The sequence below is a fragment of the Nocardioides sp. genome (assembly GCF_030149505.1).
Taxonomy (GTDB): domain Bacteria; phylum Actinomycetota; class Actinomycetes; order Propionibacteriales; family Nocardioidaceae; genus Nocardioides.
The window spans coordinates 111,148-164,700 of record NZ_JASBRN010000012.1; the positions used below are offsets into that span (position 1 = coordinate 111,148).

Below are 53,553 nucleotides of genomic sequence, written 5' to 3' on the forward strand. Positions count from 1 at the left end.
GGTGTCGTCGCGGACGTCGCGGATGCCCTGCACGCGGCCGGAGTCGGCGAGCTCGGCGATCTTCAGCGCCAGGTTGTCCGGGTTGACCATGTAGGGCAGCTCGGTGATGACCAGGCAGGTGTTGCCGCGGGCGTCCTCGTCGACCTCGATGACCGCGCGCTGGGTGATCGAGCCGCGACCGGTGCGGTAGGCCTGCTCGGTGCCGGCGTTGCCCACGATGAGCGCGCCGTTGGGGAAGTCGGGGCCCTTGATCCGCTCGACGAGCGCGTCCTGCAGCTCCTCGCGGGTGGCGTCGGGGTGCTGCAGCGCCCAGGTGGCGCCGGCGGCGATCTCACGCAGGTTGTGCGGCGGGATGTTCGTGGCCATGCCGACCGCGATGCCGGCCGAGCCGTTGACCAGCAGGTTGGGGAAGCGTGAGGGCAGCACGACGGGCTCGGCGGACCGGCCGTCGTAGTTGGGCTGGAAGTCGACGGTCTCCTTCTCGATGTCGCGGACCATCTCCATGGCCAGCGGCGCCATCCGGCACTCGGTGTACCGCATCGCCGCGGCCGAGTCGTTGCCGGGCGAGCCGAAGTTGCCTTGGCCCTGGACCAGCGGGGCGCGCATGACCCACGGCTGCGCGAGGCGCACGAGGGTGTCGTAGATCGCGGTGTCGCCGTGGGGGTGGTACTGACCCATGACGTCGCCGACGACGCGGCTGCACTTGGAGAAGCCGCGGTCGGGGCGGTAGCCGCCGTCGTACATCGCGTAGAGCACGCGCCGGTGCACCGGCTTGAGCCCGTCGCGCACGTCGGGCAGCGCCCGGCCGACGATGACGGCCATCGCGTAGTCGATGTAGGCGCGCTGCATGGAGGTCTGCAGCTCGACCGGCTCGATCCGGCCGCCGGTGGGAGCGCCGCCGTCGGTGGGGGTCTGCGTCACGTGTCTGTGGCTTTCTGGTCAGTTCTACGCGGTTCTAGCAATTGCCGTAGATGTCAGTAGATGGCGGTAGGCAGGAGGCGCGAGGTGCGTGCGCCCGCAAGGCGGAGGAGCGAAGGCGACCTTGAGAGCGAAGCGGTCGTCGAGCGACCTGCCCGGGATCGGTGGGGCGCGGCGGGCGTGCGTGCATCGCGTCTCCTGTCAGATATCGAGGAAGCGGACGTCTTTAGCGTTGCGCTGGATGAAGGAGCGGCGCTGCTCGACGTCCTCGCCCATGAGGATCGAGAAGATCTCGTCGGCGTGCGCGGCGTCGTCGAGGGTGACCTGGAGCATGAGTCGGTTGTCGGGGTCCATGGTGGTCTCCCACAGCTCCTTGGCGTTCATCTCGCCCAGCCCCTTGTAGCGCTGGACCGGGTTCTCCTTGGGCAGCTTCTTGCCCTCGGCCTGGCCCTCGCGCAGCAGCGCGTCGCGCTCGGAGTCGGAGTAGACGAACTCGTGCTCGTGCGGCTTGTTCCAGCGCAGCCGGTAGAGCGGCGGCTGGGCCATGAAGACGTGGCCGTGCTCGATGAGCGGCTTCATGAACCGGAAGAGCAACGTCAGCAGCAGGGTGTTGATGTGGTGGCCGTCGACGTCGGCGTCGGCCATCAGCACGACCTTGTGGTAGCGCAGCTTGTCGAGGTCGAACTCGTCGGTGATGCCGGTGCCGAGCGCGGAGATGATCGACTGGACCTCGGTGTTGGCCAGCACCTTGTCGATGCGGGCCTTCTCGACGTTGAGGATCTTGCCGCGGATCGGGAGGATCGCCTGGATGCGCGGGTCGCGGCCCTGGCGGGCCGAGCCACCTGCCGAGTCACCCTCCACGATGAAGACCTCGCACTCGGCGGGGTTGGTCGACTGGCAGTCCGAGAGCTTGCCGGGCAGACCGGCGCGGCCGAGCAGGCCCTTGCGGTCGCGGGCGAGGTCGCGGGCCTTGCGGGCGGCGTTGCGCGCCTGCGCCGCGGCCTGGGCCTTGCGGATGATCTCCTTGGCCTCGGCCGGGTTCTCCTCGAACCACGCGCCGAGCTGGTCGCCGACGATGCGTTGGGTGAAGCCCTTGGCCTCGGTGTTGCCGAGCTTGCCCTTGGTCTGGCCCTCGAACTGCGGCTCGGCGAGCTTGATCGAGATGATCGCGGTGAGGCCCTCGCGGATGTCCTCGCCCTTGACCTTGTCCTCGGGCTTCTTCATCAGGCCCCAGTCCTCGCCGCGGCTGTTGACCAGGCTGGTGAGCGCGGTGCGGAAGCCCTCCTCGTGGGTGCCGCCCTCGGCGGTGTTGATCGCGTTGGCGAAGGTGTGGACCGACTCGGTGTAGGTGTCGGTCCACTGCATCGCGACCTCGAGGCTCATGTGGTTCTCGACGTCGTCGGGCGACTCGGCCTCGAAGGAGATCACCGTGGGGTTCGCGGCGTGCTTGGTGCGGTTGAGGTGGTTGACGAAGTCGACCAAGCCGTTGTCGTAACGGAAGACCTGCTCCAGCGCCCCCGCCGAGCGCTGCGGCGCCGAGGCGCCCTCCTGGCTGGAGTCGACGGTGTCGTCCTCGACGGCCTCGGCCACGGCCTCGGCGCCCTCGCGCTCGTCGCGCACGACGATCTCCAGGCCCTTGTTGAGGAAGGCCATCTCGCGGATGCGGTGGGTGATGGTCTCGAGGTTGTACGTCGTGGTCTCGAAGATCTCCGGGCTGGCCCACCACGTGATGGTGGTGCCGGTGCGCTCGCCGTCCTCCATCGGGCGGACCTGCTCCAGCGGCCCGTCGGGGACGCCGAGGCTGAAGGTCTGGCGCCACAGGTGGCCACGGTTCTTGACCTCGGCGACGACCTTGGTCGACAGCGCGTTGACGACCGAGACACCGACGCCGTGCAGACCGCCGGAGACCTTGTAGCCGCCGCCGCCGAACTTGCCGCCGGCGTGGAGCACGGTCAGGGCCAGCGTCAGCGCGGGCAGCTCCTGGCCGGGCGCGGTGTCGGTGGGGATGCCGCGCCCGTTGTCCTCGACCTTCATCGCGCCGTCGGCGCACAGGGTCACGACGATCCGGTCGCAGTAGCCGGCCATCCGCTCGTCGACGGCGTTGTCGACGATCTCCCAGATGAGGTGGTGCAGGCCGCGCTCGCCCGTGGAGCCGATGTACATGCCCGGGCGCTTGCGGACCGCCTCCAGCCCCTCGAGGACCTGGATCGCCGAGGCGTCGTACTCCACGCCGTTGGGGGGCTGCGGGGTGCTCGCCGCAGGGGTCTCGACCTGGCTGTCCTCGGACACACGCGCTCCATCTCTGCGGGCTCTGCGACGAGCCGTGGCACACAACAGGTCGCCCGAGGCGACCTGGGGCCCATAGTAGCCCGTCAGGGGCCTCCACGCGCCCCCACGACCCGCCGAGCGGGGTCACCACGGCCCCGCGATGGCCCCTCAGCGGCTCCTGGAGGCCTCCAGGAGCGCCTCGCAGGGGTCGGGACAAGGGTCCGTACGCCGGAGGGCCGGCCAGGTCGGCTGCTGCGCGCTCGTGCGCCCGACCTCGAGCCCCCTGGCCAGCTGACCGGTCTCGACCCGCGGGTCACGGCTTGCAGGCTCAGCCGTGCCGCTCGCTCGACCACCACCAGCGATTCCGCTGACGCGTCCTCGGTCTCGACACGCGGGTCACGGCTTCGCAGGCTCAGCCGTGCCGCTCGCTCGACCACCGATCGACGAGTCCGCTGGCGCGTCCTCGTCACCCGTAGGTGTCGCGGGGCCCGCGCCCGTCCCGCACCGACCGGGGGCCCTTGCGCCAGGTGGGCAGGTGCGGGCCGAGGACCTCGATCACGGTGACCGTGCCCGCGCCCAGGTCCTCGTTGAGCCGGCGCACCAACTGCGGGGCGAGCAGCGTGAGCTGGGTGGCCCAGGCGGTGGAGTCGGTGCGCACGACCAGGCGGCCGTCGGCGAACGTCTCCGGGGTGCAGTGCGCCGCGACCTCGTCCCCGACCAGCTCCGGCCAGCGCGCGAAGACACCGCGCACCCGGAGGTCCAGGGCCCAGCCGTGGTCGGCGACGAGGCGGGCCAGCGTGCTGTCGAGCAGCTGCGGGTCCCGGTCGTCGCCCGGCGCGGGGCGAGGAGCGTCGCCGCCCTGGCGCCGCCTGCGCTTCGGCCGCCGGATGCCACCCGCGGACGCCCCGGCCACGGCCTTCGCCGTGCGGCGAGCCAGGTCCAGCCCGTCGTCGGAGTGCGGGAGGTCCGTGGCCGGCAGGTCGTCCAGGTCCGGGCCGTGGTCGCGCTCGGGGGGCAGGGCGGACCGGCCCGGGGGGCCCTCGGGCGACCCGTGGTCCGGGTCCGGCGTCGTGGGGTGCTCAGTCGTCACGGGTGACCTGGCCTCCCGCGACGAGGAACCGGACGCCCCGGAGCGCGGCAGGCACGTCCTCGGGGACCGCGGCGGTGACGAGCACCTGCTCCGCGCCGGCCACCAGTGCCGCCAGCTGCTCGCGCCGCTGCGAGTCCAGCTCGGCGAAGACGTCGTCGAGCACGAGGATCGGGTCGTCGCCCTCGGAGCGCAGCAGGTCGTACGACGCCAGCCGCAGGGCGAGCGCGAAGGACCACGACTCCCCGTGCGAGGCGTAGCCCTTCACCGGCAGCCGGACCGCGACCGCCCCGGTCTGCTCGCCGGTCTGCTCGCCGGTCTGCTCACCCGTGTCACCGTCCCCGTCCACCGGTCCGGGCGGCTCCGTGGCAGCGACCTCCGCGGGTCCGAGGGTGAGCAGCAGCTCGTCGCGGTGCGGCCCGACCAGGGACAGCCCACGGTCGAGCTCGTCCCGACGTCGCGCCTCGACCTCCACCAGCAGGCGCTCGGCGAGGTCGTCCACCCCGAGCTCCCAGGCGCGGTCGGGCAGCTCCAGGCTCGGGCGGTACTCCACGTCGGCGGCGTCGCGTCCGGCCCCCTGCGCCACGGCGGCGTACGCCGCGACGACGTACGGACGCAGCGCCTCGACCAGTCGCAGCCGCTCGGAGAGCAGCTCCGCACCGGTGCGGGCCAGGTGGGAGTCCCAGACCGACAGCGTCGCGAGCGCGCCCTCGGCGGACGTGCTGCCGCGGCGGGCGGCGCCGGCGGTCTTCAGCAGCGTGTTGCGCTGGCGCAGGATCCGGTCGTAGTCGGACCGCACGCCCGCCAGGCGCGGGGCGCGCAGCACCAGGAGGTCGTCGAGGAACTTCCTCCGGTCCGAGGGGTCGCCCTTGACCAGGGTGAGGTCGTCAGGGGCGAAGACCACGGTGCGCACGAGGCCGACCAGCTCGCGCGCCCGGGGGAGCGGGGAGCGGTTGACCTTGGCCCGGTTGCTGCGACCGGGGTTGATCTCCACCTCCAGGACCGCGGTGCGGCCGTCGCGCACCACGGCGGCCCGCACGACGGCCCGCTCGGCCCCGGCACGCACCAGCGGGGCGTCGCTGGCGACCCGGTGCGAGCTGAGCCGGGAGAGGTAGTCGATCGCCTCGACCAGGTTGGTCTTGCCCTGGCCGTTGCGACCCACGAAGGCGGTGACGCCCGGCTCGAGCGGGACCTCCGCGGTGGGGTAGGAGCGGAAGTCGTGCAGCGTCAGGTGCGAGACGTGCACGTCACGCCAGGTCGGGTTCCGGGCCGGGCTCCCCGCCGGAGGCGGCCTGGGTCGCGTGCCCGCCGAACTGGTTGCGCATCGCCGCGACCGCCTTCATCGCGGGGGAGTCCTCCTGGCGGGAGACGAACCGGGCGTAGAGCGCCGCCGTGATGGCGGGGGTCGCGACGGCGTTCTCGATGCCGGCCTCGACGGTCCAACGTCCCTCGCCGGAGTCGTCGGCGTAGCCGCGGATCGACGCCAGGCCCGGGTCCTCGTCGAGCGCGGCCACCAGCAGGTCGAGCAGCCAGGAGCGGATGACGGTCCCCTCGCGCCAGGAGCGGAAGACCTCGGTGGTGTTGTCGACGACGTCGACGGCCTGGAGCAGCTCCCAGCCCTCGGCGTAGGACTGCATGACGGCGTACTCGATGCCGTTGTGGACCATCTTGGAGAAGTGGCCGGCGCCCACCTTGCCGGCGTGGACGGCGCCCAGCTCGCCCTCGGGCTTGAGGGCGTCGAGGGCCGGCTGGACCTTGGCGACGTCCTCGGCGGTGCCGCCGTACATCAGGGCGTACCCGTTCTCCAGGCCCCAGACCCCGCCGGACACCCCGCAGTCGACGAAGCCGATGCCCTTCTCGGCGAGCATCGCCGCGTGTGCCTGGTCGTCGGTCCAGCGCGAGTTGCCGCCGTCGACGACGAGGTCGCCCTCGCCGAGCAGCTCGCCGAGCCGCTCGATGGTCTCGTGGGTGGGAGCGCCGGAGGGCACCATCACCCACACGACCTTGGGGGAGGGCAGCGCCTCGACCAGCGCCTCGAGGGAGTCGACGTCCCGCTTGTCGGGGTCGTGGTCGAAGCCCACGACCGTGTGTCCGGCGTTGCGCAGGCGGGTGCGCATGTTGCCGCCCATCTTCCCGAGTCCGACGAGTCCGATATCCATACCGAGCAGCCTAGGACCCGTACGAGCGATGGGGGTCCGTCAGGCGGGTGAGGGGCTGGCCGGTGTGGTGTGAGCGTGCCCAGGCGGGATGCTCGGGCGCGCTCAGGAGAGCAGGCGGCGGGGCATGAGGAGGTAGCGGAACCCCGGGTCGCTGTCGTCGTCGGTCACGCCCGAGATCACCACGGGCTTCGAGGCCTGGGTGAAGGCGAGCTGGACCGTGGGCTGGTCGATGGCGGTGAGCCCGTCGAGCAGGAACTGGGGGTTGAAGCCGGTGGTCAGGTCGTCGCCGGTCACGACGGCCTCGACCGACTCCGAGGCCTGGGCCTCGTCGCCGGAGCCCGCGTCGAGGGTGAGCACACCGTCCGAGAAGGCGAGCTGGACGGCGGTGTTGCGCTCGGCCACGAGCGAGACGCGCTTGACCGACTCCACCAGCGCGGCCTTGTCGACCGTGGCCAGCGTGAGGTGCTCGGAGGGGAAGAGGCTGCGGACCTTGGGGAACTCCCCGTCGAGCAGGCGCGTGGTCGTACGACGCATGCCGCCGGGTCCTGCGCCCTCGAAGCCGATCAGGCCGTCGCCCGCCCCGCTCGCGCTGAGCGCGATGGCGATCTCGGCGCCGGCGGTCAGCGACTTGGCGGTGTCGGCGAGGACCTTGGCCGGCACGAGCGCGGCGAGGGTCTCGTCGGGGGTGCGCGGGTCCCAGGTGAGCTCGCGCTGGGAGAGCCGGAAGCGGTCGGTGGCCAGCAGCGAGATCGTGGAGCCGTCGATCTCGAGTCGGACGCCGGTGAGCACGGGCAGCATGTCGTCGCGTCCCGCGGCGGTGACCGCCTGGGCGACGGCGTGGCTGAAGAGCTCGCTGGGGACGGTGCCGGTGGCCTGGGGCATGGCGGGCAGCGTGGGGTACTCCTCGACCGGCATGGTCTGGAGGCTGAAGCGAGCCGAGCCACAGGTGAGCTGGACCCGGGCGCCGTCGAGCGTCATCTCGACCGGCTTGGCGGGGAGGCTGCGGCAGATGTCGGCGAGCAGCCGGCCGCTGACCAGGGCACGCCCCGGGTCGTGGACGTCGGCGTGCAGGGTCGCGCGTGCGGAGGTCTCGTAGTCGAAGCTGGACAGGACCAGCCCCTGGTCGTCGGCCTCGATGAGCAGGCCGGCGAGGACGGGGACGCTCGGTCGCACGGGCAGGTTGCGTGCCGCCCAGGCGACGGCATCGGCCAGCACGTCTCGTTCGACGCGGAACTTCACGGTGTCAGTCCTTCGGCAGGAGGGGCGCGGGGCCGGGCAGGGGGAGCCGGGCGTGGGGCACGGCAGGGGACCCGGGGTGACGGGGAGTCGCATCCTGCCACGCGCCCCCACCGGAGGGGAGCGCTGGTGGGTTTTCCCCAGGGAGGGGCCCGGGAGGAGTTCCACGGGGAATCGGGATGGTCAAGGGTCCAGAGGAGTCATAGGAGCTGTGGACTCTGTGGACGATCGGCGTTCGTGCAGGTCGTGCGGAGGAAAGCGAGTGCACAGGGGGTGGGGAGGAGTGGTGTGGTTCCGGGCCCCGGCCTGTGCAGTGGGGAAGGGGTCGTGGACGGGACGCGATCCGGTCCACAGATCCTCCCCGTGTAATTCGGGGTGGATCCGCTCGTCGTCCACAGGCACGGACGACACGTTCCGGGCCAGGACGAGTCGACCCGTTCAGGCCTGGCGTGCCTGCATCTTCACGCGGTTCGTCAGCTCGGAGACCTGGTTGAAGACGGCCCGGCGCTCGGCGAGCAGCTGGTTGATCTTGCGGTCGGCGTACATCACCGTCGTGTGGTCGCGGTTGCCGAACTGCGCGCCGATCTTGGGCAGCGAGAGGTCGGTGAGCTCGCGGCACAGGTACATCGCGATCTGGCGTGCCATCACGAGGTGCCGACCGCGGCTGGGGCCCGTCAGCTCGTCGATGGTCAGCCCGAAGTAGGCCGCCGTCTGGGCGATGATCAGCCCGGCGGTGATCTCGGGCTCGCCCCCCTCGGGGATCAGGTCCTTGAGCACGATCTCGGCCAGGGTCATGTCGACCTCCTGGCGGTTGAGGTTGGCGAAGGCGGTGACGCGGATCAGCGCCCCCTCGAGCTCGCGGATGTTGGTCTGGATCTTGGAGGCGATGAACTCCAGGACGTCCGGGGGCGCGGTCAGCCGGTCCATCGCGGCCTTCTTGCGCAGGATGGCGATGCGGGTCTCGAGGTCGGGCGGCTGGACGTCGGTGATCAGTCCCCACTCGAACCGGTTGCGCAGCCGGTCCTCCAGGGCCTCGAGGCGCTTGGGCGCCCGGTCGGAGGTCAGCACGATCTGCTTGTTGGCGTTGTGGAGGGTGTTGAAGGTGTGGAAGAACTCCTCCTGCGTCTGGGTCTTCCCCTCCAGGAACTGGATGTCGTCGATCAGCAGCACGTCGACGTCGCGGTAGCGGCGCTTGAAGCGGTCCTGGCGGTCGTCGCGGATCGCGTTGATGAACTCGTTGGTGAACTCCTCGCTCGAGACGTAGCGCACCTTGGCGCCGTTGTAGAGCGAACGGACGTAGTGACCGATGGCGTGGAGCAGGTGGGTCTTGCCCAGCCCGGAGTCGCCGTAGACGAGCAGGGGGTTGTAGGCCTTGCCCGGTGCCTCGGCGACCGCGACGGCGGCCGCGTGGGGGAAGCGGTTGGACGAGCCGATGACGAAGGTCTCGAAGGTGTACTTGGGGTTGAGCCGGGTCTCCAGGGCGTTCGGGCGTACGCCGTTGTCGACCGGTGCGGGGGGCTCGGGCGGGCTCGGGGTCATCTCGCGCCGGGGTGCGGGGGGCACGGGGCCGAGGTCGGGTGCCGGGGCAGCGGCGAGCGATGGCGCCTCCTCGTCACTGCCGATCGCCGAGTCGACAGGGCTATAAGTCGACATATCGCTTTCAGCAGCGGCGTCCTCGAGTGCCGGGTTCACCGTCACGGCGATCCGGATCTCCTGGCCGAAGCGCACCGACAACGCGTCCTCGAGCTGCGCGCGCAGCCGCCCTTCCAGCTGGTGGCGGGTGAAGTCGTTGGGGACGGCGATGATCGCGGTGTGCCCGTGCAGGGTGATCGGCTCGCTGGCTCGCAGCCACGCGCGTTGGTTGGGCTGGAGGTCCGCGACCACGCCGTGCCAGGCGGAGGCGAGGTCCGAGAGGTTGTCGTCCACGGTGGGGGTGCTCCGCCCTGCCCCGGTCGGAGGGGTCCCTCACGGGTCCGGGGAGCTGCTCGTCTGGTGGGTTGTCGGTCGGTCTCGCGCCACGGCCGCGGCCGGTGTCTCCACCGCGTGCGCTGCTGTGCCGCGCTCATGTTCCACAAGTTGATCCACAGGCTGTGAACCCGGGTCGGGGGATACGGCCCGTCGTGGCTCCGGTGCCCGTGCCGGATCGGTCTCCATCGCTGTCGTCGCAGGTCAGAGCCGGTGGATCGACCTGGGCGGGCCCGTCGGCACTGACGGAGCGGTGGTGCCCGAACGTGGCGCGGACGCGGGGCCGCGAGAGGGGGAACCTAACCCGGCGCCCGGGGGCGCGCAACCAGTTCTCCACAGGCTGCGGGTCGGCAGGAGCGGCCTGTGCCCGGTGGCGTCGCCGAGGGTTTGACCCTCCGTCGCGCGCCCGCGTACCGTTGGCCGGTCATCCGAGGAGATCTGTGTGTCGACGGGTGCCGCATGTCCATGACCGTCCAGGCAGCCGCCGGGGCGACGTGGGTGAGCGGTGCCGGCCGAAGGTCGCGTACCGGTGGTGCCTGCGGGCGCCCCGGTCGGCACAGCCGATCACAGGGTGGGAGGTCCGGCGCCGCCGGGCCCGACGCAGACGTCCAGCAGAACCCTCCGCGAGAGAGAGCAGTCGTGAGCAAGCGCACGTACCAGCCCAACAACCGCCGCCGTCACAAGGTGCACGGTTTCCGTCTCCGCATGCGCACCCGCGCGGGGCGCGCGATCCTCAACCAGCGGCGCCGCAAGGGCCGCAAGTCGATCGCGGTCTGAGCCGACCGACGCCTCGCACCGCCACGTGCTCCCCGCTGAGCACCGGCTCGACGACGCCGGACTGTTCCGGCTCGCGACCCGCAGGGGGACGCGTCGCTCCTCGCCCACGCTGGTGACCCACCTGCTGCAGCGCGAGGGCGACGCTCCCCCGCTCGTCGGGTTCGTCGTCAGCAGGGCGGTGGGCAACGCCGTCGTCCGCAACCGTGTGAAGCGCCGTCTTCGCCACCTGGCCCGGGAGCACGTGTCCTCGCTCCCGGGCTCTTGCGTGCTCGTGGTGCGGGCACTGCCGTCCTCCGCGCAGGCATCCAGCGCCGCGCTGGCGGCGGACCTGTCCGGCTGCCTCACGAGGATGGCGGCGTGAAGGACCCCCTGCGGTTGCTGCTCATCGGCTTCCTGCGCGTCTACCGGAGGGTGGTCAGCCCGCTCTACGGCCAGGTCTGCCGCTACCACCCCAGCTGCTCGGCATACGCCCTGGAGGCGGTCACCGTGCACGGCAGCCTGCGAGGCAGCTGGCTGGCGGTGCGGCGGCTCGGCCGGTGCCACCCCTGGTCCGACGGCGGCTACGACCCGGTGCCCCCTCGCCACCCGGAGGGCACCATGGACGTCGACACCCCGCCCCACCCCACCCCATCCCCGCACGTCCGCCCCACACAAGGAGTCTGATCCGTGGGAACCATCGGTGACATCTTCGGCTTCCTGGCCGCACCGCTCTACTACGCCATCTCCGGCGTCATGCTCCTCTGGCACGAGCTCTTCACCCTGCTCGGCCTGGACGAGAACGGGGGCCTCGGGTGGGCCCTGTCGATCATCGGGCTGACGCTGGTCATCCGCGCGGCGCTGATCCCGCTCTTCGTGCGTCAGATCAAGGCCAGCCGCAACATGCAGCTGATCCAGCCGAAGGTCCGCGAGCTGCAGAAGAAGTACGGCCACGACCGGGAGCGTCTCGCGCAGGAGACGATGAAGCTCTACAAGGACTCGGGCACCAACCCGTTCGCGTCCTGCCTGCCGATCCTGCTGCAGATGCCGATCTTCTTCACGCTGTTCAGCCTGCTGAACAACGCCTCGAAGGAGGTGGGCCGGGGGTTCCTGACCGATGAGCGAGCCCGCAACTTCGGGGAGTCCGAGCTCTTCGGTCGGATCCCCATCGCGGACAGCTTCTGGGGCTCCGGCATCTGGCGCGAGGGAGGCGGTGACGCCGCCGTCATGGTGCTCGCGCTGTTCCTCGTGCTCGCCATGACCGCCACCACGTTCTTCACGCAGCGCCAGCTGATGAGCAAGAACATGCCGGCCGACGCGCTGTCCGGCCCGTACGCGCAGCAGCAGAAGCTGCTGCTCTACGTCCTCCCGGTCGCCTTTGGGCTCGGTGGCGTGGCCTTCCCGATCGGCGTCCTCCTCTACTGGACGACCTCGAACCTGTGGACGATGGGCCAGCAGTTCTACGTGATCCGCAACAACCCCGCTCCGGGCACCCCGGCCGCCAAGGCCAAGGAGGAGCGCGACCGGGCCAAGGCCCTCAAGCGTGGTGAGGTCGTGGCCGAGGTCGAGCCCGAGGTCGTGGAGGAGCGCCGTCCGGTCCGCCGTGAGCAGCCCCAGCGGCAGCCGCGGGCCGCCCGGAAGAAGGCCGCCCCCGCGAAGGGGGCTCCTGCCCGGAACCAGACCCAGAAGAACCAGAAGAAGGGAGGCGGCTCGTGAGCGAGTCGACCCAGACCTCCGACGCCGTGCAGTCCGCGGACGTCGAGCAGGACCAGCCCGTGGTGAGCAACCGCGTCCAGGCGCTCGAGAACGAGGGCGAGATCGCGGCCGACTACCTCGAGGAGCTGCTCGACATCGCCGACCTCGACGGTGACCTCGACATGGACGTCGAGGGGGACCGTGCTGCGGTGTCCATCGTGGGTGCGGACCTCTCCCAGCTCGTGGGACGCGACGGTGAGGTGCTGGAGGCACTCCAGGAGCTGACCCGGCTGGCCGTGTACCGCGAGACCGGTGAGCGGTCCCGGTTGATGCTCGACATCTCCGGCTTCCGCGCCGAGCGGCGTGCCGAGCTGGAGAAGGTGGCCGCTGACGCGGTGGCTCAGGTGCGGGAGCGCGGCGAGCGGGTCTCGCTGGAGCCGATGTCGCCGTTCGAGCGCAAGGTCGTCCACGACGCGGTGGCCCAGGCCGGCCTCGTGTCGGAGTCCGAGGGCGTGGAGCCCCGGCGGTTCGTGGTGATCCTCCCTGAGTGACGCGCTGCCCGACCCGGGCGCTGTTTCACGTGAAACACCCCCCACGCCCGAGGTGGCGCGGGGGGTGTTCCCGCCTGAGCGGCTCCCGCTCGTCGAGCGGTACGTCGGCTGGCTGGCCGGCGCCGGGACCGAGCGGGGCCTCATCGGCCCGCGGGAGGTGCCGCGGCTGTGGGACCGGCATGTCCTGAACTCTGCCGTGCTCGGCGAGTGGATCCCTCCAGGTGCCCGGGTCGCCGACATCGGGAGCGGGGCCGGTCTGCCCGGTCTCGTGCTGGCGCTGGTGCGCCCCGACCTGGAGGTGACCCTGGTCGAGCCGCTGCTGCGCCGCGCGACCTTCCTGCAGGAGGTGGTCTCCGACCTCGACGTCCCGGTGCGGGTCGTGCGGGCCAGGGCGGAGGAGCTGCACGGAGTCGAGTCCTTCGACGTCGTGACCTCACGGGCCGTCGCTCCTCTCGACCGACTGGCCGGTTGGTGCATGCCCTTGGTTGCTGCTGGCGGTGCGATGGTGGCGCTCAAGGGGTCGAGCGCCTCCGACGAGGTGGAGCAGCACCGCGACGAGCTCCGACGGCACGGGACCGGTGATCCCGAGGTGCGAGCCCTGGGGGCGGACGTCCTGGAGTCCCCCACCTGGGCGGTCCGGGTTTCCTGGGTCGGCGAGCCGCAGGTATCTTGGCGCATCGCCCGGGACGCTCGTCCTCGTGGTCAGCGAGCACAGCGTCGTCCCGGCCCCGGCGGACGTCGACGCGGGAAGGGCACCCGGTGACCGGAGAGGGTCCTGTGCCGAGCGGGGACACGGATCCTCGTGCCGAGTTTTCCACCGGTCGTCCCACGCTCGACCAGCCGAGTTCTCCACAGATCGAGGAAAGTTCTCCACAGGTGTCTGTTTCACGTGAAACATCCGGCGAAGCCGGCAACAGCGGCGGAGGCGGGCCGTTCGCGGTGCGCACGGCGGCAGAGCTCGCCGAGATGGAGCCGGTCGAGAGCGACGACCTCACGCCCCTGGCTCGCGCGACGGAGTTCTCCTTGTCGCTGCGCAGCAGTGCTGCCCGGCGCTCCCCCTCTCCCCGGCCCGTGGCCACCCGCGTCTTCGTGGTCGCCAACCAGAAGGGCGGGGTCGGCAAGACCACCTCGACGGTCAACGTCGCGGCAGGACTCGCGTCCCTCGGGCAGCGCGTGCTCGTGATCGACCTGGACCCGCAGGGCAACGCCTCCACGGCGCTCAACATCGAGCACCGGCGCGGCGTCCCCTCGACGTACGACGCGCTGGTCGACGGCGTGCCCCTCACCGACGTCGTGGCGCCGTGCCCGGACGTCGACGGGCTCTGGGTGGTCCCGGCGACCATCGACCTGGCCGGCGCCGAGATCGAGCTGGTCTCGGTGGTCGCCCGCGAGGGCCGGCTCCGCAAGGCGATCCAGGGGCACCCGTGGGTCGGGACCGCCGAGGCCGTGGGCGAGGACCGCTTCGACTACGTCCTCATCGACTGCCCGCCGTCGCTGGGCCTGCTGACGCTCAACGCGCTCGTGGCCGGCGAGGAGATGCTCATCCCGATCCAGGCCGAGTACTACGCGCTCGAGGGCCTGGGCCAGCTGCTCGAGACCGTCGACATGGTCCGGGCGCACCTCAACCCGTCCCTGGCGGTCTCCACCATCCTGCTGACGATGTACGACGCGCGCACCCGGCTCGCTGCCGGTGTCGCCGAGGAGGTGCGCGACCACTTCGGGGACCAGGTGCTCCGCACCGCCATCCCCCGCTCGGTGCGGGTGTCCGAGGCGCCGTCGTACGCCCAGACAGTGATGACCTACGACCCGGGGTCCCCGGGAGCGCTGTCCTACCTCGAGGCAGCGCGGGAGATCGCCGAGCGAGGAGCCCCCCAGTGAACGCACGTCCGGCTCCGCGCCGCGGTCTGGGCCGCGGTCTCGGCTCGCTGATCCCCACCGCTCCGCCCGAGGCGACCGCCGCGACCTCGGCTCCCGGCTCCGCTGCGGATGGGAACGCGGGTGCGGGGGACCCGGGTGCTCCGGGCGCTGGGGCGGTACCCGCCGACCGGACCGGCTCCGACGCTCCGTCGGGCGACGCCGCCGACGCGGTCGACCTGGCTCCCGTGGACGGCGCCTACTTCGCCGAGGTCCCGATCGGCCAGATCGTCCCCAATGCCGTCCAGCCGCGCCACGTCTTCGACGAGGAGGCGATGGCCGAGCTGGTGCACTCCATCCGTGAGGTCGGGCTGCTCCAGCCGATCGTGGTGCGTCGTACCGGCCCGGAGTCCTACGAGCTGGTCATGGGCGAGCGCCGGTGGCGGGCCTCCCAGCAGGCTGGCCTCGAGGCCGTCCCGGCCATCGTGCGCCAGACCGAGGACGACGACATGCTCCGGGACGCGCTCCTGGAGAACCTCCACCGCTCCCAGCTCAACCCGCTGGAGGAGGCGTCGGCCTACGCCCAGCTCCTGGAGGACTTCGGCTGCACCCACGAGGAGCTCGCCACCCGCATCGGCCGCTCCCGCCCGCAGATCTCCAACACCCTGCGGCTGCTCAAGCTGAGCCCTGCCGTCCAGCGGCGCGTGGCCGCAGGCGTGCTCTCGGCCGGGCACGCGCGATCGCTGCTCGCCGTGGACGACCCCGCGCTGCAGGACCGCCTTGCCTCGCGCGTGGTCGCCGAGGGCATCAGCGTGCGCGGCCTGGAGGAGATCGTGGCGGTGGGCGACCACGGCGACGAGGGCGCCGGCCGCGTCGTACGCCGGAAGCCGACCGCCCCCGGACTGGCCGAGATCGCCGACCGACTCTCGGATCGTCTGGAGACCCGGGTCAAGGTGGACCTGGGCCGCAGCAAGGGCAAGGTGCAGATCGAGTTCGCGTCGCTGGAGGACCTGGGACGCATCATCGACATCATCGACCCGCGCACCCGGTCGGATCGGCCGATCTAACGTTTCATCGATCTGGCGATAGATTGCTTTGTCGACTTATTGATAGGTCGCCAGTGGAAGGCTTGGCTGGTACCAGCTGAACCTTTCGGCGTACGGGCGAAGGTTCAGCCGTGGACCGGAAGGTCCAGCTGGTGCCAGCTGAACCTTCGACTCGTGCGGGCCGCCCTCAGGAGTCGGCGGCCTTGGCGCGCCGGGCCTCGGCGCGGCGGCGCTGCTCCTCGGCGTCGAGCCGGGCCGCCTCCTCCGGCGTGGGCGCCGAGCCACCGAAGCGGGCCGGCAGCCACCAGGACCCCGGGGGCTGCTCGGCGGCGGGGTACGCCGCGATCGTCTCCTCCAGCATCGTGCTCATCCGCGCGCGCAGCTCAGCGGTCTCTGCCACCGGGTCCGCACCGGAGAGGCGCAGGGGCTCCCCAACCCGGATCGCAATGGTCTTCCCGCGGGAGAAGTCCCTGTCGTGGTCCTTGGTGAAGATGCGCTGGGTGCCCCAGAGGATCACCGGCACCAGCGGCACGTCGGCCTCGGCCGCGATCCGCACCGCGCCGGTCTTGATGTCCTTGATCTCGAACGACCGCGAGATCGTGGCCTCGGGGAAGATCCCGACCGCCTCGCCCCGCTTCAGGTAGTCCACGGCCGTGCGAAAGGAGGCCAGCCCCTCGCCACGGTCGACCTCGATGTGGTGCATCGAGCGCATGACCGGACCGCCCACCGCGTTCTGGAAGATCTCCCGCTTCGCCATGAACCGCACCTTGCGCCCCGACGGGTTCGCCGCCAGTCCGCCGTAGATGAAGTCGAGGTACCCCACGTGGTTGACCGCGAGGAGCACGCCGCCCTTGCGCGGCACATGCTCGGTCCCGGTGAGGTCGAAGCGCTGACCCAGCAGCCGGAAACCGGTCTTGGCGGCGAGGATGATCGGGGGGTACGTCAGGTCCAGCACGCGCCGATCCTGCCACGCGAGGCCGGTGCGCCGGCCGGCCGCCAGCGGGCGAGAAGCGTCGGGCAGGGTCGGTGGGTCAATTGACGTCGGTGCCGGGGGCGTCGTACCCCGCGGGCAGGCCGCGCTCGTTGCCCTCGTGCTCCAGCGAGGCGCCGAAGGTCGCCCGGAGCTCGATCTCGTCCTCGAGCACACCCGCCAGGCGGCGTACGCCCTCACGGATGCGCTCGGGGGTGGGGTAGCAGAAGGACAGCCGCATGGCGCCGGAGCCGTAGCCGTCGGCGAAGAAGGCGGTGCCCGGCACGTAGGCGACGCGGGCGGTCACGGCACGCGGCAGCATCGCCTTCGCGTCGATGCCGGGCGGGAGGGTCAGCCAGACGTAGAAGCCGCCGTCCGGGACGTTCCAGCGACAGCCAGCCGGCATGAGGTCGTCGAGGGCGGAGACCATCGCGTCGCGGCGCTCGCGGTACATCTCCCGGAACTGCTTGATCTGGCCCTGCCAGTCGTGCGCGGAGAGGTACGCCGAGATCGCCATCTGCGAGAACTGCGGCGGGCAGAGCGTCGCGGACTCCTGGGCCAGCACGAGCTTCTCGCGCACGGGGTGCGGTGCGAGCGCCCAGCCGACCCGGAAGCCCGGGGCGAAGGTCTTGGAGAACGACCCGAGGTAGATGACGTTGTCGGCGTCGTCCGCACGCATCGCGCGCAGGGGCTCCTGGTCGAACCCGAGCAGGCCGTAGGGGTTGTCCTCGAGGACCAGCACGCCCTCGCGGCGGCAGATCTCCAGGACGCGCGCGCGTCGCTCCAACGACATCGTCACGCCGGCGGGGTTGTGGAAGTTCGGGATCGTGTAGAGGAACTTGATCCGGCGCCCGGCGCGCTTCGTGGCCGCGATCGCCTGCTCGAGCGCCTCCGGCACCAGCCCGTGGGCGTCCATCTCGGCGTGCACGACCTCGGCCTGGTAGGCCCGGAAGACGCCCAGCGCACCGACGTACGACGGCGCCTCGCAGATCACGACGTCGCCCGGGTCGCAGAAGATCCGCGTCACCAGGTCCACGGCCTGCTGGGAGCCGACGGTCACGACCACGTCGTCGGGGTGCGCCTCGATCCCCTCCAGCCGCATCACCTCGGCGATCTGCTCGCGCAGCTCCGGCACGCCCTGGCCCGAGCCGTACTGCATCGCCACCGGCCCGTGCTGCAGGACCAGGTCGTTGATCGCGTGCCCGACCACGTCGAGCGGCAGCCCGGTGATGTTGGGCATCCCGCCCGCCAACGACACGACCTCCGGCCGGGAGGCGACCGCGAACAGGGCCCGGATCTCCGAGGCCGTCATGCCGGCCGTGCGCGCGGCGTACCGGTCGACGAAGGAGTCGAGACGGGCGTGCGAGCGCGCGGGGGTGCTGTCCATGATCCCTCTAGCATGAACGATGAGGCACCCGCACGCACGCGCTGGCCGGGTGCTGGGCGGGTCGAGGGGTGTGGCGGTCCTCACCCCGCCCCGGGTGGAGCAGAGGCTGCGGAGGTGCACCGTGGGACGTCGGGTCGTGCCGCTCACGCTGGACCTGCTCGACCGCCTGCCGCCGCACGACGCCCCGTGCCGGTCGTGCCTGTGCTGGGCCGTGGACGCCGTACGCCGGGAGCGGATCGGCCCCGACCTGGGGTCCCGCGTCGAGGCCAAGGACGCCTGGGTGTCCGAGCTGCTGCGGGAGTGGGGCTCGTGCGGGCGGGCGATCGTGCTGGAGGCCGAGCCGGTCGGGCTGGTGCTCTACGCCCCGCCTGCGTTCCTGCCCGGGGCAGCGGCCGTGCCGACCGCACCGGCCTCGCCCGACGCGGTGCTGGTCGCCGACATCTGGGTGCGGCCGGACCTGCGCGGCCACGGCCTGGGTCGGTTGCTGGTCCAGGCGACGGCCCGGGACCTGCTGTCGCGCGGCGGGGTCCGGGCGATGGAGGCCTTCGGCCGGCGTGGCCCGGGTGCGCCCGCATGCACCGCCCCGGTCGACTTCTGGCTGCGCACCGGGTTCCGCACCCACCGGGCCCACCCCGTGGTGCCCCGGGTGCGGATGGACCTGCGGAGCACCGTCACGTGGATGGACGAGGTCGAGGCCGCCCTGGAGCGGCTCGTCGGGGTGGTCCGGCCGGCCGGCGTACCCGTCCCACGATGGAGCCCGGACGCACCGGTCCCCGCCGTCCAGCGGACGACGGGGACCGGTGAGGCAGGCGCGTCAGGTCAGGCCGTGTAGTCGGCCAGCTCGTTGAGCAGGGTCGCCTTGGGGCGGGCGCCGACGATGGACTTCACGACCTCGCCGCCCTGGTAGACGTTGATCGTCGGGATGCCGGTGACGCGGTAGGAGCTCGGCGTCACGGGGTTCTCGTCGACGTTCATCTTCAGGAACGTGATCTTGTCGCCGTGCGCAGCGGCGATCTCCTCCAGGATCGGGGCGACCTGGCGGCACGGGCCGCACCACTCGGCCCAGAAGTCCACGAGGACCGGCTTGTCGGACTTGAGCACCTGCGCCTCGAACTCGGCGTCGGTGACGGCGGCGATGTTGCCCACGACTGGGCTCCCTTCGTCAGTACTGCTGGGTGGGTCGTGCGGGGAGAACACCACGCTCGGCGGCGGTGTTCCCAGGGACTGCTCAGGCGTTGATCTCGGCCTGGGCGCGCTCGGCGGCCTCCGTGGTGCTGGAGGTGACGTGCTCCAGCTCGCCGAGGTAGCGCTCGGCGTCGAGGGCGGCGGCGCAGCCGGTGCCGGCCGCGGTGATGGCCTGGCGGTAGTGGTGGTCCACCAGGTCGCCGCAGGCGAAGACGCCCGGCAGGTTGGTCATCGTCGAGGGGTGCTCGACGAGCACGTAGCCGTTGTCGTCGAGGTCGACCTGCCCGGTCAACAGCTCCGAGCGCGGGTCGTGGCCGATCGCGATGAACAGGCCCGTCGCCGGGAGGTCGGAGCGCTCGCCGGTGACGGTGTCCTCGAGCACGACCTTCTCCAGGCGGTCCTCGCCGACGATCTCGGCGACCTTGGAGTTCCAGATGATCTCCAGCTTGGGGTCGGCGAAGGCGCGCTCCTGCATGATCTTGGAGGCGCGCAGCTCGTCGCGGCGCACGATGAGGGACACCTTGGACCCGAAGCGGGTCAGGAAGGTCGCCTCCTCGACCGCGGAGTCGCCGCCGCCGACCACGGCGATGTGCTGCTCGCGGAAGAAGAAGCCGTCGCAGGTGGCGCACCACGAGACGCCCCGGCCCGACAGCGCGTCCTCGTTGGGCAGGTCGAGCTTGCGGTAGCCCGAACCCGTCGCGAGGATGACCGAGCGGGCGCGGAACTCACCGGTGGCGGTGCGCACGACCTTCACGTCGCCGGTCAGCTCGACCTCGATGACGTCGTCGGCGACCAGCTCGGCGCCGAAGCGCTCGGCCTGGGCACGCATCTCGTCCATCAGGGCCGGGCCCATGATGCCGTCGCGGAAGCCGGGGAAGTTCTCGACCTCCGTGGTGTTCATCAGCGCACCTCCCGCGGTCACCGACCCCTCGAAGACCAGCGGGTGGAGGCTGGCGCGGGCGGCGTAGACGGCAGCGGTGTACCCGGAGGGGCCGGAGCCGATAATGATCACGTTGCGGATGTCGTCGGACATGCGTGTCCTTCCCCGCCTCGGCGGCGGACGATGACGGTGGGTCGGTGCGCGGCGCCGGACGGCCCGCACAGAGGTGGAACCGATCGTAGGCGAGCGGCATTCCAGCGCCCGGGGACGCCCGCGGGCGCACCGCGGTCGGAGGTGCGGGAGTGCCGGGTCGGGGTGGCGGATCTGACGGTTCGGCGGTTCCGACGTGACGGCTCGGCGGTCAGGGCACGGGGAGGGTGACCGAGCGCAGGACCTCGCCGGTGCCGCACTGCAGCAGCGCCGCCACCTGGGTGGCGCCCTCGACCGGTCGCAGGACCAGGACGGCCGGCGAGCCGTCGTACAGGACGGCGACGGGGGTGCCGGGGCCGACCTCGGGCGGGGTGCAGCCCTGCCACGCGCGCTGCACGCGAGGAGCGGCGTCGCGCAGGAGCTCGGACCCCTGCGTGCGGGCGGCGGTGCGCCCCGCTCCGTCGAGGCGTCGCTGCAACCGCTCGGCGACGTCGGCGAAGCTGGCCTCCTGGACCTCCACGAGGCGCCCGCCCAGGGCCAGGAGGTCGTCCCCGACGGCCGACATCGAGCCGGCCACCGACCCGCCGTCGGTCGCCGCCTCGGGGGAGGCGTCCAGGGAGTACACCTCGGCTGGCTCCTCCGACTCCAGCGCGGCCAGGTCCTCGTCGCTGGCTCGGCCCTCGCTCGGGTCGGCGAGCTCGCCGTCGGCGGCCACCTCCGAGGTCGCCGCCGCGTCCCCTCCGCTCTCGGTGCGGTCGACGACCGCGTCCACGCCCACTCCCGCCACGACCACCGCGGCGGCGGCGACGAGCAGGGTCAGGCCGCGGCGCGGTCGGCGCGCCGGCGCGGCCGGGCTGGGGGCGCCGGCAGCGCGCGCTGCCGCGGCGTAGCCGTCCAGGTCGTCGTGCAGGTCGTGCGGGGGCGCCTCGCCGTCGAGCCGGGCGAGGACGTCGTCGAGCCGCGCGGCGACGTCCTCGGGGACCGGCTCGTCGTGGCGCGCACGGCCCAGCAGCCGTCGTAGGCGCGCCTCGTCGGCCGGGCTCAGCTCCTCGCTCACGGCGGGTGCTCCTCTGGTCAGGGTGCGGGGGATGGGTGGTGCTGGTGCTGTGGTGGTGCGCCGCCTGCGGCGGGTGGTGCTGCCCCGCAGCGGACCCCGACGGCGTACGTCGGTCGGGGGCGGTCCGGTCGGGTGCTGGTCCGGTCAGGGCACGGGTGGTGCTCGGGCGTCCGTGGGTCCGACGTGCGGGCCTGCGACTGGGTTCCCGGTCGCGGGGTGGTCCACCTCACCCGGCTCGGCGTCGAGGAGCAGCGGGGCCAGCACGACCGCGAGCCGGGCGCGCGCGCGGGAGCAGCGGGACTTCACGGTGCCGACCGGGCAGTCGAGGATCCGCGCTGCCTCGGCGACGGGGTACCCCTCCATGTCGACCAGCACCACGGCGGCGCGCTGCTCGGCCGGGAGCGCTGCGAGCGCTGCGAGCACGGCTCGTCGCTCCTCGGCCCGGACCGAGGCGACGTCGGGCTGCTCCGGCAGCTGGCCCGGGGCTCGGCCGGCGACCGCGTGGTCGTCGACGTCGTCGGGGAGCGGGTGGGTGCGACGGACCTTGGCCGCGCGGAGCCGGTCGAGGCAGGCGTTGACCACGACGCGGTGGAGCCACGTGGTGACGGCCGAGTCACCGCGGAAAGACCCGGCCCGACGGTACGCCGAGACCATGGCGTCCTGGAGGCCGTCGGCGGCGTCCTCGGGGTTGCCGGTGGTGCGCAGTGCCACCGCCCAGAGCCGGTCACGGTGCCGCCCGAAGAGCTCCCCGAAGGCGCCCGGCTCCCCGGCGACGTGGGCGGCCAGCAGCTCCCGGTCCTCGCGGGTGGACCAGTCGGTGGGGCCGGGACCGCCGGTGCCGTCCGCCGGGCCGGGGTCGGAGGTCCGACCCACGGCCCCGGGCAGCGAGGGGCCCTCCGGCTGGACCGGGGCGCTCATCCGCGCACCACGATCTCGGCGACCTCGGCCCGCCAGCCGTCGGGGACCTCGGGCAGGTCGGTGAACCAGACGGTGAGGTAGCGGCCCGGGGTGGGCTCGTCGAGCTCGACGGTCTCCTCCGGACCGCCGGACACCTCCGCGACGGGCTCGAGCCCACCGGCGACGGGGTCGCCCCCGGGGGCCTGCTCGGTGAGGAAGAGCGAGACCTCGGTCGGCGCGCCGACCAGCTGGAGGTCCACGGCGCGGACCTCCTGGCTGTTCCCGAGGTCGAGCACCAGGCCGACACCTGTCTTGAGCCCCGCCGGACCGAAGTCCTGGAGGTAGGTCGCGGTGCGCCAGATCGTGGCGGGGTCCCCGTCGACGACCAGCGGCAGGCTGTCGGGGTTCTCCTCGCCGTCCTCGCCCTGGGGGTCGAGGTCGTTCACACCGGCGACGTCGAGAGGTCGGGCCGGAGCGGCGGAGGTGCGGTCGGAGGGGGAGGCCGAGCCCTGGTCCTCCGGGACGGTGCCGAGAGGGGTGCGACCGCGGCCGAGGTTGAAGGCCACGACGACCGCCACCAGGACGACCATCGCGGCGAGCAGCACGGCGGCGAGCCGGAAGGTGTTGCGCCCGGGCACCTCGTCGTCGACCACGGGGCCGGTGCCGGTGGGCCAGCCGGTGTCCACCAGGCCGTGCGAGCCGGTCGGGTAGCCGGTGTGGCCCGGGTGGCCCGGGTGCCCTGTGTGATGCCCGGCGTCGGTGTCCCACGGCCAGTACGACGCCGAGCCGGTGCTCGGGGCGGGGACCCGGCTGCGGCGTACCGGGGCGCCCTCGGGCGGGTCCGGGGCGAAGAGCGGACGGGCCGGGGGCTCCTCGAACGGTGGGGGCGGGCTCGCCGGGCGGGCGCCGGGCGCGGCGAGGAACCCCGGCAGCTCGGCCTGGGTGACCTCGCCGGTCGCGTCGCCGGTCGAGCCGTCGTCGGTCCTCCCGTCGGGCGCCCCGTCGTTCCCCTCGTCGGGCACCTCCTCGGGCCCCTCGTCGGGCGCCGTGGTCGCGCCGGCCGGGGACGCGGGTCCGGCGCTGTCCGCGTGGGGGTCGCGCACGGCGAACTCCGGAACCTGAGGCAGCACGACGGTCTCGTGGCCGCGGCTGACCAGCCGGGAGACCATCGACTCCTGGATGCCGACCGGGTCGCCGACGAACTCCTCCAGCGCTTGGCGCACCTGGGAGGCCGGGACGCTGCGACCGGGACGCGGGTGGAGCACCTCGTCGCACAGGGTGTCCAGCTCGCGGGGGATGCCGGCGCGCACCTGCCGGGGCCGCAGCACCCGGTCGTGGTCCGTGGGGGCCGGCGGCACCGCCGAGCCCGAGCGACCGGCCCAGCGACCGGTGAGCGCCGCGTACAGCAGGCCGGCGAGATCGACCACGTCGCCCTCGGCGCTGCCCTCGGAGCACCCGTGCAGGGCAGCGTCCACCGACCAGCCGATGACCCGGACGGCCCCGGAGGTGTCGACGAGGAGGTTCTCGGGGTTGAGCCGACCGTGGGGGACGCCCGCGGCGTGGGCGACGCAGCACGCTGCGGCGACCTCGCCCACCAGCCAGGCGGCCCGTCGAGGCGCGAGCGGCCCGCCGGTGGCGAGCATGATGTCGAGCGACGTGCCCGAGCCCCACTCGTTGACGACGTAGCAGAGACCGGCGCTGCGCTCGGCGTCGAGCACCCGCAGGATGTGCGCGTCGAGCACCGTCGCCGAGCGGCGGGCTGCGGCCAGCAGCCCCTCGGCCCGCGGGTCGTCGGCACTGATGACGTGCAGCGCCACGTGCCGCTCCAGCACCCGGTCGTGGGCTCGCCAGAACCGGCCGTCCCCGCTCTCGCTCAGCAGGTCGACCAGGCGGTACCGGTCCGCGAGGACGTCTCCGGGCCGGATCGAGGCGGGCACGCGGCTCCCTGGGGCGGCTGGTTCGGGTGGGTCAGGTCGGTCAGGTGGCTCGGGGGCCATCGTAGGGCGGTCGCGTCCGCCGCGTGGCGGGACGGGTCGGCCGGTCCCCGGTCACCGGAGCGGACGGGGCGGACGGGGCGCTCACGAGCGTCGGGTGACCAGCGACAGGACGGCGGTGACCTCACGCACCCGGAACGCCCGGGCCAGCGCGAGGAAGGCGAGCACGTCCACCCCGCCCACGACCGCGACCACCAGGGCCGACCACGCCCGCCCGGGCAGCGGGGGCTCCTCGCCGGCCACGGCGTCCAGGCCCAGGTGGACCGCCCAGGCCAGCGCCGTCGAGAGGGCCACCACCAGGACGATCCGCACCGCGAACCGCAGCAGCCGGGCGCCGTCGAGGCCGCCGAGCCGGCGCGACAGCACGCGGTAGGACAGCACCGCGCCCACGAGGTACGCCGCGCCGTACGCCACCACGAGGCCCGGCGAGGTCCACGCCGGGCCGGTGGTCGTCACCACCGCGACCGCGACCGCGACGTTGGTGGCCGCGACCGCGCACTGGTTGAGGAAGACCGTGCGGGTCTGCTCCAGGGCGTAGAACCCGCGCAGCACGAGGTAGTGGACCGTGAAGAAGAGGATCGCGGGACCGAAGAGCGCCAGCGTCGGGACGTAGTTGTCGACCGTGGCGGCCGCGGCGCCGTAGCCCAGCAGCAGCCGGGCGAGCTCCGGGGCGAGCAGCGGCAGCAGGGCGGCGAACGGAACCATCACCACCAGCGCGGTGCGCATGGTCGAGGACAGCGTCGCGCCGAGCCGGGCCAGGTCGCCGTCGGCCGCGGCGCGGGAGAGCCGGGGCAGGATCGCGGTCGCCAGCGAGACGGTGATGACCGAGTGCGGCACCATCACGATGAGGAACGCCGAGGAGTAGACGGTGTAGCCGGTGCCGTCGGCCTCCCCGGCCCCGGTGCCGGTCGAGGCCAGCCGCACGACCACCGTGTAGGCCAGCTGGTTGACCACGACGAAGAGCACCGTCCAGGTGCCGAGCCGCAGCGTGTGACCGAGCCCGGTGTCGCGGAAGTCGAAGCGGGGGCGGTAGCGGAAGCCGGCAGCGCGCAGGTAGGGGAGCAGCACGAGCAGCTGCACGGCGATGCCGAGCGTGGAGCCGATGCCGAGCAGCAGCTCCTGGCCGGTGGTGAAGCCGCCGCGCTGCTCGGCCTCCGTGGCCGCCCCGAACACCACGAGGTAGACCACGAGGGTCGCCACCGAGATGACGTTGTTGGCGATCGGCGCCCACATCATCGGCCCGAAGCGCTGGCGGCTGTTGAGGATCTGCCCGACCAGCACGAACATCCCGTAGAAGAGGACCTGCGGCAGGCACAGCCGGGCGAAGGCCAAGGTGGAGTCCAGCGCGTCCGGCGGCCAGGTGTCGGAGGTGTAGAGGTCGACGACCCACGGTGCGGCGGCGACGAGCACCAGGGTCACGGCCGCCAGGAAGAGTGCGGCGAGGGTGACGACCCGGTTGGTGTAGGCCTCGCCGCCGTCGGGGTCGTGCGACATCGCCCGCACCAGCTGCGGCACGAGCACGGCGTTGAAGACGCCGCCGGCCAGCAGGATGTAGAGCATGTTCGGGATCGTGTTGGCGATCGTGAACACGTCGGCGTGCACCAGGTTGCCCAGGGCCGCGGCCAGCAGGATCGAGCGGATGAAGCCCGAGAGCCGGGAGAAGGTCGTGCCCGCGGCCATCACCGCGGAGCTGGAGAGGATCGAGCGCTGCTCCTCGCCCGGGTCCTCCGCCGGATGCGCCTGACCGCTCATCGTCGTGGCCTCACGGGCCCGCCGTGCGGCGGGCCTCGCGCACCCGCCGGACCAGGCGCAGGCCGATCATCCCGAAGAGCAGCACCGCGCCGCTGCCCATGATCAGCCAGATCACGTTGCTGACCTGCGCCGAGCGGATCGGCAGCTCGGCGCGCGCGCCGAGCGGCTCGCCCGAAGGCGAGGTGACCAGCAGCGAGACGTTGTGGACGGCCTGTCGGGTGGTGCTCGCCTCGAGCAGCACCGACGCCCGGCCACCGGCGCCGACCTCGATCTCGTCGGGCACGGTGAGCGACATCGGCAGGTCGGACTGCGCGTCGAGGCTCACCGTCACCGGCTGGTCGAGGTCGTTGACGATGGTGATGGGAAGCCGGCCGCTGAGGCTCGAGAGGGTCACCCCGGGCGGGGTGGTCACGCCGACCTGCTCCAGCAGCCCGCGGACCCGCGCGGTCGTTGCCTCGGCCGACGCGCGGGCGGTCCTGCGCACGGGGCGGGTGGTGTACGACGCCGCGGCGAACGCTTCGCCGGCCAGCACGTCGCCGACCTGGTCGTTGAGGGTGAGCACCTCCTCCAGCACCTCGCCGGCGGCGATCTGGTCCTCGACGGCCCGGACCATCGCGGGGCTGAGCTCGGCGACCTCCTGGGAGCCGGGGTAGTTCAGGGTCGCGGGGTCGACCTCGGTCGGCTGCACGCCCGCGACCGCGTCGGAGACGGTGTCGAGGTCGACCCAGGTGGTGTCCAGGGGCGGCAGCAGCGCCTCGGGGTCGTCGGGCGACCAGCCGGGGGGCAGCACCACGACCAGCGGCTCGGGCTCGTCCTGCAACAACCGCACGGCCGCCTCGCTCAGGATGCGCTGGCGCACCGAGACGGTGCTCAGGCGCCGACCCGGACCCGGTCCGCCCTGGGCGGCGCCGGAGGAGGCGACCACGACCGTGCGCCCGTCGACGGAGGCCAGCGCCGGGGCGGTCCCGTCGGGACCGATGCCGACCTCGAGGTCGGTGAGGAGCAGCGTCTCGTCGGAGGAGGCCATCGCGACCGCGTCGGGGTCGAGGTAGCCCAGCGGTGAGGAGATGCCCGGCTCGGTGGCGACCTCCGCCTCGGGGAGCCCGGGCAGGGTGGCGCCACCCAGCTGGCGGGCTCGGGCGTACAGCTCGGGGGCGCGCTCGGCGGCGCCGGAGACGTCGAGGTCGCCGAAGGGCAGGGCCAGCACCTGCTGGGTGCCGCTCTGCGCTGCCGTGAGGTCGTCCAGCCAGTCGGTGGCGACCCGGGCGGCGGCCCGGGCCTCGGGGTCGAGGTCCTCGGGGTCCACCGGCTCGGGCACCAGGCTCGTCGAGGGGCTGGGCGACGCCGCATCGTCCGAGCCGTCCGAGCCGTCCGGGCTCCCGGAGCCGTCACGGCTCCCGGTGGTGCCCCCGGACGGATCGGTGCCCTCGCTGGCGCTCGCGGTCCCGGTCGGCTCGGGCGGCTCCTCCTCGCCGGTCGTCGGGTCGACGGTGGGCGCGATCGAGCGGGGCGGGTTGCCGGCGGCCAGCTGGGCCGCGGCCGTGGTGAGGGCGGGATCGACCAGCCAGGTCAGCGGCGACCCGCCGGCGGCCGCTGCGGAGTCCACGAGCCGCCCGAGGGTGCCGCCCGGTCCGAGATCCTCGATCCACTCCTGGGTCTCGGCGAGGCTGCCGTCGGCGCGGTGCAGCACCCGGCGGCGGATCGGCACGACGACCGCGACGGGCACCGGCTCGACCACGGTCGCGCCGTCGGGGCGCCGGCCCTGCGCGGGCGGCTGGTCGACCAGCGGCAGGAACGTGCGGGCGCGGCCGTCGGCGGTCGAGTCGCGACCCGCGGTGTCCTGGCCGAGCACGTGCACGGCGAACCAGTACACCCCGCGCTCGGTCACGCCGAGGCGCGAGCGGGCCACGGTGAAGGAGTACGACGCGGTGGCGCCGGGCTCGAGGCGGTCGACGACGGCGTACGGACCCGGGTCGGTGACGCGCTCGCCGACGAAGCCGAGCGGGTCGCTGCGTCGGGCCGCGCGGAGCTCGGCGGCCGTGGTCATGGGAGCGTCGCCGATGACGGGGTAGAGGTTGAGCGTCGTCCAGGTCTCGTCGTCGACGTTGGTGACCGTCCCACTGACCTCGATCGTGCCGACGCCCGGGATCTCGCCGGGGGTCAGCTCCTCGATGGTCACGTGGAGGGGCTCCAGCGGCTCGCGGTCGACCTTTCGCCGGGCGGTGGCCAGGACGTTCGCGGGCGCCGCTGGCGCCGGGCCAGCGGCCGCTGCGAGCAGCCCACGGTCGGACGCGCGACCGCTGCTCGACGAGGTCGCGCCGACGGCTCCGGGCAGCGTCGAGAGCGCCAGGACGCCGGCTCCCACGAGGGTCGCGAGCCCGCGCAGGGCAGGCGTCGACGACCGGGGGACCACCCGCCGAGGATAGTTGCTGCTACCACCCGCCCCTGCGCACCGGGCCGGGGCCGTGTCCCTGGTCACGCCTGCTGCCCGAGGCCCGCCCCGTCCGCCTCCAGCCGTGACCCGACCCGTGGCCCGTACGGTGGCCCGGACCTTCCGGGGCGGTCGCCGGCATTCGTCGGGACCCCGGACCGACGCCCTAGACTGCTCGCCCGTGTCCCCCGCAGATCCGGCTCCCCTCAGCATCGTCGAGGTGCAGCGCTCGGTGGCCGAGGAGCTCGACCGGCTGGGCCCCGTGATCGACGAGCTCGGGCGCCGCTTCGCCGACGCCGGCCACGAGCTGGCCCTGGTCGGCGGCCCGGTCCGCGACGCGATGCTCGGGCGCCACCACCACGACCTGGACTTCACCACCTCCGCGCGCCCCGAGCAGACCGAGCGGCTGCTCCACGGCTGGGCCGACGCGCTGTGGGACGTCGGGCGCGACTTCGGCACCATCGGCTGCCGCCTCGGGGACTGGCAGGTCGAGATCACCACCTACCGCGCCGAGGCCTACGACCCGACGTCGCGCAAGCCCGAGGTGTCCTACGGCGACGACCTGGTCGGCGACCTGGGCCGGCGCGACTTCACCGTCAACGCCATGGCCGTGCGGCTGCCCTCCCGCGAGATCGAGGACCCGTACGGCGGTGTCGTCGACCTGGCCCACCGGGTGATCCGCACGCCCGGCACCCCCGAGGACTCCTTCTCCGACGACCCGCTGCGGATGATGCGCGCGGCCCGGTTCGCCGCGCAGCTCGGCTTCGAGGTGGATCCCGGCGTGGTTGCGGCGATGACCGCCATGGCCGAGCGGATCGACATCATCTCCGCCGAGCGGGTGCGCGACGAGCTGGTCAAGCTGGTGTGTGCACCGTGGCCGCGCCGCGGGCTGGCGCTGCTCGTCGAGACCGGCCTCGCGCAGCGGGTGCTGCCCGAGCTGCCGGCGCTGGCCCTGGAGCGCGACGAGCACCACCGGCACAAGGACGTCTACGAGCACACCCTCACCGTGCTCGAGCAGGCGATCGACCTGGAGGACCGGCTCGGTGGCGGACCCGACTTCGTGTCCCGCTTCGCCGCGCTCATGCACGACGTCGGCAAGCCGCGCACCCGGCGCTTCCTCGACGACGGCACCGTGACCTTCCACCACCACGACGTGGTGGGCGCCAAGCTGACCCGCAAGCGGATGAAGGCGCTGCGCTTCTCCAACGACGAGATCGACGCCGTGTCCTCCTTGGTCGAGCTGCACCTGCGCTTCCACGGCTACGGCAGCGGGGAGTGGACCGACTCGGCGGTACGACGCTACGTCCGCGACGCGGGGGACCAGCTCGAACGGCTGCACGTCCTCACCCGGGCCGACTGCACCACGCGCAACAAGCGCAAGGCCGACCGCCTGCGGCGTACCTACGACGACCTCGAGGCCCGGATCGCCGTCCTCGCCGAGCAGGAGGAGCTGGCCGCCATGCGGCCCGACCTCGACGGCAACCAGATCATGGAGGTCCTCGGGCTCGGCCCCGGTCGCGAGGTCGGCGAGGCGTACCGCCACCTGCTCGAGCTGCGGATGGACCACGGGCCGCTGGGCGAGGAGCGCGCCACGGAGGAGCTGCGCTCCTGGTGGGCCGCCCGGGGCTGAGCCTCGCTCGCCGCGAGACCCTGACCACGCGTCGGGCCACCCTGCCGCGGACGGCGTACCGGCGGTACGGTCCCGCGCATGACGACTCCCGACGAGCTCAGCGCCTCCCTCGAGATCGATGCCGCCCCGGCCCAGGTGTGGGCCCTGATCGCCGACCTGCCGCGGATGCGGGAGTGGAGCGACCAGGTCGTGTCCACCAAGGTCATCGGCGGCGAGGTCAAGGTGGGCGCGCGGATGGTCAACCTCAACCAGCAGGGCTGGAAGCGCTGGCCCACGACCGCCAAGGTGGTGCGCTGCACCCCCCACTCCGACCTGGCGTTCCGGGTCGCGGAGAACAAGACGGTGTGGTCTTACCAGCTCGAGCCCCTCGACGGCGGCGCCCGCACGAAGGTCACCCACCGGCGCGAGACCCCCGAGGGCATCTCGGCGCTGTCCAAGGGCCTGACCAAGGTCGTCCTGGGCGGCATGGACGGCTTCACCGCCGAGATGCGCTCGGGCATGCAGTCCACGCTGGAGCGGATCAAGGCGGCCGCGGAGCGCTGAGGCTCCCGACCCCCGCCGTCCGACGAACCGCCCCGTCCTTCTGCGAGGACGGGGCGGTTCGCTGTCAGCGGCGGAGGTCAGTAGCCGTAGTCGTAGCGCCCGCAGCCCGTGCCCAGCCGGAACGCGACGGTGCCGGTGAGGTCACCGTCCGACCGCGAGGGGCCCTCGGAGTCGCCCTTCATCGACAGCACCTTGAACGACAGGCAGCGGTAGGCGAAGAGCCAGTCGGTCGTCGCCTCCGCGTCCTTGGCCTGGCGGCTCGGGTCGCTGTAGTTGTCGACCCACCCGCTGCCGAAGTCGGAGAAGGTGCTGCGCCCCCTGCCGGCCTTGAACGCCGCGTCGGCGAGGTCCGGGGTGTCGTTGCCCGGCTCGGGCACCGAGTCGAGCACGTGCTGGGCCGGCGGGTTGTCGGTGCCCGCGTTGCCGTAGCCGTGCGCCTCGTCGGTGTAGGTCAGCGACAGACCCGGCTCGAAGGTGATCGGGTCACGGTCGATCTGGCCCTTGCCGTCCAGGTCGAAGCCCGACCGGTCGCGCATCTCCAAGTAGTAGGCGTGGTCGAAGTCGGCCTCCTGGCCGGCCTTCACGTAGTTCCACGCCAGCGTGCACGAGCCGGGACCGTCGCTCTTGCAGCCACCGGGGAAGACCTGCGGGTCGTCGGGACCACCGGTCTTCTCGAAGCTGCTGGCGAACAGCTTCCGCTTCGTGCCGTCGGGCAGGGTCGCGGTGACCTCGAGGTCGTCGATGAACCAGCCCGGCCGGGCCAGGCCCGGGTCGGTGGAGTAGCTGAACCGCAGGACCGGCGTCTTGGCACCGACCAGGTCGGAGACGTCGTAGCTGTCGGCGAGGAAGACCGGGCTGGGGGTGTTGCCCGCCTTGCGGTCCACGATCTCGGTGCCGGCCTGGTAGGAGCCGGAGGTACCCGTGATGCCGTTGTCGTACGCCGCCTGGCAGCCGTTCTGGTTGGGGTTGCCCTGCGTGGGGTCGAGGTTGGACGTCGTGTAGCCGTTCTCCGAGGGGTGCGAGACGAAGTCCTTGCCGTCGGTGGAGGTCAGCACGAAGCCGTAGTCGTAGTCCCACTCGATGTCCCAGAAGGACTTGAACCGGGCGTTGATCGTCGTGCCCGCAGGGAGCTTGGAGGCTCCCGGCAACGAGATGTCGAGGTTCTTGCCACCGCCGTCCGTGGCGCAGCCGAAGTCGTTGCCGGACCCGGAGAACCACGCGGAGCGCTTGCTCGCGCCGTCACCGGAGTCGAAGACCGACTCGCCGATCAGCGTGCGACCGGGCAGCTTGGCGACGTACATCTCGGAGTTGCGCACGATGCCGTCGCGGCCGTGCACCAGGGTGTAGGGCTTGCCCGCCGGGGTGCGCCAGGTGATGCGACCGGTGTCCTGCTTGGAGTCCTTGAAGCCGCGGACGGTCCGCTTGCTGCCCGGCTGGAGCACCTCGGGCACGACCCACCCGAGCTCCTGACGGCTGAAGGCGTCCATGTTCTGGCTCTTGTCGGTGGCCATGAGGTTCCAGTCGCCGTAGGTCTCGCGACCGCCGAGCGAGTAGAAGTCCGGCAGGCCCAGGGAGTGGCCGTACTCGTGGGAGATCACCGAGGCCGCGTCGATGGCCGTCTCGGGGTTGACGTTGTAGGGGCCGACCCGCACGAAGACCTTGAGGTCCTTGCCGGTGTTGCGCGTGGTCATCTTCTTGCGCGCCTTCGTGGTGTACCAGAGCGGCCGGCCCTCGAGGTCCTTGAGCTGGTCGTCGGTGGTGATGCCCGTCAGACCGGTCTCGGGGTCGGTGAAGTAGGACTCCAGCGACGAGGAGTGCGGCCAGATGTTGTCGTAGGGCGCGGCGTCGGACGGCGCCTCCGAGCAGGCACCGAGCTGGCTGGCGCCGTTGCCGCCGCAGCCGGCGAAGACGGCCATGAAGAAGTCGACGACGCCGTCCTTGTCGGTGTCGAAGTCGGAGTAGTCGATCTCCGGGTCGGCCAGCACGACCGCGTCCGCGACGAGCTTGCCGGTCGGGCCGCAGCCGCTGTCGATCTGCTGCAGGGCCGCGACCCCGCCGAGGGCCCCGATGACCGCCGAGCCGTTGGCGTCGGCGCCGTAGTACTGCGTGGTGCCGGGCAGGTTGTAGACGCCGTTGGTGATCCGCTCGGGGTAGAGCGGGCTGCCCAAGGCGGCCTCGCCGAGGTCACCGAACGTGACGCCGGTGCAGGTGTTCAGGGTGGCCGGGTCGGTCCGGTAGAGCGGGAAGCCGGGCCCGTAGTCGAAGTCCGCGGTCGCGATCCCGGCCGAGGGCACGGTGCCCTCGGGGAAGAGCTGGCCCAGCGACATCTCCTGGAACAGGTTGAACGTCGAGCCGTCGAAGCGGGGGGAGTTGATGATCCGCTCCAGCTGCTCGCCGGTGTGCTCGGGGGTGTAGGCGCGGTCGACGTACTGCACCGGGACGACGGGGAAGGGCCGGTCGCCGTAGCGGGCGGTGTCGAAGCGCTCGGCCGGCGGGATGACCTTGGGGCCGTGGCTGGTGGAGGTGGTGGTGCGACCGCCGGAGGAGAGGGTGGCGCGCGTGGACAGGTCGCGCCACACGACGGTGGGCAGCTTCCTGGTCGACGCGGCGCGCGACTCCACGACCAGGCGAGCAGTGCCGCCCTTGCGCAGGCTCGGCACCGACCAGCGGATCGCGCGGGCGGTGGTGCTGTGGGTGCCGGGGCCTCGGCTGGACAGGAACGAGGTGCCCTGCGGCGCCGCGACGGTGACGGTCGAGCCGGGGAGGGTCTTGCCGGTGGGGTTGGTGACGGTGATGGTCGAGGGGTAGCGCTCGCCCGGCTTGACCCAGCCGACCGAGGACACGAAGGAGTTCTCCAGGCGCAGGCCGGTCGCGCGTGAGGCGACGGTGACCGCGCGGGCACCGGCGTCCTCCGCCGCGAACCCGGCGTACGACGCGTCGACGGCGCGCACGGCCAGCGAGACGGCCCCGTCGGTGGCGTCCACGCGCGCGAGCAGCCCGGCCGGGACCGTGGTGTCGAACGAGCCGTCGGGCTCCGCCACGACGTCCTGGTCCGCGAGCACCAGGCCCCGCGCGTCGAGGAGCTGGAGGGTGAAGGAGGCCGGGACACCGGTGTCGGGCAGGCCGAGCCGGGACCGGGTCACGGTCGAGACCGTGCCGGTGACCTGCAGGTCCTCGCCGGGCACGACCTCGTCGAGCTCGTCGAAGGCGACCGTCAGCAGCCGGTCGTCGAGGGTGGAGAGCAACGAGCCCTCGTCCCGGGCCTGCTCGGCGGCGGCCGGGGAGAGGGCGAGCGGGGCGGCGGCCCCGGAGAGCACGGCCAGCGCGAGGCCGGCGGTGAGCCCACGGCGTACGACGCGGGCGCGGAGGGAGGTGGGCATGTCGGCCTTCGGGTGGCTGCGGCCGCCGTGGGTCGGGCGACCTGGGAGCAGGATCCGCGGATCCCGCGGTCCTGTTCGGCCAAACGACGGGTGCCGTGAGGCGTTACGCACCCAGACGCACACCGCCCCGCCGGGACGGGGTCCTGGCGGGGCGGTGGGTGGCTGATGGCGGACCTCAGCCTGCTTCGCCGCTCACGGGGTCTCGACACGCCTTGCGCGACTTCGTTCCTCAGTCGCGGGCTTGCTCGACCTGCGGGCGGTAGGAGCGACCTTCGTGCCTCAGGTCACTCCTCGCCCTTGATGAAGGCCTCCACGCGGCGGCGGCCCTCGTCGTCGGGCAGCTGCACCGGGGGCGACTTCATGAGGTACGACGACGCCGAGATGATCGGCCCGCCGATGCCGCGGTCCTTGGCGATCTTGCAGGCGCGCAGGGCGTCGATGATGATGCCGGCGCTGTTGGGGGAGTCCCAGACCTCGAGCTTGTACTCCAGGTTCAGCGGGACGTCGCCGAAGGCGCGACCCTCGAGGCGGACGTAGGCCCACTTGCGGTCGTCGAGCCACGCGACGTAGTCCGAGGGACCGATGTGGACGTTCTTGTCGTAGACCTTGCCGGCCAGCTCGCCGGAGAGGTTGGACGTCACGGCCTGGGTCTTGGAGACCTTCTTGGACTCCAGGCGCTCGCGCTCGAGCATGTTCTTGAAGTCCATGTTGCCGCCGACGTTGAGCTGGTAGGTGCGGTCCAGCGTCACGCCGCGGTCCTCGAACAGCCTGGCCATCACGCGGTGGGTGATGGTCGCGCCGACCTGGGACTTGATGTCGTCACCGACGATCGGGACGCCGGCGTCCTCGAACTTCTTGGCCCACTCGGGGTCGGAGGCGATGAAGACGGGCAGGGCGTTGACGAAGCCGACGCCGGCGTCGATCGCGCACTGGGCGTAGAACTTGTCGGCCTCCTCGGAGCCCACCGGGAGGTAGGACACCATCACGTCGACCTCGGCGTCCTTGAGCGCCTGGACGACGTCGACCGGGTCGGCGCCGGACTCCTCGATGGTCTGGAGGTAGTACTTGCCCAGGCCGTCGAGCGTCGGGCCGCGCTGGACCTCGACGCCGAGCGTCGGGACGTCGGCGATCTTGATGGTGTTGTTCTCGGAGGCGTTGATGGCCTCGGAGAGGTCCTTGCCGACCTTCTTGTCGTCGACGTCGAAGGCGGCGACGAACTCCACGTCCTTGACGTGGTACTCACCGAACGAGACGTGCATCAGACCCGGGACGGTGCCCTGGGGGTCGGCGTCCTTGTAGTACTCGACACCCTGGACGAGGGAGCTGGCGCAGTTGCCGACTCCGACGATTGCTACTCGAACCGAACCCATCGGGTCGTTCCTTCCGTGATTGCCTTGCGTGGTTGTGACGGTGGTGGATCCGGGGCGTGCGGACCGGCTCAGGCCGGCCGCGACCCCGATTCGCTCGTGGTGCTGGTGCTGGTGCCGGACTCGTCGTCGCGGTGCCGGGTGGCACCGTCGCGCTCGGCGTTGATGAGGTCCGAGAGCCACCGGACCTCCCGCTCGACGGACTCCACGCCGTGGCGCTGGAGCTCGGCCGCGTAGCGGTCGACCTCCTTCTGCGTCATGGCGAGCTGCTGCTGGACGCGGTCGAGCCGCTCCTGCAGCCGGGTGCGCCGGCCCTCGAGCACCCGCAGCCTGATCTCCATGTCGGTGCGCCCGAAGAAAGCGAACCGGATGTCGAAGTTGTCGTCCTCCCAGGCGGCGGGTCCGACCTCCGACATCAGCCGCTCGAACTCCTGGTGACCGGCCTCGGTCACCTGGTAGACGATCCGCGGCCGCTTGGTCACCGGGGTGGAGGAGACCGTGGTCTCCTCGATCAGGTTGCTGCGCAGCATCTTCTTCAGCGCCGGGTAGAGCGAGCCGTAGGACAGCACGCGCCCCCAGCCGAGCATGAGGTTCAGGCGCTTGCGCAGCTCGTAGCCGTGCATGGGTCCCTCGTGCAGCAGTCCGAGGACTGCCAGCTCGATGGTCTCTCCACGACGTGCCACGGGATGCATCGTAGCGATATATCCACCAGACGCGAACACCCGTGATATCGAGATGCGCGTCACGGTGGCCGCTCCGTGACGAACGGGTACTCCAGAGCAGGGTGCGTACCCTCTAGGGCGGCACCCGACGTGCCCGACCGACCCCGGCAGGACGGAACGACCTCAGTGACTGGCAAGCGCAGGGCCCCAGGGCCGGCCGTGAAGAAGACCGCGGCGTCCGGCAAGGGCGCGACGAGCGGCAAGGGTGCCGGCAAGGCGCCGCGCACCTGGAAGCAGCGCGGGCTCTCGGTGCTCAAGTGGGGCACCGTGGTCGGGCTCGTGATGGCGCTGCTCGCCGGGGGCGCCTTCTTCTACCTCTACCAGGCCGTCGAGATCCCCGACCCCAACGAGGACTTCGAGACCCAGACCTCGCTGATCTACTACGCCGACGGCGAGACCGAGCTGGGCAGCTTCGCCCGCCAGGACCGCACGATCATCTCCTACGACGAGATGCCGCAGGAGATCAAGGACGCGGTGGTCGCGGCCGAGAACGAGACGTTCTGGACCGACTCGGGCATCGACGTGCGCGGGATCGTGCGCGCGGCCCTCAACAACGCCTCCGGCGGGAGCACGCAGGGTGCTTCGACGATCACCCAGCAGTACGTCAAGGTCCTCTACCTCAGCCAGGAGCAGTCCTACAGCCGCAAGCTCAAGGAAGCGCTGCTCGCACTCAAGCTGCAGCGGCAGATCTCCAAGACCGAGCTGCTGACCAACTACCTGAACACCATCTACTTCGGGCGCGGGGCCTACGGCATCGAGGCGGCGGCGCAGGCCTTCTTCGACAAGCCGGCCAAGCGGCTCAAGCTGCGTGAGGCCGCGGTGCTCGCCGCCGTGCTGAACAACCCCACCACGTTCGACCCCGCCAACGGGCGGGACAACAAGGAAGCCCTGCGCGGTCGCTACGGGTACGTCCTGGACCAGATGCTGAAGCTGGACATGATCACCGCGGAGGAGCACGAGCAGGCCGCGAAGCGGCTGCCGACCTTCCCCGAGATCGAGGCGGAGTCGGCGTACGGCGGCCAGCGCGGCCACATGCTCACCCTGGTGCGCAACGAGCTGCTGCGGCTGGGCTACACCGAGGACCAGATCGACGGCGGCGGCCTGCGGGTCACCACGACCCTCAGCGAGGAGGCGATGACCGCGGCGCAGGAGGCCGTGGTCGAGGCGCGCCCCGAGGGCTTCGGCGACAAGCAGCTGCACGTCGGCACCGCCAGCGTCGAGGTCGGCACCGGCCGGCTGCTGGGGTTCTACGCCGGTCAGGACTACCTCGACTCCCAGATCAACTGGGCCGTCTCCGGCGGCATGGTCGGCTCCACGATGAAGCCGGTCACCCTGGCCGCTGCCCTCAAGGAGGGCTTCTCCCTCAACGACACCTTCGCCGGCACCTCGCCCTACGTCTTCCCCGACGGCCTCGAGGTCACCAACCCCTCGGGTCCCTACCCGGCCCGGGTCAACGCGGTCGCTGCGATGGAGGACTCGATCAACACCGCCTTCGTCGACATGTCCGAGGCGCTCGGCGGGCCCAGCAAGATCCACAAGATGGCCCTCGAGCTCGGCATCCCGCCGACCGAGCGTGACCAGCGCTACCCCGGCATCCCGGCGACCAGCCGCGACCTGATGCCCGACGACACCCTCTTCACCCTCGGTCGCGCCCGCGTCAGCCCGATCAACATGGCCAACACCTACGCCACGATCGCCAACGGCGGTCGGCGCGCGCAGGTCCACGTGATCGAGAGGGTCGAGCTGGCCGACGGCACGGTCGACTACGAGTTCGACGAGGAGAGCGAGCGGGTCCTCGACGAGGACATCGCCGCCGACGTCTCCTACGCGATGCAGGAGACGGTCGCCGACGGCTCGGGCCGGACGGTCCTGCCGCTGGGCCGTCCTGCCGCTGGCAAGACCGGCACCGCGACCAACAGCGACGACGACGTCTCCTCGGCCTGGTTCGTCGGCTACACCCCGCAGGTCGCCACCGCGGTGATGTACGTCCGCGGCGACGGTGACGACCAGCTCGACACGTGGTTGCCGTCCTACTTCGGCTCCGGCTTCCCCGCACAGACCTGGCTGGCCCTCATGACCCGGATGATGGAGGGCGTGGAGGTCGAGGACTTCCCCGACCCGGTCTTCGTCGACGGCGACGCCCCGGAGGGCTACGAGCCCACGACGGCCCCGCCGAGCCCGACGCGCCGGCCCACGCCCACGCGCAGCCCCGAGCCGACCGAGTCCGCCGAGCCCACCGAGGAGCCCACCGAGTCGGCCGAGCCGACCCAGGAGCCCACCGACGGCCCGTGCGAGGGGCTGCTGTGCCCCTCGGACTCCGCCGAGCCGTCGCCGAGCGGGGAGCCGACGCAGTCCTCCTCGCCGAGCCCCAGCGGCAACGCCGGGGGCGGCGCCTCGAGCAGCGCGCAGCCGGAGTCCCGCCGCGAAGACGTCCCGTGACCGCGGCCCGGGCCTGCCAGCGATGAGCGAGCCGGACGGTTCCTCGCCGGAGGCGCGAGCGTCACGTCGTACGCCGGCGGGGGCCGCGGACGACGGGGTGGTCCGGGTCCTCAGCGAGGTCGCCGGCGGGCCGGCCGGCGCCCACTCGCGCGGGCACCGGTGGTGGACCCCCGTGCGGGTCCTGCTGGCGCTGACCGCGGTCGTCTTCGCCCTGGGCATGGTGCAGAAGGCCAGCTGCGTCGAGGACGGGTGGACCGACGGAGAGCAGCGCTTCACGCACATGTGCTACTCCGACCTGCCCTACCTCTACACGGGTCGGGGCCTCGCGGAGCTGGCCTGGCCCTACTCCAACGACGCGGAGGTGCGCGAGCGCTACCCCGAGGTGATGGAGTACCCCGTCGGCATCTCCTACTGGGCGTGGGGCTCGGCCTGGGTCGCCCAGCTCGTGACCGGGGGTGCGGACCTGGACGAGCGGCGGCTGCAGCCGACCGACTCCCTCTTCGGCGACCCGGAGGTGCAGGACGAGATCCGTGCCTTCGTGGTCGTCAACGCCCTCGGCTTCGCGGTGCTCGCGCTGCTCTCGACCTGGCTGCTGGCCCGCGTCGACCCGCGCCGGCCGTGGGACGCTGCCGCCTTCGCGGCCGCCCCGGTGCTGGCCCTGACCGCGCTGGTCAACTGGGACCTCCCGGCCGTGGTGCTGGTCGCCGGGGCGCTGTGGGCGTGGTCGCGCGACCGGCCGGTGCTCACCGGCGTGCTCATCGGCCTGGGCACCGCGACCAAGCTCTACCCGCTCTTCCTGCTCGGCGGGGTGCTGGTGCTGGCCTGGCGGCGGCGCGACCTGAAGCCCTTCGGGCTGGCCGTGGTCGCTGCGGCGGTGAGCTGGCTGCTGGTGGACCTCCCGGCGATGCTCACGGGCTTCGCGCAGTGGAAGGTCTTCTGGAGCTTCAACTCCGACCGTGGCGCGGACCTGGGGTCCGTGTGGCTCGTGGCCGCCCAGGCCTTCGACCTCGACATCTCGCCCGACACCATCAACACCGTCTCGCTCGCGCTGTTCGGTGCCTGGTGCCTGGGGGTGGCCGCGATCGGTGTGCTCGCGCCGCGCACCCCCAGCCTGGCGCAGCTCGGGCTGCTCGTGGTCGCCGGCTTCCTGCTGGTCAACAAGGTCTACTCGCCGCAGTACGTCCTGTGGCTGCTGCCCCTCGCCGTGCTCGCCGTGCCCCGCTGGCGCGACCAGCTGGTCTGGCAGGGCACCGAGGTCCTCTACTTCGCCTCCGTCTGGTGGTACCTCGGCGGGGAGCTGGCTCCCGGGGGCGGGGAGGACGCCGGGTTCTACTGGCTCGCGATCCTGGTCCGGGTGGCCGGGGAGCTGTACCTCTGCGGGCTGGTCGTGCGGGACCTGTGGCGGCGGGAGGGGGAGGGGTCCGGGGGTGAATCGGGATACTCCGAATCAGAATTGATGCCCAGCTCGCGCTGAGCATCAGAAATGATTCGGACTACCCCGATCGGCGGCCTCAGACCACGTCCACCCGGTCGAACGCGGTGATCGTGTAGCGCACCCGGACGTCGAGCTGCTCGCCGACGACCGGCACGCGCGACCCGCTGGGCACGAAGAGCATCGAGGCCTGCATGTGCGGCGGCTCGGCGAAGAGCCGCTGCTTGCCGTCGAGGGAGAACGGCGAGCGGACGAAGCCGAGCGCGTCCAGGCCACCGCGGGCCAGGGTGCCGGCGCGGCCCTTGAGCCCGAGGTCGCCCGAGGGTGCCTCCAGGCCGATGCCGTGGGCGGTGCCGCCGGAGACGACCAGCAGGTGCCCGGACTTCGGCGCGGTGCGGCCGCGGTAGCCGAAGGCGTCGCCGCGCTCGACCGGGTGGACGTCGAGCACGGTGGAGGTCACCCGCAGCGCCCCGCGGTCACCGAGCCACAGGCCGGTGCCGATGCGGGGGCGGAAGGTGAAGTCGGGCCAGCGGTGCTGCAGCGTCGCCAGCTCCTGCTCGCTCAGGTGGGAGACCCAGATGGTGTGGGCGCCCAGCACCCCGGTGGGGCCGGTCTCGGGCAGCCCGGCTCCGACCACGTCGTTGAGCAGCCGGTCGACCTCGGTGACGTGGGTGCCCTGGCCCAGGGGCAGGTGCAGGGCCACGCCCTCGAGCCGGGCGCCGCGGCCCTGGAGGTGCTCGGCGGCGGTCCACAGCTCGCGGGCGCTCAACCCGTGGCGCTGCATCGAGGTCGAGCGCTCCAGGACGAACCGGGCGTCGGGGCGGCGCGCGAGCAGGTCGCCGAGGTCCTCGAGCCGGGAGACGGTGTGGACCAGCCGGCGGGCGAGCCGGTCGTCGGCGAGGGCGTCCACGGCCGGGCCGAAGGGTCGCCACGGCGTCAGGACGAGCAGGCTGCCGTCGTACCGGCTGGAGACCTCGGGGAGCTCGGCGTAGGTGCCGACGGCGATCGTGTCGGCGGTGGTCGGGGCGAGGTCCTGGTCGAGCAGCCACTGGGTACGCCGGGCCAGCCGGCCGAGCGTGAAGCCGTAGCCGTTGCCCTTGCAGACCGGCACCAGGCCGGGGTGCGCCTCGGCGGTGGCGCGCAGGTGGGAGCGCCAGCGCTCGCCGTCGACGGTCAGGGTCAGGCTCATCGGTGGGCCACCCGCCTCATCGCCGGGCCATGTAGAGCTCGAACGCCTTGTAGAGCGGCCGGTTGAGCGGGAGGTCCCACTCGCCGGCGTACTCCACGGCCTGGCCGCCGGTGCCGACCTTGAACTGGATCAGTCCGACGTGGGAGTCCTCGGCGTCGAGGGTGTCGGTGATGCCGCGCAGGTCGTAGACGTGGGCGCCGGCCGCGAGGGCGTCGCGGACCATGGCCCACTGCACCGCGTTGGACCCGCGGACCTCGCGCTTGTCGGTGGACGAGGCGCCGTAGGAGTACCAGGAGTGGGTGCCGACGCGGATCGCGATGGTCGCGGCGACCAGGTCGCCCTCGTGCCGGGCCTCGTAGAGCCGGATCCGGTCGGCCTGGCCGACCGCCTCGCCGTCGGCGGCCAGGGCCTCGACCATCGTGCGGAAGTAGGGCAGCGGGCGCGGGGTGAAGTGGTCGCGCTGCGCGGTGTGGACGTAGAGCGCGTGGAAGTCCTCGAGTCGGGCCAGGGCGTCCTCGCGGCCCTGGCTGGCGGTGACCTCGACGCCCTCCTTGGCCGCCTTCTTGATGTTGCGCCGCCACAGCTGGTTCATGCCCTTGAGGACGTCGTCCTCGGTCTTGGGCGTGCCGTCCGCGTCGACGAGCGGCACCTGGAAGACGAACTGGGGCTGACCGGCGGCGAACCCGCCCTCGGCGACCTGCTGGCGCCAGCCGAGCTCGCGCAGCTGGGTGAGCACACGGGCTCCTGCGGGGTCGCGCTCGAGCGGGGCGAGGTCGCCCAGGCGGCGTACGCCGTCGTCGGCGATGCCGTCCTTGACCTGCTGCGCGCTCCAGCGGGCCGTGACCACCGGCGGGCCGATCCGCAGGCCGAAGGCGCCGCGGGCCTTCACGTGCGCGGCGAGCGGGACGAGCGCGTCGGCGAGGTCGAGGTCGGCCCAGTCGAGGACCGGGCCCTCGGGGACGTAGGCGAGGTAGCGCTTGACCTTCGGCAGCTGGCGGTAGAGGACCAGCGCGGCGCCGACCAGGGTGTCACCGTCGAAGAAGCCGACCGACTCGCGGCGCCACTCGGCCTTGACCCGGCCCCAGCCGGGGGTCTGCAGGAAGCTGGCGCTGGGCCGGCTCGCGACGTGGTCGCGGTGGGTCGCCTCGTCGATCTCGCGGACCTGCAGGGGGGCGCGGAGGGAGTCGGCTGGCACGGGTCGGACGTTACCGCGGTGCGACACCCGGCCGGTGGTCGGCGGGGTGGGCGGTCAGAGCCGGGCCCGCAGCCAGGCGAAGTCCGCCACGTGTGCCTCGGCGGGCCCGGGGGTCTCGCACACCACGGGCGCACCGGCGTCGCGGACGACCGCGGCCAGCAGGTCGGGGTCGATCTCACCGGCGCCGAAGCTGGCGTGCCGGTCGGCCCCGGAGCCGAAGGCGTCGCGGCTGTCGTTGGCGTGGACCAGGTCGATGCGACCCGTGATGGCGCGCACCTTCTCCACCACCGTCTCCAGCTCGTTGCCGCCGGCGTGGGCGTGGCAGGTGTCGAGGCAGAAGCCGACCATGTCCGCGCCCTCGGCCCCGGAGATGGCGTCCCAGACCCGGCCGATCCGCTCCAGGTGGCGGGTCATGGCGTTGTCGCCGCCGGCGGTGTTCTCGATGAGCAGCGGGATGGTGATCTCGGTGGCCTCGACCGCCTTGCGCCAGTTGTCGAAGCCCTTCTCGGGGTCGTCGGCCTTGTTGACGTGCCCGCCGTGGACGATGAGCCCCTTGGCGCCGATCTCGGTGGCGGCGGTCATGTGCTGCTGCAGCAGCTTGCGGCTGGGGATGCGGATCCGGTTGTTGGTGGTGGCGACGTTGACGATGTACGGCGCGTGGACGTAGAGGTCCACCCCTGCTGCCTCGGCGTCCGCACGCAGCTTCTCCGCCCCGCCCGGGTAGCGGACTTCGGGACCCTGGTAGCCCTGCGGGTCGCCGAGGAAGAACTGCACCAGGGGCGCCTGGCGGGCCGCGGCCTCGGCCAGCGGGTCGTCCTGCTCCACGTGGGCGCCGATCTTCAGCTCGCTCATGGCGCCAGCGTAGGAGGGGGCGCCGACGGCTCCGAGGCGGTGTCCGGGTGGGATCGCGTCGAGGCCGAGGTGCGGACTACCCGCGTGTGGCGTGCTCCCCGGGGTCAGGCGAGCAGGAGGGCCGTGACCAGGAGGACCAGGGCGAGCAGGAGCAGCAGCGCCGGGAGGGCCAGCGGGGCCGCACCCGGGCGGGTCGACACGGAGGCGGCCATCCGGTCGGGCACGTCGGGGGTCGGGCGGTCGCGGCTCCAGGGCGGCCCGGGCGGGAGGTCGAGCGCGCGGAGGCCCGCGAGGGCCGCGGCCGCGTCGGCGGGGCGCCGGGCCGGGTCGGGGTCGCGCAGCGCTGCCAGGAGGGGGGCGAGGGGGCCAGGTGGCACGGGGGCGTCAGGCCCGGCCGCGGTGAGCAGCTGGGTGCCGACGACGCCGACGGCGTACAGGTCCTGCGCGGGGGTGGGCGGTCCGCCCGCGCCGAGCTCGGGGGCGAGGTAGCCGTCGGTGCCGACCGGCCCCGGCACCCGGGTCAGCCGCGGGTCGCCGGCGACGACGGCTACCCCGAAGTCGGCCAGCAGCAGCCGCGGACGACCCGCGCCGGTCGGGTCGAGCAGCAGGTTGGCCGGCTTCACGTCGCGGTGGACGACCCCGGCAGCGTGCACCGCCCCGAGCGCGTCGAGCAGCTGGTCGAGCAGCGCGGCGGCGTACGTCGTGGGGAGGGGGCCGTGCTCGAGCAGCAGGTCCTCGACCGTGCCACCGCGGACCAGGCGGGTGGCCAGCGCGACCCGCTCGTCCTCGGCGACCCAGCCGCTCGGGGACAGCACGTGCGGGTGCTCGATGCGCACCGACTGCTCGCGCACGAAGCGCAGCAGCGCCGCCGAGCCCGGGTCGTGGTGGCCGCCGCGGAGCAGCTTGAGCGCGACCTCCTCGCCGGTGCGTCGGTCCGTGGCGCGCCACACGGTGCCCATCCCGCCGGTGCCGAGGTGGGCGTGCAGGACGTAGCGGCCGGCGACGTCGCGGTCGCCGGACGGCGCGTCCGGTGCTCGGCGCGGTGCTCGCTGGGGGGCGCGGCCCGGTGCCCGGTCCGGGCGGCCGGGGGTGCGGGGTCGGGTCGGTGGCATCCTGGCCGCGCTCCTACCCCGGCACCGCCACGCCCACGCCCGGGCGGAGCGGGGCTGTGGACGCACCGCCCTCCCGCCGTCGCGGAATGGGCGGGGTCCCGCCGCCGCTGGTAACCTGCACCGTCCCTCTCCGTGGGCCACCGATGGCCACCGGGCGGGGACACCGCCGGCGTCGCCGGCGGGACGCAAGCCCTCCTGCCACGGAGATGCCGTGGCCGCTCTAGTCCAGAGGAGGTGGAGACCGCTTTGCGTGCTTACGAAGTCATGGTCATCCTCGACCCCAGCCTCGAGGAGCGCACCATCGCTCCCTCGCTCGAGAAGTACCTCGGTGTCGTGACCAAGGACGGCGGCTCTGTCGAGTCCGTCGACGTCTGGGGTCGCCGTCGCCTGGCGTACGAGATCAAGAAGAACGCCGAGGCCATCTACGCCGTCATCTCGCTGAAGGCGGAGCCGGCCACGGTCAAGGAGCTCGACCGCCAGCTGACCCTCAACGAGGCGATCCTGCGCACCAAGGTCATCCGGCCCGACGCCCGCTGATCCCCTCGGAGACGCGGTCGTCTGTGGATGACCCCTGTCGGTTGTCGGTCCGTCGCGGCAAGATCGCGACCTGACCGTACGGATCGGCACACCCGTCGGCCCCTCCGGGGTCGCACACCAACACGTTGGGAGACACCCATGGCAGGCGAGACCGTCATCACGGTGGTCGGCAACCTCACCGACGATCCTGAGCTGCGCTTCACCCCGTCCGGGGCGGCCGTGGCGAACTTCAGGATCGCGTCGACGCCGCGCAACCTCAACCGCCAGACCAACGAGTGGGAGGACGGCGAGGCGCTGTTCCTCTCCTGCTCGATCTGGCGGCAGGCCGCGGAGAACGTCGCGGAGTCCCTGCAGAAGGGGATGCGCGTGGTCGTGCAGGGCCGGCTCAAGAGCCGCTCCTACGAGACCCGCGAGGGCGAGAAGCGCACCGTCATGGAGCTCGACGTGGAGGAGATCGGTCCGTCGCTGAAGTACGCGACGGCCAAGGTCACCCGCACCACCCGACAGGGCGGCGGCGGGGGCGGTGGCTACAACGCCGGCGGTGGCGGCTACTCCGGTGGCGGCAACGCCCCGGCGGCCGGCAACGACCCGTGGGCCACCGCGGGCCCGCAGGGAGGCGGTCGTCCCCAGGGCGGCGGCTCCGGCGGCGGCCAGGGCGGACAGGACCCGTGGGGGGCGCCCGGCGTCTCCGACGAGCCCCCGTTCTGATCCGGCACCCGCGACCTGACCGATCGCGACACCCGCGTCGGGGACGACGCACCACCATCGCAATCCGCTCAACCATTCCGACCCGGTAGCCACTCCGGGACGGGCTTCTAGGAAGGAAGCACCACAATGGCCAAGCCAGTTTTGCGCAAGCCCAAGAAGAAGGTTTGCCAGTTCTGCAAGGAGAAGGCGACCGGTGTCGACTACAAGGACACCACCCTGCTCCGCAAGTTCATCTCCGACCGCGGCAAGATCCGCGCGCGTCGGGTCACCGGCAACTGCGTCCAGCACCAGCGCGACGTGGCCATCGCCGTCAAGAACGCCCGTGAGGTGGCCCTGCTGCCCTACACCTCCACCGGTCGCTGAGAGGGGCTGAGAAGACAATGAAGCTCATCCTCACGCAGGAGGTCACCGGTCTCGGTGGCCCTGGCGACGTCGTCGAGGTCAAGGACGGCTACGGCCGCAACTACCTCGTCCCGCAGGGCGTCGCGATCCGCTGGACCCGCGGTGGCGAGAAGACCGTCGAGTCCATCAAGGCCGCGCGCTCCGCACGCTCGGTCCGCGACCTCGGCCACGCCCAGGAGGTCAAGGCCAAGCTCGAGGCCCAGACGGTCAACGTGTCGGTCAAGGCCGGCGAGAGCGGTCGCCTCTTCGGCGCCGTGACCGTCGCCGAGATCGCCTCGGCCCTCTCCGCCACCACCGGCGAGTCGGTCGACAAGCGCACGATCGCCGTCGACCACGCCGTCCGCAGCCTCGGTGCCCACCAGGTCACCGTCCGCCTGCACGACGAGGTCGTCGCGACCGTGTCGCTCAACGTGGTCAAGGCCTGAGGCCCCGCACCACCAGCAACGCACCACGCACAGAGCCCCCGCCCGGTGATCCGGGCGGGGGCTCTGTCGTCGGTGCTGACCGTCTGCGATGTCGGACTGGTGTCTCGACACGGGTGTCGCGGCTGCGTTCCTCAGCCGCGGCCCTCGCTCGACCCGTCGAGCGTCGTTCGGCGCCAAGCCGCCGCACGGCTCAACGCAGCATGATCGCGTCGACCTCGATGAGCTTGCCGCGCGACATGGTCTTGAACTTCATGGTGCCGGTGAAGGACTTGCTGCTGGGGTTGCGCAGCACGATCACGGCGCCGCGCTCGATCCGCGAGGAGTTGAGCTTGGCCTTCGCCCAGTTGGGGTTGCCGGGGACCTTGTAGCGCAGGATGCCCGCCTGCGGGCGCTTGGTGGCGATCAGCCGGACCTCGCGCACGTTGGTGCCCTCGACCGAGAACCTCGCACCGAAGGCGGTGGTCTCGATGTAGGAGCCGCCGAACGCGCGGGGGGAGGCGGTCTCGCGCCACTTGCCCCCGCTCGGCAGCTCGATGTCGGCCGGGACGGTGAAGGTGGTGGTGGCCGGGTCGGGGTCGACGTTGCCCGCCGGGTCGGTCGCGCTGACGCTCAGCACCTTGGTGCCGGCACCGAGGCGACGGAAGGTCGAGTTGCCGTCCTGGCAGGGGACCTGGCGCCCGTCGATGTCGCAGCGGTAGACGACGTTGCCCTCGGAGGAGGCGAGCCGGAAGGTCGGGCTGTCGGTGGTGAGCATCGGCAGGCTCGGGGTCTCCGCGTCGAACGGCGTGTTGAAGATGAACGCCTGCGGCGCCCGGGTGTCGATCCTGACGACCTGCTTGACCGGGGTCTGCTGGGTGTCCTCCAGGTCGGTCTCGGCCGGCGAGCCCGGGATGAGCGGGTTGGTGCTCGGGTCCGAGGTGGCGTCGATGGTGCGGTCGGCAGCGTCGTACGCGCGGACCTCGAAGGTGTAGGGGACCGCGGTGGTGTCGGCGAGGCCGTCGTAGGTGACCGAGAGCGGCCCTTCGCCCTTCGTGCCGCACTGCGTCCACTCCGCCGGGGCGGCAGCCGTGTTGTAGAACTTGCACTCGAAGCGGATGACGTCGGAGTCGGCGTCGCTGTGCGCACCGTCGTAGGTGAAGGTCAGCGACCGGCTGCTGACGAAGCCAGCGTCGTTGGGTGCGGGGGTGACCGACACGAGGGTGGCCGTCGGCGGCACCTGGTCGTCGCAGCGACCGCCGGGCTGCAGGAACGGGATCGGCCCGGCCCCGGTCTCGACCTCGGAGAGGCAGCCGTTGGCGGCCTGGGCGGGAGCGGCGACGAGCGTGACCGGGAGCAGGGCACCCAGCAGCGCGGCGGCGGACGCGGCGGCCACGAGGGAGGCCGGTCGGCGCGAGCGAGGGGTACGGGTCATGGTGGGGGGTCCTCGGGGTCGGGTGCGTTCGTGCGGCGACCGGGCGGGGCCCGGGACGCCACCGCGGTGGTCGGACGAGGGGTCCAACGCGCGGGGAGGGCCCCAGGCTACGAAGACTCGCCGGATTTCGGGCGGGAATGGCGGTCTGGTCCACCCGCTGGGCCGCTCGGCCCGTCGCTGTGACCGTCGCCGGAGCCCTCCCGGGGCAGTCCGGGCAGCGGTCGGGGGTGGCCGCCGAGCCACGGTGCGCGCGCGGAGACCAGGGCCAGGACCGCGAGGAGCAGCAGGCTGAGCGTGGCGGCGAGCACGGCGGTGCCGGCCAACGAGTCCACCCCCGCGCCCAGCACCAGGACCGGGAGCACGGCGGCAGCGACGGCGAGGATGCCGACGACGGCGAACCACGCGGCCCGCCCCGGGACACCCGCCTGGCGGGCGGCGTACCGGGCGGCGTCCGCGAGCAGGGCGAGGTAGGCGAGCTGGGGCAGGCTCAGCGCCCACGCGACGGAGTCGTCGGTCGCGCTGACCTGCTCGGCCACCGCGGGCGGCCAGACCACGGCGGAGACGACCAGGGCGAGGGCCGCGCTGGTGAGCAGGGCGCTGCGGTGTCGCAGGGTGGCGGGCAGGGCCCGGGTGCCGACGAGCACCAGGAGCCAGCCGAGCGGGTCGGGGAGGAGGTCCCAGCCGCGCCCGTCGACGACCAGCGCGATGATCACCAGCCCGAGGGCGACGGGGTGGAGCGGGACCATGCGCGCAGACTACGAGGTGCCGTCCCGCGGTGGGTCAGGCCGGACCGCGCCCGACCTCCGCTCCGGTGACCATCCACCGCCCGCCCCGGGCACGCAGCAGCAGCACGAGGGCCCGGCTGCCGATGAACCCGGCGCCGAAGACCGCCCAGACGACCACCAGGTCGGCGCCGTCGACGAGCAGGAGCAGCGGCGCGTAGGCGAGCAGCACCATGACCCCGGCCCAGGCCAGGTAGCGGCCGTCGCCGGCGCCGATGATGACCCCGTCGAGGACGAAGACGACCCCGGCGACCGGTTGGAAGCAGGCGGCGACCAGCAGCACCGGCACGAGCAGCTCGTGGACACGGGGGTCGGCGGTGAAGAGCGGGCCGAGGAGCGGCGAGAGCGCGGCCAGGCCTAGGCCGGTGACGACACCGGTCCACAGTCCCCACCAGGTCATCCGCCGGGTCAGGCGGCGGGTGCCGTCGCGGTCGCCCGCGCCCAGGGAGCGGCCGGTCAGGGCCTGGGCGGCGATCGCGATGGCGTCCAGCACGAACGCGAGGAACGTCCAGATCGTCATCGCGAGCTGGTGGGTGGCGATCCGGGCCGCCTCCTCGGCGGCGAGGCGGCCACCGGGGTCGGTGCCGGCAGCCGTGCCCGTGGCGGTCCCCGGGTCGGTGGCGGCCGAGGCGACGGCGTACGCCGTGAGGACGATCGCGGCGCGCAGGGTGAGGGTGCGCACCACGAGGGGGACACCGGTGCGGGCCGCGCGCCGGACCCCGCCGGCGTCGGGGCGCAGCGGACTCCCGTGGCGCCGGGCGGCGCGCACCAGGACCGCGAGCAGCCAGCCGGCCATGCCGAGCTGGGCCAGGACCGTGCCCACGGCGGCGCCGGCGACCCCCCAGCCGACCCCGTGGACGAGCAGGACGTTGAGCGCGAGGTTCGCGGCGTTGCCGACGACGGCGACGCGCAGCGGGGTGCGGGTGTCCTGGAGTCCACGCAGCACCCCGGTGACCGCGAGCACCACCAGCAGGGGCGCGGTGCCCAGGAAGGAGAGGCGCAGGTAGTCCACCGCGTGTCGCTCGACCTCCGCGGAGACGTCGAAGAGGCCGACGAGCCAGGAGGAGGCGAGGACGCCGGCGACGGTGACCACCGCGCCGATGAGGGTGGCGAGCCACGCGCCGTCGACGCCCAGCGCGACCGCGCCCCGGAGGTCGTCGGCGCCGAGGCGGCGCGCGACGCCGGCGGTGGTGCCGTAGGCGAGGAAGATGCACAGCCCGACCACGCTCTGGAGGACCACCGCGGCGACGCCGACCCCGGCGAGCTCGGGCGTGCCGAGGCGACCCACGACCACCGCGTCGCCGAGGAGGAACAGCGGCTCGGCGACGAGGGCGAGCAGGGCCGGGACGGCCAGCCGGAGGATCTCGCGGTCGGTGGCCCGGGCCGTGGTCGGACGAGAGGTCGGCACCCTTCCCACGACCTCCTCCCAAGCAGCAATAGTCCGTTCGGACCAGATGTCCCCGCACCGGTGGATAACTCGGCGGAACGGTGGAAAACGTACTGTCCCGCTCCTTTGTCGACATACCGACCGGCGACGGGCGCATGACGGGAATGTGAACCAGGTCACCAGGCAGATTTCTTTCCTGCACAGCTGTGCAACCACGTCGTCCCAGGTCAGCGGCCGTTTTGCAGGCACGGCCGATCACTTGTCCACAGCCTCCTCCCCATCCTGTGCACACGTGGACGGGGGTCCTCCACGGGTCCTCCCCAGTTATCCCCAGGCCCTGTGGACAGGCTCCTTCCGGAGGGGCTCCACCGGCACGTACGGTCACGCGGTCGCCGGGGGTCACCCGCGCGCGCCGAGCCGGCCTCCCCACCGTCGTGGAGGCCCGGTCGAGCACCGGAGTGTCGGTGCTCGGTCCTAGCGTCGGGGCGACGCAGGCCCCCGCCCGGGGACCGCACCAGAGCAGCCAGCACCGCCGCCGCAGCCGTCATCAGGGAGCACCCGTGAGCATCACCGAGCAGCCGCCGGGCCACCTCTCCGAGCCGCCGTACGAGGACTGGGGCGACGGCCCGGTCTCCTACGCCCCCGGCGAGCGCCCGACCAAGCCCGGCGACCGCACCCCGCCGCAGGACATGGCCGCCGAGCAGTCCGTGCTCGGGTCGATGCTGATCAGCAAGGACGCCTGCGCCGAGGTCTCAGAGGTGCTGCGCGGCACCGATTACTACCGGCCCACCCACGAGACGATCCACGACGCGATCATCGACCTCTACGGCCGCAGCGAGCCGGTGGACATGATCACCGTCGCCGCCGAGCTGCAGCGGCGCGGCGAGCTCGAGCGGATCGGCGGCGCGCCCTACCTCCACACGCTCTCGGCCAACGTCCCGATCGCGGCCAACGCCGCCTACTACGCCGAGATCGTCCGGGAGAAGGCGATCCTGCGCCGGCTGGTCGACGCGGGCACGCGCATCGTCCAGATCGGGTACGCCGGGGAGGGCGAGGTCGACGACATCGTCGACCAGGCCCAGGCCGAGGTCTACAAGATCGCCGACAAGCGCGGGGGCGAGGACTACGCCCCGCTCTCCGACATCATGGACGGCGTCCTCGACGAGATCGAGGCCATCGGCAACCGGGAGGCGGGGCTCTACGGCGTGCCCACCGGCTTCGCCGACCTCGACGAGCTGACCAACGGTCTGCACTCGGGGCAGATGATCATCGTCGCCGCACGCCCCGCCATGGGGAAGTCGACGCTCGCCTTGGACTTCTGCCGGGCGGCCTCGATCCACAACAACCTGGCGAGCGTCTTCTTCAGCCTGGAGATGACGCGCTCGGAGATCACCATGCGCCTGCTCTCGGCCGAGGCGAAGGTCCCGCTCAACCACATCCGCAACGGCAACATGGGCGACGAGGACTGGACCAAGCTCGCCCGGAAGATGGGCGAGGTCTCGAGCGCGCCCATGTTCATCGACGACAGCCCCAACATGACGATGATGGAGATCCGCGCGAAGGCGCGGCGGCTCAAGCAGCGTCACGACCTGAAGCTGATCGTCATCGACTACCTCCAGCTGATGACCTCGGGAAAGAAGGTCGAGTCGCGCCAGCTCGAGGTCTCGGAGTTCTCCCGGCAGATCAAGCTGTTGGCCAAGGAGCTCGAGGTCCCGATCATCGCGCTCTCCCAGCTCAACCGTGGTCCCGAGCAGCGCGGCGACAAGCGCCCGATGATGAGCGACCTGCGTGAGTCGGGCTGCCTCACAGCCGAGACCCGGCTGCTGCGCGCCGACACCAACGCCGAGGTCAGCCTGGGCGAGCTGATGGAGTCGGGTGCGACCGACGTCCCGGTGTGGGCGCTCGACGATCGGCTCAAGCTCGTGCCGCGGACGCTCACCCACGCGTTCCCCTCCGGCACCAAGCAGGTCTTCGAGGTCACCCTCGCCTCGGGGCGGAGGGTGCAGGCGACCGGCAACCACCCGTTCCTCACCTACGACGGCTGGGTGCCGCTCGCCGAGCTCACCGTCGGTGCCCGCGTGGGTTCGGTCCGCCACGTGCCCCCGCCGATGCAGATCACCCCGCGCGACGAGGACGAGATCGTCCTCCTCGCGCACATGTTGGGGGACGGCTCGTTCGTCAAGCGGCAGCCGATCCGCTACGCCAGCATCGACGAGGCGAACCTGACCGCCGTCGCCGAGGCGGCCGCGCGTCGCTTCGGGATCACGGCGATCCGCGACGAGTACGCCGCCGCCCGCGTGACCACGCTCCGGCTCCCCGCCCCCTTCCTCCTCGCCCGCGGGCGGCGCAACCCGATCGCAGCCTGGTTGGACGAGGACGGCCTCTTCGGGCTGCGCAGCCACGAGAAGTTCGTCCCCGACTGGGTCTTCGGGCTGCCCAAGGAGCAGGTCGGTCTCTTCCTGCGGCACCTCTGGGCGACCGACGGCTGCGTGCACCTCGACGAGAAGCGCAACATGGGCCGCGTCTACTACGCGAGCACGAGCCGACGGTTGGCCGACGACGTCGCGCGCCTGCTGGCCCGGTGGAACGTCTTCACCCGGATCAAGCGGGTGCGCAAGAAGGGGTACCGCGACGGTTTCCACGTCCACGTCGTGGGCAGCGAGAACCAGCTCCGCTTCCTCGACGAGATCGGGGTCCACGGTGCGCGAGGCGAGCAGGTAGCCCGGCTCGCGGCCGCCATCCGTGACGTGAGGCCCAACACCAATCTCGACACGGTGCCCCAGGAGGTCTGGGGGCGGGTGCGAGAGGTGCTGGCCGAGCAGGGCATGACCCACCGCGAGTTCGCGACGTCGATGGGCACCGCCTTCGGCGGATCCACCATGTGGAAGCACGCTCCCAGCCGACAGCGGATGGCGCGCGTCGCCGAGGTGCTGGGTGACGCCGAGCTCGAGGTGCTCGCCACTAACGACATCTACTGGGACAGCGTCGCCTCGGTGGAGCCGATCGGTGAGCAGGAGGTCTACGACGCCACGGTCCTGGGGGTGCACAACTTCGTCGCCAACGGCATCGCCCTCCACAACTCGATCGAGCAGGACGCCGACATGGTGATCCTCCTGCACCGCGACGACGTCTACGAGAAGGAGTCGACCCGCCCCGGCGAGGCCGACCTGATCGTGGCCAAGCACCGCAACGGCCCGACCCGGGACCTCACCGTCGCGTTCCAGGGTCACTACAGCCGCTTCGTCGACATGGCCCACTGAGTCGCTCGGGTCGTGTCGAGATGCAGTTGAAACGAGGCGATCGAACTTCCGCCTCAAGAACACTGGATCAGTAGACATTTAGGTCTGTGGGGTCGAGACGGAGCCGTGTCGTCACATCAAACGAGCGGAACTGGCAGCAGACGTGAGGCGGCGCATCGGCGTTTCCGGAAGGGGATCCCTATCCGGGGCGCTCTGGCCGATACCTTGACCCTGTCGCTCCTTAAGCCGAAGTGTCATTGGCGAGTTCGAGAACGGTGACCGCATGGTCACTGTGGCCAAGTGGCGCGACGGCGCGATCGCCGAGGAGTACATCTGGGCCTGACGGGCCCCTTGCGCTGTGGCTTCGTTCGCTTGGTGGCGGGGTTTTTGCAGCGCTCCGTGGCGGTCTTGTTGCCGCGATCACGCAGGACTGGCTGCAGGTAGGTGTCGCGGTCTGAACCGAGAGGGGTGCGCCCGGTCGGGGCCGTTTGGATCGCTGCCGCTACGTCAGAGTCCGAAGGCTCCGCCGCTGACGAGGATCACGATGCCGAGGCCGATGAGAACGA

44 protein-coding genes (1 of these 44 only partly in view) are annotated in these 53,553 nt (G+C 72.3%); 18 read left to right on the plus strand and 26 right to left on the minus strand.

Annotation, left to right across the window (positions count from 1 at the left end; genetic code table 11):
* The 7 genes from gyrA to dnaA form a co-directional block, all read right to left on the minus strand.
* Positions 1–921, minus strand: the 5' end (the start) of a protein-coding gene (gene gyrA, locus Q1V71_RS02200; RefSeq protein ID WP_300640138.1) for a DNA gyrase subunit A. 1,827 nt of this gene lie to the left of the window's left edge; only the first 921 of its 2,748 coding nucleotides appear in the window; its start codon is at positions 919–921; its stop codon lies off the left edge, out of view.
* Between the two features lie 198 nt (positions 922–1,119).
* A complete protein-coding gene (gene gyrB, locus Q1V71_RS02205; RefSeq protein ID WP_300640253.1) occupies positions 1,120–3,147 on the minus strand; it encodes a DNA topoisomerase (ATP-hydrolyzing) subunit B in 2,028 nt (675 codons plus the stop codon).
* 505 nt (positions 3,148–3,652) lie between these two features.
* Entirely contained in the window at positions 3,653–4,276 is a 624-nt protein-coding gene (locus tag Q1V71_RS02210) for a DUF721 domain-containing protein (protein WP_300640141.1), read from the minus strand.
* Positions 4,266–5,519, minus strand: a complete 1,254-nt coding sequence (gene recF / locus Q1V71_RS02215; RefSeq protein WP_300640144.1) for a DNA replication/repair protein RecF — start codon at positions 5,517–5,519, stop codon at positions 4,266–4,268. The genes Q1V71_RS02210 and recF overlap by 11 nt, the downstream gene beginning before the upstream one ends.
* A 1-nt stretch (position 5,520) precedes the next feature.
* A complete protein-coding gene (gene gnd, locus Q1V71_RS02220) occupies positions 5,521–6,462 on the minus strand; it encodes a phosphogluconate dehydrogenase (NAD(+)-dependent, decarboxylating) (protein ID WP_367280116.1) in 942 nt (313 codons plus the stop codon).
* Between the two features lie 72 nt (positions 6,463–6,534).
* On the minus strand, positions 6,535–7,671 hold the full coding sequence (dnaN, locus tag Q1V71_RS02225; RefSeq protein ID WP_300640148.1) for a DNA polymerase III subunit beta: 1,137 nt from the start codon (positions 7,669–7,671) through the stop codon (positions 6,535–6,537).
* A gap of 435 nt (positions 7,672–8,106) precedes the next feature.
* Positions 8,107–9,552, minus strand: a complete 1,446-nt coding sequence (gene dnaA, locus Q1V71_RS02230; protein ID WP_300640256.1) for a chromosomal replication initiator protein DnaA — start codon at positions 9,550–9,552, stop codon at positions 8,107–8,109.
* 720 nt (positions 9,553–10,272) lie between these two features.
* Here dnaA and rpmH point away from each other — a divergent pair.
* From rpmH to Q1V71_RS02270, 8 genes are all read left to right on the plus strand, one after another.
* The gene (rpmH, locus tag Q1V71_RS02235; protein WP_300640151.1) at positions 10,273–10,410 is read left to right on the plus strand and encodes a 50S ribosomal protein L34; all 138 of its coding nucleotides are present in this window, start codon (positions 10,273–10,275) and stop codon (positions 10,408–10,410) included.
* A gap of 25 nt (positions 10,411–10,435) precedes the next feature.
* The gene (gene rnpA, locus Q1V71_RS02240) at positions 10,436–10,771 is read left to right on the plus strand and encodes a ribonuclease P protein component (protein ID WP_300640154.1); all 336 of its coding nucleotides are present in this window, start codon (positions 10,436–10,438) and stop codon (positions 10,769–10,771) included.
* Entirely contained in the window at positions 10,768–11,073 is a 306-nt protein-coding gene (yidD, locus tag Q1V71_RS02245) for a membrane protein insertion efficiency factor YidD (protein WP_300640157.1), read from the plus strand. The genes rnpA and yidD overlap by 4 nt, the downstream gene beginning before the upstream one ends.
* A 3-nt stretch (positions 11,074–11,076) precedes the next feature.
* A complete protein-coding gene (gene yidC, locus Q1V71_RS02250) occupies positions 11,077–12,102 on the plus strand; it encodes a membrane protein insertase YidC (protein WP_300640160.1) in 1,026 nt (341 codons plus the stop codon).
* Positions 12,103–12,128: 26 nt separating this feature from the next.
* A complete protein-coding gene (locus Q1V71_RS02255) occupies positions 12,129–12,632 on the plus strand; it encodes a R3H domain-containing nucleic acid-binding protein (RefSeq protein WP_300640259.1) in 504 nt (167 codons plus the stop codon).
* Between the two features lie 64 nt (positions 12,633–12,696).
* Positions 12,697–13,395, plus strand: a complete 699-nt coding sequence (gene rsmG, locus Q1V71_RS02260) for a 16S rRNA (guanine(527)-N(7))-methyltransferase RsmG (RefSeq protein ID WP_300640163.1) — start codon at positions 12,697–12,699, stop codon at positions 13,393–13,395.
* A gap of 176 nt (positions 13,396–13,571) precedes the next feature.
* Positions 13,572–14,510, plus strand: a complete 939-nt coding sequence (locus tag Q1V71_RS02265) for a ParA family protein (protein WP_300640166.1) — start codon at positions 13,572–13,574, stop codon at positions 14,508–14,510.
* Positions 14,507–15,553, plus strand: a complete 1,047-nt coding sequence (locus tag Q1V71_RS02270) for a ParB/RepB/Spo0J family partition protein (protein ID WP_300640170.1) — start codon at positions 14,507–14,509, stop codon at positions 15,551–15,553. The genes Q1V71_RS02265 and Q1V71_RS02270 overlap by 4 nt, the downstream gene beginning before the upstream one ends.
* 166 nt (positions 15,554–15,719) lie before the next feature.
* On the opposite strand, the gene Q1V71_RS02275 is transcribed toward Q1V71_RS02270, so the two are convergent.
* Together Q1V71_RS02275 and Q1V71_RS02280 are read right to left on the minus strand one after the other, a co-directional pair.
* Positions 15,720–16,487 carry a 1-acyl-sn-glycerol-3-phosphate acyltransferase gene (locus Q1V71_RS02275; RefSeq protein WP_300640173.1) on the minus strand — a complete coding sequence of 256 codons (768 nt, stop codon included), beginning with the start codon at positions 16,485–16,487 and terminating at the stop codon, positions 15,720–15,722.
* A 76-nt stretch (positions 16,488–16,563) separates the two neighbouring features.
* Positions 16,564–17,889 carry a PLP-dependent aminotransferase family protein gene (locus tag Q1V71_RS02280; RefSeq protein ID WP_300640176.1) on the minus strand — a complete coding sequence of 442 codons (1,326 nt, stop codon included), beginning with the start codon at positions 17,887–17,889 and terminating at the stop codon, positions 16,564–16,566.
* 121 nt (positions 17,890–18,010) lie between these two features.
* Between Q1V71_RS02280 and Q1V71_RS02285 the strand changes: the two genes are divergently transcribed.
* Complete coding sequence (locus Q1V71_RS02285; protein ID WP_300640179.1) at positions 18,011–18,721, plus strand: GNAT family N-acetyltransferase; 711 nt, start codon at positions 18,011–18,013, stop codon at positions 18,719–18,721.
* Here the strand turns inward: Q1V71_RS02285 and trxA are convergent.
* The 7 genes from trxA to Q1V71_RS02320 form a co-directional block, all read right to left on the minus strand.
* The gene (gene trxA, locus Q1V71_RS02290; RefSeq protein ID WP_300640182.1) at positions 18,709–19,035 is read right to left on the minus strand and encodes a thioredoxin; all 327 of its coding nucleotides are present in this window, start codon (positions 19,033–19,035) and stop codon (positions 18,709–18,711) included. The two genes, Q1V71_RS02285 and trxA, sit on opposite strands and share 13 nt — an antisense overlap.
* 82 nt (positions 19,036–19,117) lie before the next feature.
* Complete coding sequence (trxB, locus tag Q1V71_RS02295; RefSeq protein WP_300640185.1) at positions 19,118–20,107, minus strand: thioredoxin-disulfide reductase; 990 nt, start codon at positions 20,105–20,107, stop codon at positions 19,118–19,120.
* 208 nt (positions 20,108–20,315) lie between these two features.
* Entirely contained in the window at positions 20,316–21,161 is an 846-nt protein-coding gene (locus tag Q1V71_RS02300; RefSeq protein ID WP_300640188.1) for a hypothetical protein, read from the minus strand.
* A gap of 144 nt (positions 21,162–21,305) precedes the next feature.
* Positions 21,306–22,079 (minus strand): RNA polymerase sigma factor SigM, encoded by a 774-nt coding sequence (gene sigM / locus Q1V71_RS02305; RefSeq protein WP_300640191.1) that lies wholly within the window; start codon positions 22,077–22,079, stop codon positions 21,306–21,308.
* Positions 22,076–23,995: a protein kinase family protein gene (locus Q1V71_RS02310; protein WP_300640194.1), complete on the minus strand. Its 1,920-nt coding sequence runs from the start codon at positions 23,993–23,995 to the stop codon at positions 22,076–22,078. The genes sigM and Q1V71_RS02310 overlap by 4 nt, the downstream gene beginning before the upstream one ends.
* A 141-nt stretch (positions 23,996–24,136) precedes the next feature.
* Positions 24,137–25,804, minus strand: a complete 1,668-nt coding sequence (murJ, locus tag Q1V71_RS02315; protein WP_300640197.1) for a murein biosynthesis integral membrane protein MurJ — start codon at positions 25,802–25,804, stop codon at positions 24,137–24,139.
* Between the two features lie 10 nt (positions 25,805–25,814).
* On the minus strand, positions 25,815–28,217 hold the full coding sequence (locus Q1V71_RS02320; protein ID WP_300640200.1) for a DUF6049 family protein: 2,403 nt from the start codon (positions 28,215–28,217) through the stop codon (positions 25,815–25,817).
* 229 nt (positions 28,218–28,446) lie between these two features.
* On the opposite strand from Q1V71_RS02320, the gene Q1V71_RS02325 reads away from it, so the two are divergent.
* Entirely contained in the window at positions 28,447–29,865 is a 1,419-nt protein-coding gene (locus Q1V71_RS02325; RefSeq protein WP_300640262.1) for a CCA tRNA nucleotidyltransferase, read from the plus strand.
* A 78-nt stretch (positions 29,866–29,943) separates the two neighbouring features.
* A complete protein-coding gene (locus Q1V71_RS02330; protein ID WP_300640203.1) occupies positions 29,944–30,408 on the plus strand; it encodes an SRPBCC family protein in 465 nt (154 codons plus the stop codon).
* Between the two features lie 77 nt (positions 30,409–30,485).
* On the opposite strand, the gene Q1V71_RS02335 is transcribed toward Q1V71_RS02330, so the two are convergent.
* The 3 genes from Q1V71_RS02335 to Q1V71_RS02345 form a co-directional block, all read right to left on the minus strand.
* Positions 30,486–33,788: an immune inhibitor A domain-containing protein gene (locus Q1V71_RS02335; RefSeq protein ID WP_300640206.1), complete on the minus strand. Its 3,303-nt coding sequence runs from the start codon at positions 33,786–33,788 to the stop codon at positions 30,486–30,488.
* Positions 33,789–34,072: 284 nt separating this feature from the next.
* Positions 34,073–35,158: an inositol-3-phosphate synthase gene (locus Q1V71_RS02340; protein ID WP_300640209.1), complete on the minus strand. Its 1,086-nt coding sequence runs from the start codon at positions 35,156–35,158 to the stop codon at positions 34,073–34,075.
* 68 nt (positions 35,159–35,226) lie between these two features.
* Positions 35,227–35,838, minus strand: a complete 612-nt coding sequence (locus tag Q1V71_RS02345; RefSeq protein WP_300640212.1) for a PadR family transcriptional regulator — start codon at positions 35,836–35,838, stop codon at positions 35,227–35,229.
* Positions 35,839–36,036: 198 nt separating this feature from the next.
* On the opposite strand from Q1V71_RS02345, the gene Q1V71_RS02350 reads away from it, so the two are divergent.
* Together Q1V71_RS02350 and Q1V71_RS02355 are read left to right on the plus strand one after the other, a co-directional pair.
* Complete coding sequence (locus Q1V71_RS02350; protein ID WP_300640215.1) at positions 36,037–38,316, plus strand: transglycosylase domain-containing protein; 2,280 nt, start codon at positions 36,037–36,039, stop codon at positions 38,314–38,316.
* Positions 38,317–38,338: 22 nt separating this feature from the next.
* Positions 38,339–39,790: a glycosyltransferase 87 family protein gene (locus Q1V71_RS02355; RefSeq protein WP_300640218.1), complete on the plus strand. Its 1,452-nt coding sequence runs from the start codon at positions 38,339–38,341 to the stop codon at positions 39,788–39,790.
* A 37-nt stretch (positions 39,791–39,827) separates the two neighbouring features.
* On the opposite strand, the gene Q1V71_RS02360 is transcribed toward Q1V71_RS02355, so the two are convergent.
* The 4 genes from Q1V71_RS02360 to Q1V71_RS02375 all read right to left on the minus strand — a co-directional run bounded on the left by Q1V71_RS02360 (position 39,828) and on the right by Q1V71_RS02375 (position 44,096).
* A complete protein-coding gene (locus Q1V71_RS02360; protein WP_300640220.1) occupies positions 39,828–40,937 on the minus strand; it encodes an alanine racemase in 1,110 nt (369 codons plus the stop codon).
* A gap of 16 nt (positions 40,938–40,953) precedes the next feature.
* Positions 40,954–42,105 carry a lipid II:glycine glycyltransferase FemX gene (locus Q1V71_RS02365; protein ID WP_367280117.1) on the minus strand — a complete coding sequence of 384 codons (1,152 nt, stop codon included), beginning with the start codon at positions 42,103–42,105 and terminating at the stop codon, positions 40,954–40,956.
* A gap of 81 nt (positions 42,106–42,186) precedes the next feature.
* On the minus strand, positions 42,187–42,984 hold the full coding sequence (locus tag Q1V71_RS02370; RefSeq protein WP_300640223.1) for a deoxyribonuclease IV: 798 nt from the start codon (positions 42,982–42,984) through the stop codon (positions 42,187–42,189).
* A gap of 104 nt (positions 42,985–43,088) precedes the next feature.
* Entirely contained in the window at positions 43,089–44,096 is a 1,008-nt protein-coding gene (locus Q1V71_RS02375; RefSeq protein WP_300640226.1) for a serine/threonine-protein kinase, read from the minus strand.
* A 246-nt stretch (positions 44,097–44,342) separates the two neighbouring features.
* Between Q1V71_RS02375 and rpsF the strand changes: the two genes are divergently transcribed.
* The 4 genes from rpsF to rplI all read left to right on the plus strand — a co-directional run bounded on the left by rpsF (position 44,343) and on the right by rplI (position 46,168).
* The gene (gene rpsF / locus Q1V71_RS02380) at positions 44,343–44,633 is read left to right on the plus strand and encodes a 30S ribosomal protein S6 (protein WP_300640229.1); all 291 of its coding nucleotides are present in this window, start codon (positions 44,343–44,345) and stop codon (positions 44,631–44,633) included.
* A gap of 138 nt (positions 44,634–44,771) precedes the next feature.
* On the plus strand, positions 44,772–45,341 hold the full coding sequence (locus Q1V71_RS02385; protein WP_300640232.1) for a single-stranded DNA-binding protein: 570 nt from the start codon (positions 44,772–44,774) through the stop codon (positions 45,339–45,341).
* 126 nt (positions 45,342–45,467) lie between these two features.
* A complete protein-coding gene (rpsR, locus tag Q1V71_RS02390; RefSeq protein WP_179532621.1) occupies positions 45,468–45,704 on the plus strand; it encodes a 30S ribosomal protein S18 in 237 nt (78 codons plus the stop codon).
* Positions 45,705–45,721: 17 nt separating this feature from the next.
* Entirely contained in the window at positions 45,722–46,168 is a 447-nt protein-coding gene (gene rplI / locus Q1V71_RS02395) for a 50S ribosomal protein L9 (RefSeq protein WP_300640235.1), read from the plus strand.
* Positions 46,169–46,358: 190 nt separating this feature from the next.
* Here rplI and Q1V71_RS02400 read toward each other — a convergent pair whose 3' ends face one another.
* The 3 genes from Q1V71_RS02400 to Q1V71_RS02410 form a co-directional block, all read right to left on the minus strand.
* Positions 46,359–47,579 carry a hypothetical protein gene (locus Q1V71_RS02400; RefSeq protein ID WP_300640237.1) on the minus strand — a complete coding sequence of 407 codons (1,221 nt, stop codon included), beginning with the start codon at positions 47,577–47,579 and terminating at the stop codon, positions 46,359–46,361.
* A gap of 107 nt (positions 47,580–47,686) precedes the next feature.
* Positions 47,687–48,325, minus strand: a complete 639-nt coding sequence (locus Q1V71_RS02405) for a hypothetical protein (RefSeq protein WP_300640239.1) — start codon at positions 48,323–48,325, stop codon at positions 47,687–47,689.
* 34 nt (positions 48,326–48,359) lie between these two features.
* The gene (locus tag Q1V71_RS02410) at positions 48,360–49,769 is read right to left on the minus strand and encodes an MATE family efflux transporter (RefSeq protein ID WP_300640242.1); all 1,410 of its coding nucleotides are present in this window, start codon (positions 49,767–49,769) and stop codon (positions 48,360–48,362) included.
* 539 nt (positions 49,770–50,308) lie between these two features.
* On the opposite strand from Q1V71_RS02410, the gene Q1V71_RS02415 reads away from it, so the two are divergent.
* Positions 50,309–53,008: a replicative DNA helicase gene (locus Q1V71_RS02415; protein WP_300640244.1), complete on the plus strand. Its 2,700-nt coding sequence runs from the start codon at positions 50,309–50,311 to the stop codon at positions 53,006–53,008.
* The last annotated feature ends 545 nt before the right edge of the window (positions 53,009–53,553 follow it).

Coding starts and splice junctions, on each gene's coding strand:
- Q1V71_RS02405 (WP_300640239.1), bottom strand. CDS start 48,325: ATGGTCCCGCTCCACCCCGTCGCCCTCGGGCTGGTGATCATCGCGCTG.
- Q1V71_RS02340 (WP_300640209.1), bottom strand. CDS start 35,158: ATGGGTTCGGTTCGAGTAGCAATCGTCGGAGTCGGCAACTGCGCCAGC.
- sigM (WP_300640191.1), bottom strand. CDS start 22,079: ATGAGCGCCCCGGTCCAGCCGGAGGGCCCCTCGCTGCCCGGGGCCGTG.
- rplI (WP_300640235.1), top strand. CDS start 45,722: ATGAAGCTCATCCTCACGCAGGAGGTCACCGGTCTCGGTGGCCCTGGC.
- murJ (WP_300640197.1), bottom strand. CDS start 25,804: ATGAGCGGTCAGGCGCATCCGGCGGAGGACCCGGGCGAGGAGCAGCGC.
- Q1V71_RS02280 (WP_300640176.1), bottom strand. CDS start 17,889: ATGGACAGCACCCCCGCGCGCTCGCACGCCCGTCTCGACTCCTTCGTC.
- Q1V71_RS02355 (WP_300640218.1), top strand. CDS start 38,339: ATGAGCGAGCCGGACGGTTCCTCGCCGGAGGCGCGAGCGTCACGTCGT.
- Q1V71_RS02335 (WP_300640206.1), bottom strand. CDS start 33,788: ATGCCCACCTCCCTCCGCGCCCGCGTCGTACGCCGTGGGCTCACCGCC.
- rpsR (WP_179532621.1), top strand. CDS start 45,468: ATGGCCAAGCCAGTTTTGCGCAAGCCCAAGAAGAAGGTTTGCCAGTTC.
- Q1V71_RS02375 (WP_300640226.1), bottom strand. CDS start 44,096: ATGCCACCGACCCGACCCCGCACCCCCGGCCGCCCGGACCGGGCACCG.
- Q1V71_RS02370 (WP_300640223.1), bottom strand. CDS start 42,984: ATGAGCGAGCTGAAGATCGGCGCCCACGTGGAGCAGGACGACCCGCTG.
- trxB (WP_300640185.1), bottom strand. CDS start 20,107: ATGTCCGACGACATCCGCAACGTGATCATTATCGGCTCCGGCCCCTCC.
- Q1V71_RS02400 (WP_300640237.1), bottom strand. CDS start 47,579: ATGACCCGTACCCCTCGCTCGCGCCGACCGGCCTCCCTCGTGGCCGCC.
- Q1V71_RS02330 (WP_300640203.1), top strand. CDS start 29,944: ATGACGACTCCCGACGAGCTCAGCGCCTCCCTCGAGATCGATGCCGCC.
- Q1V71_RS02360 (WP_300640220.1), bottom strand. CDS start 40,937: ATGAGCCTGACCCTGACCGTCGACGGCGAGCGCTGGCGCTCCCACCTG.
- Q1V71_RS02385 (WP_300640232.1), top strand. CDS start 44,772: ATGGCAGGCGAGACCGTCATCACGGTGGTCGGCAACCTCACCGACGAT.